This is a genomic window from Flavobacteriales bacterium (genome assembly GCA_020635795.1).
GTDB lineage: Bacteria > Bacteroidota > Bacteroidia > Flavobacteriales_E > Vicingaceae > Vicingus.
Map to the genome: position 1 here is coordinate 57,672 of JACJZD010000005.1, position 57,671 is coordinate 115,342.

A 57,671-nucleotide genomic window follows, 5' to 3' on the forward strand; every position below is an offset into this window, starting at 1 on the left:
CTTTAACTGGATTACAACGTAGGTATTCGCCAGTGTACAACATACTTAAAAACAAGGTTAAAGAAGCCAATTATTATACACTAAAATATAAAACTGGAGGTTACCCAGAAGGCGATGAACTGTTGGATTTATTTATTCACCCTTTAGATGCTCTATTTTATTTGTTTGGAGAAGGAAAAATCAACCATGTTAAAACAATAAAAGGTAAAGGAACAATTGTTTATTTAGCACAAGTTGAACATGCTAACGGAGTTATTGGAAGTATTGAATTCTCCACCGATTACTCATGGACAGAAGCTAAAGATGAGTTGACCATTAATACTCCAAAGGGAGAATACATAACGGATAATACCAGTAAATTGATTTTCTGCTCTAAGCCAAAAATGTTCTTGAATATTCCACTTGAAAAAGTGAAATCGTTTTTACCTCAAACCACTACACTTTACCAACAAAATAATTTTTTGCCTGTTAAAGAACATAATCAATTGTACTCAGCAGGATATTTCAACGAAATAGAGTGTTTTTTGATTGTTTGTGAGGGTGGAAGTTCTTCAAAAAATTCATCATCGTTAAATGAGCTTAAAAGTACGTTTGAAGCCATTGAGACATTGAGAAAGGCTAAATAATTTCATATTCCTGAAGTAGCGATAGCGAATATCAGGAATCTAATTTTTTAAACCACTAGTTTCCTACCTACGCAGGAATGATAAAAGGGAACTATTATTTCAAGGTTTTTAGTCTTTACAAGACTACTTTATATCTCATCCAAACAAATTATTCTATCTAATTGAATATCATGTGGTTCGGTAGGTACTTTGTCTACTTGTTGTACAGGGTAAAAAATTCCAACTTTAAAGGCTTTTGGATGGTTTACTAAAAAATTATCATAATACCCTCCTCCATAACCCAATCTATAATTATTGCTGTCAAAAGCTAAACCAGGAACTATAATAACATCAAAAATACCATTGTATTCAACTGAATTTGCGGGGTGGGTAGTGCCAAAAACACCTTGTTCAACTTCGGTTAATGATTTTAATACCAAATTTTGGAGTTTACGATTTTTCAATGTTTTTGGGGTAACAACCGTTATGTTTTGTTTCAACAGCGAGGCTATTAAAGGAGAAATATCTATTTCCCTCCCCATAGGCAAATAAGCATGAACCACTTTAGCATTTGATTCCAAAATAAGCTGTTCCAACTTTTTACAAATCTCAAGGTCGTATCGTAGCTTTTGAGCAGAATCAATATTTGCTCTTTTTTTGTGCATTTCTGTTCGGAGAGCTTTTTTTTCTTCCATCAGAAATTGCAAAAATTAATTGGCTACATTAGAAAGGAATTTGATACGAAGCAAGCGCATTTCTTCTTCCGAAAAAGCATCTTCAAATTCGTCCATTGCCTCATCTAAGCTGTCTGATGCTGCTTCCATAAAGTAATCGAATACTTCTTCTTGATCCGCTTCATCAATCATCTCGTTAATGTAATAATCCAAGTTTAATTTAGTTCCAGATTGAACAATCATTTCTAACTCATTCAGCAAATCTTCCATTTCAAGGCCTTTTGAAGAAGCTATGTCTTCTAACGACATTTTTCTATCAATACTTTGCACCACATATACTTTTAAACCCGATTTATTGACAACCGATTTAACCACCATATCCATTGGTCGCTCAATCTCATTTTCTTCAACATATCTGGCAATAACCTCAATAAACTCTTCGCCAAATTTTTCGGCTTTTCCTTGTCCAACACCAGTTATAGCAGTCATTTCTTCCATTGTAATGGGATAACGAGTTGCCATATCTTCTAATGAAGGGTCTTGGAAAATAACAAATGGAGGAAATCCTTTTTGTTTTGCAATTGATTTACGCAAGTCTTTTAATATCAAAAACAGTTGTTCATCAGCCGCTCCTGCGCTTTTATTTGGCACAATAATATCGCCATCATCTGTATCTTCATATGCGTGAGGTTTAACCAATTCAAAAGATTGAGGTTTAGCAATAAATTCCTTTCCTTTAAGGCTAACTTTTAATACACCGTAATTTTCTATTTCTTTGATAATTAATCCTTCAATAATACATTGACGAACAACAGCTTCCCAATATTTATCATCTTTTTCTTCTCCAGCGCCTTTACCAAACAATTTGTGTTTATCGTGTCCAAACGACCTTATTTCTGAAGTGCCATTTCCAGCAATAAAATTTGAAATGTATTTCGCTTTAAACACTTCGTTAAGCCCTAAAATAGCATTCAGCAACAACAAAACATCTTCTTTACCTTCAAATTTATCTTTCGGATTCGCACAGTTGTCGCACATTCCTTTGTCCGAACAATCCGAATCCATATATTTTTCGCCAAAATAATGTAGCAATTGTTTTCTTCTACAAACAGCTGTTTCGGCATAAGAAACCATTTCGAAAATTAATTGTAAGCCTATTTCTAACTCTGCAACTGGTTTTCCATGTAAGAATTTTTCTAATTTTTCGATATCCTTGTAACTATAAAAAGCTACACAAACACCTTCCCCGCCATCACGACCAGCTCTACCTGTTTCTTGATAATAACTTTCTAAACTTTTAGGAATATCGTGGTGTATTACATACCTAACATCTGGTTTATCGATACCCATACCAAAGGCAATGGTAGCAACAATTACATCGGCATCTTCCATCAAAAACATGTCTTGATGTTTGGCTCTAGAAGCTGAATCCAACCCTGCATGGTAAGGCAATGCCTTAATACCATTTACTTGAAGAAATTCTGCAATTTCTTCCACTTTTTTTCTACTCAAACAATATACTATACCACTCTTGCCTTCGTGTTGTTTTACAAATCGGATAATTTCTTTTTTTACATCTTTCTTGGGACGAACCTCATACTTTAAGTTGTGTCGGTTAAACGATGCTTTAAAAACTCTAGCATCCGACATGCCTAAATTCTTTTGAATATCTTCTTGTACCTTTGGTGTTGCGGTAGCTGTTAGTGCAATAATAGGCACTCGATCTATAGATTCAATAATGGTTCTTAATCTTCGATATTCAGGTCTAAAATCGTGCCCCCATTCCGAAATACAGTGAGCTTCGTCAATAGCAAAAAAAGAAATTTTAATGCTTTTTAAAAACTCTACATTTTCGTCTTTAGTTAACGATTCGGGAGCAACAAACAACAGCTTAGTAACTCCATTGGTTACATCTTGTTTAACTTGTCGGGCTTCTGTTTTAGTTAACGAAGAGTTGTAAAAATGAGCAACACCTTCTTGGTTAGAAAATCCACGAATGGCATCTACTTGGTTTTTCATTAAAGCAATAAGTGGAGAAACAATTATCGCTGTTCCTTCGCTCATTAATGCTGGTAATTGGTAACACAAGGATTTTCCCCCGCCAGTTGGCATAATTACAAAGGTGTCTTTTCCTTCTAGTAGGTGATTGATAACTTCTTCTTGTTCGCCTTTAAATTTATCAAATCCAAAATATTTTTTTAAATAGTCCGTTAGGGGAGCTGTTGTGGTTTGCATTATATTTAGTTGTTTAGGTATTTTATTACATTTGTACACTAAAGTTACGACAATAATCTTTTACAATTTTGTTAAAAAAAGATTTTTTTTAAATAGTTTTAGCCCAATTCGCTCTTAAATACTTTAAACACATGTCATCGGCTGACGAAATAAAAAAATATGCCATTGAGGCGCTAAAAATTGAATCTCAAGCAATTGAGCAACTTACTCAATACATTAACGATGATTTTGTGAGTGTAGTACAATTAATTTTAAATTCTACGGGCAGAGTGGTGATAACTGGTATTGGAAAAAGTGCAATTGTTGCTCAAAAAATTGTTGCAACGCTTAATTCTACTGGTACTCCTTCTATTTTTATGCATGCTGCCGATGCTATACATGGTGATTTAGGAAATATTCAAAAAGATGATGTGGTAATTTGTCTTTCGAAAAGCGGAAGTACACCAGAAATAAAAGTGTTGGCACCTTTGGTAAAAAGTTTCGACAACAAATTGATTGCAATAACTGGCGGTGTAGACTCCTTTTTAGCAAAACAAGCTGATTTTGTGTTGAACACTTACGTTGAAACAGAGGCTTGTCCTAATAATTTAGCACCAACCAGCAGCACTACTGCTCAAATGGCAATGGGCGATGCGTTGGCGGTATGTTTATTAAAACAACGCGGTTTTACCAGTAAAGATTTTGCAAAATACCACCCAGGAGGTGCTTTAGGTAAAAAATTGTATTTGCGTGTAGAAGATATTTCTTCGCAAAACGAAAAACCTGTGGTAAGTTCTAACCAAACCTTGAAAGAAGTAATTGTAGAAATTTCTTCAAAAAGACTTGGTGTAGCTGCTGTAGTTGATAATAATCCGCCAGTGGTCGGACAAGCTAAATTAATTGGAATTATTACCGATGGGGATTTACGAAGAATGTTAGAAAAAGACTTAGATATCAATACGATAACAGCAAAAGATATTATGAGCTCATCGCCAAAAACCATTAACCAACATAGCTTGGCTATTGAGGCTTTACATTTTATGGAAGACCATAGCATTTCTCAATTGTTGGTAGTTGACGATGATAATAATTTTGCTGGAGTTATTCATATTCATGATTTATTAAGGGAGGGAATTATATGAAAACAAAATTTACCATTTTACTTTTTTTACTGTTAAGTTTTCAAATTGGGAAAAGCCAGTTATATCTTAACTTCATAACAAATTTTACTACATGTTGTGAAGCCACGCCTCCATGTATTATAAATTTTACCCCTTTTAGTCCTGCCAACATAATAAGTTGGCATTGGGATTTTGGTGATGGAGACACTTCTATTTTGGAAATGCCTTCACATGCTTACAGTTCATCAGGTTTTTACACCATAATATTAATCGCAAGTGATGGAATAGTAACAGATACTCTTATTAGGGTTGATTACATTATGATCTTTCCTAAACCAATTGTTGATTTTATTTACAATACTAATGGAGATACTGTTCAATTCTTTGATCAATCTTCAAATGATGCTGCACTATGGGATTGGGACTTGGGTAATGGAACAACTACTAATGTAGTAAACCCAATTACAACCTATCCATTTCCTCCTGATTCCTGTTATGATGTTACTTTAAGTGTAATAAATAATTTTGGCTGTATGGCTTCTTTAACCAAAAACGATTATATCTGTATTAATTCAACTACAAGCATTAATGAACTAAAAAACAATTCTATTTCTATTTATCCTTCGCCGATTATTAATAATCAGAAATTAACTGTTAAAGGAATGGGGGTTGAAAAAATGGTAGTTTATGATGTTTTAGGAAGCTTAATACGGCTACCTATTATTTCTAAAAATGAAAATGAAATCATTTTCGAAACCAATCAACTGAACAAGGGGGTTTATTTTTTACAATTGCTTTTTAATGATGGCAGTAGTGCCACAAAAAAAATTATTGTGCAGTAATTTACCTCACATTATTTTCACCCAACAAACCCTTCATAATTATTAGAATTGAATATTTCAAAAACTCAACTTTTTTGGAATTGTATGTCAATTGAAAACTGGAAACTGCTAACTGAAGACTGAACAAACTACCTCAACACATTTATTCGTTCTGCATCTAGTTTTATAAAAATAAAAAGTAGAATAGTAAACGACCACAACGAAGAACCTCCGTAACTTATAAATGGTAAAGGAATACCAATTACAGGAGCCAAACCTATGGCCATACCAATGTTTACCAAAAAGTGGAAAAACAAAATGGAAGCAACAGCATAACCATAAATACGTGAGAAAATAGACCGTTGCCGTTCAGCTAAAAAGATAATACGGAGAAACAACCCAACATACAAACAAACCAATACAAACGAACCAAAAAACCCCCACTCTTCACCAATGGTGCAGAAAATAAAATCGGTGCTTTGTTCAGGTACAAAATCGTATTTGGTTTGCGTACCTTCTAAAAATCCTTTTCCTGTAAATCCCCCCGAACCAATGGCTATTAACGATTGTTTAATGTTCCACCCATTTCCTTGACGCAAGTCTTTTAAACTCGATTTTTTAACTTTTAAATCCTCTTTAATTGCTGATTTTTCTTCCTTACTTATTTTATCGTCTTCCAGCTCTAATTTTAGTTCTTCAATTTGCTCCATCAACTTATCTTCCTCTCCTAAAAGCACGGTAATTCGTGTTCGTTGATGTTCTTGTAAAACCTTGTTAAAGGTAAAGTCGATGCTAAAAATATACAAACAAGTAAATAGAAAAATTACAATAGCAAAAAAGTGAGTGCTTCTGTCTCTCATTTCTTTTTTTACCATCAAAACCAATAAGAAAAACAGCAATATAGACCCTATAACATAATAAATCAAAACCTCATCTAACCTAAAATAATAATAGGCAAACAACCCAGTTAAATAGAAAATTACCGATGTTAGTGTTGTTTTTATATCATATTTAAAAAGCGTGTAAAAAACAATAGCAAAAAACGTAACAGTTAATATGATATTAATTGGACCAAATACTAGTGTTAACACAAAAATGACAATGGCCAAAACTCCAAACAATAAGATGTTACCTGACAACCCTTCTCGATACAATACAAAAATAAACGCTGCATAAACCAATGTCGACCCTGTGTCGTTTTGTAAAAGAATCAATACAGCAGGGATTGCAATAATAGACATGGCTATCACCTTTGTTTTGATGTCTTTCATCTTAATGTTTAAAGTAGAAAGGTATTTAGACAACGCTAAAACCGTTGCAAACTTTGCAAACTCTGATGGTTGTAGTTGGAAACTCCCAATTTTAAACCACGATTTAGAACCATTTACTTCAGCTCCAAAAAGTAAAACAGCTACAAGCGTTAGCATCACAATAATAAAAATGGGATAAGCAAAAGTGGTAAAAAAAGTGCCTTCTAAAAGAAGTATAACTAATGCTATAAAAAAGGCGGCGCCAATCCAAATCAATTGCATACCATAACGTTGCGAAACATCAAAAATACTGTGGTGTTCTTCGTTATAAACCGCAGCATAAATACTAATCCAACCAATAAAAACCAACAACAAGTAAAACAAAACAGTTAATTTGTCAACGTTAGAAAATATGTTTTTTTCGTTTCTCATTGTTCTTGTTAATGGATGCTGAATTTATTCTTTTTTTGAACAACTTCCATCAAATTTGCATTAAGTATTCTATTTTCTTTTATGGTATCTTTAATGCTTCCTTTCAAATATTTTTCCATAATTAAACTAGCAATAGGTGCCGCCCAAGTCCCTCCAAAGCCTGCGTTTTCAACATATACAGCAATGGCAATTTTAGGATTATCTTTTGGTGCAAAAGCAATAAAAATGGAGTGGTCTTCACCGTGCGGATTCTGAGCAGTACCAGTTTTTCCACACACTTCAATACTGTCTATTCTTGCTTGTCGAGCAGTTCCTCCTGCTTCATAAACTACTTTTAACATTCCTTCAATTACAGGGTTAAAATAGGGTTTATCAATACCCACATCATGTTTAATTCTATATATTTTTGGGATGGTGTCTGTTTTTTCAATTCGTTTTAATAAATGAGGCGTATAATAATATCCTCTATTGGATAAAATAGCAGACAAATTTGCCATTTGTAAAGGCACAACACCTATTTCACCTTGTCCAATACTCAAAGAATAAATGGTGCTAAATGCCCAACGACCTTTTCCATACCATTTGTCGTAAAAAGCCACATCTGGAATAAAGCCTTTTTTTATTGATGGTAAATCCGTTTCTAAGCGTTCACCTAACCCAAATTTTTTAACTTGTTTGCTCCATTTTGCTAGTCCAATTTCACTATCTTTAAACAAGGAGGTTGATTTTCCTTGTAATAAAATTTTTCTGAAAACACTAAAATAATAAGGATTACACGACATTTTAATAGACTCCGTAACATTGCCTGCTGATGGATGAACGTGACATCCCACATTACTTTTTATACATGGAAACCCAGAATTTTCTGTAATTACCCCATCTTGCATTCCAATTAATGCTTGAACCGTTTTAAAAGTTGAGCCTGGAGGATATGATGCCATTAATGCCCTATTAAACAATGGCTTGACTTCATCACTACTCAATACTGGATAGTTCTTTTTAACATCTCTACCTACCAATAAATTGGGGTTATAAGCTGGGGCTGATACTAGTGCCAAAATTTCTCCAGTTGAAGGTTCAATAGCAACAATACTTCCTCGCTTGTTTTGCATTAATCTTTCGCCATACTCTTGTATAACAGCATCAATACTCAAATAAATGGTTGAGCCAGTAACAGCCATCGTGTCTAATTCGCCATCTAAGTAACTGCCTTTTTCACGATTATGAACATCAACCAATACTCGTTTAACTCCTCTTTTTCCTCTCAATAACGATTCGTAAGATAATTCTATCCCACTTTTACCAATGTAATCGCCCGATTTATAGTAAGAATCGTTATCAATAATTTGTTGATCTACCTCTCCAATATACCCTAAAACGTGGGCTGCACTTTCTCTTGGATATTTTCTTAATGTACGGGTTTGAGCATAAAACCCAGGATATTCAAACAATTTTTCTTGAATTTTTGCATACTCTTTTGAAGAAATTTCTTTCTCAAATACAGAGGATTTGTACCTCGAATAATCACGTGCTTTGTAAAATTTAGTTCTAAAATCTTCGATAGTAATACCCAACAAATCGCAAAAAGCAAGGGTGTCCATTTCTTTTACTTGTTTTGGAACTACCATTAAATCGTAAGCCGCTTCGTTGTAAACCAATAAAATTCCATTTCTATCATAAATTAACCCTCTAGCTGGATATTGAATTACTTCGCGTAATACATTTTGGTCGGAATCAATTTTATATTTGTCGTTTATGATTTGAACGTTGAATAATCTGATGAGAAAAATTAATCCAACGATGACGAAAATCAATCCTATTACTTCTTTTCTGTCGGAGAGATTATTCATTTGCGGGCATTCGGGTTATAGTTAAACAACTGAACTATAAAAATAAGTATTAACGTAAAAACAGTACTTAAAATTACTCGTGCAAATGTGGTAAAAAACGCCGAAAACTTAAACGACTCGATGTAAAACAGAAAAAAATGGTGGAGCAACACCAACGACACAGCATAAGTGGCATACCACGATATACCCATGTGTTGCAAACTTGGTGTAGTTCCAAATTCATACCCGCCTCGAGGCTGTATTAATTTTAAAATGTATTTTCTACCAAAAGCCATAAATACACTTGCTGAGGTATGAATTCCTAATGTACTCGTAAAAATATCAATAGTTAGTCCCAATAAAAAAGCTAAAACAATTACCAAATTTTCGTTAGTTTCGAATGGCAATACCAATATAAAAAATACATAAAGGTAAGGATTGATATACCCTCCAAGCTCAATATTGTTTAATATCAGCACTTGTGCAAGAACTAACGCCAAGTAAATAGCTAAATATTTTAAAATATCAGTTATCATTCTACAATTTCTTGTTGACTTTCAGTTTCTAACTTTTCTTTTTCTTCTTTTTGTAACGACCTTACCACATAAACATGCGACAAGTTTTTAAAATCTACAGCAAACCTTATGATAATGTTATAAAAGTTATTGCCTTCTGGTAAATCAAATTCTTGTACCGTTCCAATTAACACGTTTTCGGGAAAAATAGATGAATACCCTGTTGTTACAACGGTGTCTCCAACAGTTAATTTAACATGATTAGGAATATCTTTTAGTTGAGCTTCTCTGTAGTTGTTGCCTTCCCAAACTAACGACCCATAATACCCCGATTTTTTAATCTTAGCACTCAGCTTATTTTTATCGTGTAAAATAGACATTACAGATCCAAAATTGTTAGACACGTTTTTAACTATTCCCACAACCCCTTGAGCAGAAATAACACCCATTTCAGCACTTATTCCATTTAAACCTCCTTTGTCGATGGTGATATAATTTTGTCGTTTATTGGTAGAATTGTTTACCACTTTTGCAGCGCTATACATGTAAGTTTGGTGATAGGCAGTATCGTTTATCTCATAAATTCTACCGTACACTTTTACAAACGACGAAATGTTGTTTGCCTGAAGTTTTGCATTTTGCTCAGCCAACTCTTTGTTTACTTCTTTTAAATGGAAATAATCGTTGATATTATGAATGGTAGCATAAAAATTGCCAACCAAAAAATTAGATGAGTTGAAAAACTTGGAATTTTGATAATTGTTATTGGCAATTAGCATCCAAAATGCAAAAAACTCTAAAATCAGGAACAGGAAAATAAATGAATTTTTTGTTAAAAACCGAAATAAGTTCCTCATTCTATCAAATTAATGCTTGATTAACTATTTAATCAAAAATGGTAATTTGCTGATGTTTTTTAATGCAATACCTGTTCCTCTAGCTACAGCTCTCAATGGATCTTCAGCAATGTGTACAGGTAGTTTTGTTTTCATAGAAATACGTTTGTCCAAACCTCTTAACATAGAGCCACCACCTGCTAAATACAAGCCTGTTTTATAAATATCGGCTGACAACTCTGGAGGAGTCATTTCTAAGGCATTCAATACTGCTTCTTCAATTTTGGCAATAGATTTGTCTAAGGCATGAGCAATTTCGCTATACGAAACCGTAATTTCTTTTGGTGTACCCGTCATTAAATCTCTACCTTGAACCGGATAATCTTCTGGCGGGTTTTCAAGTTCAGTTAATGCTGAACCACACTCAATTTTAATTTGTTCTGCCGAACGCTCACCAATTAAAAGGTTGTGTTGACGACGCATATAATCCACAATATCGTTAGTAAAATCATCACCTGCCACTCGAATAGATTTGTCACAAACAATACCTCCTAAAGCAATTACGGCAATTTCTGATGTTCCACCACCGATATCAATAATCATATTTCCCATTGGCTCCAAAACATCAATTCCAATACCAATAGCAGCAGCCATTGGTTCGTGAATTAAATACACTTCTTTACCTCCAGCGTGCTCTGCCGAATCTTTTACCGCTCTTTTTTCTACTTCGGTAATACCCGATGGAATACAAATAACCATTTTTAACGATGGTGTAAACAATTGTTTGTTTGGATTAATCATTTTAATCATTCCTCTAATCATGTGTTCTGCTGCATCAAAATCAGCAATAACACCATCTTTTAGCGGACGAATGGTTTTAATATCTTCGTGTGTTTTACCGTGCATTTGCATTGCTTTTTTACCCACTGCAATAATTTTTCCAGTCAATCTGTCTTTAGCAACAATTGAAGGTTCGTCAACCACCACTTTATCGTTGTGGATAATCAGCGTGTTGGCTGTTCCAAGGTCAATGGCTATTTCTTGAGTTAAAAAGCTAAATAATCCCATTCGTTTTTATATTGTGTTTATTAGAAGTGAGGTAAATTTATGATTAAAATATTCAAATTATCATATTCAATTCATAAATGTTAAACACTTCGTTGTTAGTTTATTTTTAGTTGGAAGATTGAAGTCGGAAGACCAAAGTAACTTCTGTCTTCTAACTTCTGACTTCGTTCTTTTTCAATGTCTAAAATGTCTAATTCCTGTACAAACCATTGACATATTTACTGAATCGCAGTAGTCAATTGATTCTTGGTCTTTAATTGAGCCTCCTGGCTGAACCACTGCTGTTATTCCTTCGTTATTTGCCAATTCTACGCAATCAGGAAAAGGGAAAAATGCATCGGAAGCCATAACTGCTCCTTTTAAATCAAAGCCAAAAGCTTTGGCTTTAACTACAGCTTGTCGCAAAGCATCAACACGCGATGTTTGTCCAGTTCCGCTTGCCAAAAGTTGTTCGTTTTTTGCAAAAACAATGGTGTTTGATTTGGTGTGTTTAACCAATTTATTGGCAAACTCTAAATCTTTAATTTCTTGAGTTGTAGGAGCTTTTTTAGTTACTAATTTAAAGTCGTTTGCATTAGCTGTTTTTAAGTCTTTATCTTGTTCGAGTACACCGTTTAAAATGGTTCTAAATTGTTTTTTTGATAAAGCCACTTGTTTCTGTACCAAAATAACCCTGTTTTTTTTGCTTTTTAATAATTCTAAGGCTTCTGCTTGATAACCTGGAGCTATGATAACTTCACAAAACAATTTATTTACTTCTTCGGCAGTTGCTAAATCAATAGTTTGATTGGCAATTAAAACTCCACCAAAAGCAGAAACTGGGTCAGCTGCTAACGCATCGTTCCATGCTTGTAAAAGCGTATCGCGAGAAGCTAACCCACAAGCATTGTTGTGCTTTAATACTGCAAAAGTTGGTCGGTTTTGAGGAAATTCTGCAATTAAATTTACAGCAGCATCCACATCCAATAAATTGTTGTACGACAACTCTTTACCGTTTAGTTTTTCAAACATAGTATCTAAGTTGCCATAAAAAACACCTTCTTGGTGAGGATTTTCGCCATAACGCAACACTTGCGATTCTGCTATACTTTGTTTAAAATAATGCTCTTCGTTGTTGTTAAACCAATTAAAAATAGCGGTATCGTAGTGCGAAGAAACATTGAACGCTAATTTTGCCAAATGTTTTCTATCGGTTAAATCGGTTGCTCCATTTTTCTGTTGCAACACTTCTAACACATAATTGTATTGGTTTCTTGAAGAAACAATTACCACGTCTTTAAAATTTTTAGCAGCAGCACGAATCAACGAAATACCGCCTATGTCAATTTTCTCAATAATATCTTGTTCTCCTGCGCCTGATGCAACCGTATCTTCAAAGGGATACAAATCAACAATCACTAAGTCAATTTCTGGAATTTCGTATTCTGCCAACTGGGCGACATCACTGTCTAAAGCTCTTCTGCTCAAAATACCCCCAAATATTTTTGGATGTAAGGTTTTTACTCTCCCTCCTAAAATGGACGGATAAGAGGTTAATTCTTCAACAGGAGTAACAGGCACATTTAACTCTTCAATAAAACTTTGAGTACCTCCAGTAGAAAAAATAGTTACTCCAAGTTTGTTTAATTCGTGTATAATTGGTTCAAGATTATCTTTGTGATAAACAGAAATTAAGGCGTTTTTAATCTTTTTTTGACTCATTTTTTACGTTTTTGAGTGTTTTTAATCCATTAATAAAGCGAGTTGCGAAATTATGGATATTTGAAGCCTTAATCAACTTGATTTTGAGCATTTTTTACGTTTGTTAATAAATTTTTAAGTTAACTGTTTTTAGGGCTATCTTTGTGGATAAAATGTACCGAAAATCATGATAATTTACAACGTAACCGTAAACCTTGAAGACGACATCCATTTGGATTGGTTAAACTGGATGAAAACTGTTCATATACCTGACGTGATGAACACGGGTTATTTTATCGAAAATAAAATGTGTAAAGTGTTATCTACTCAAGAAGACGAAACTGGGCATACTTATGCCATACAATATACTTGTGCTAGTATGGATGATTTAGAAGAATATCAAGCCAAACACGCTCCAGCATTACAAAAAGACCACATGGATAGATATAGCGGAAAATTTGTTGCCTTTAGAACTTTGTTGGAAATTGTATAATCAACTGTCCGTTCGAGTATTCCGAACGCTTTCGGAATGTATCGAGAACAATTATTTTGAACGACGTTTTTCTGTTTTCGATATTTCCCGCAGAAATGCGGGACACTCAAACTGACAAAACGTTATTCAAAAGCCGAAAGTTTTTGATAAAGCTCTTTGTGAAATCCATCAATATTTAATGGTGGATTATAGTTATTTGCTCCCCAAACAATTTTGTTTAAGGTGGTTTCTCCTTCTCTAATTTCAAGGTATTTCGACATATTTCCAGGATAATTCATTTCGGTAGTTTGAATTGCCAAACTCGAAATTTTATCCAAAAAATATTTTAAATCAGCCTCATTTAATTGTTTGAAAAAAACATCGCGTTGGTTGTTAAAATCTCTCTTATACACTTTTCCATCTTCGCTAAACGAAAACTCGGTGTATTCTCCCGTAAAACCACCTCCTTGACCTACGGCATATTTTTTAATTATTCGAGGCGAATCTTGAGGTAATGATGCACAAGAAATGGTTATCAGACCCATACAACTTATTATAAGAAAAAAAAGTGTTTTTATTTTATGGAATTTAAATAAATGACTCATCAATATACTAAAACAGTACAAAAATAAGTTATTAAAGCACTAACTCCTAAACTTAAAAACGATGAACACAACTAAACAATCCCAAAAAAACTTGGAAAAATTTCGAGGAATTTTTTTCCAAATCGGCATTATTGTAGCCACATCATTAACCTTTTTAGCTTTTGAATGGACTACACCTGTTTACATTAGTGAATTACCAAAACCTATTATTGAAATTGAAGGTGACATTGACCTAGAATTGTACAATGATCGTGTAAAGCCAATTAAGCCTGAAATTAAACCTATAGCACCAAAAGTTGACCCCAGTAAAATAAACATTATTAAAACTAACCCAGTAAACCCAACCCCTGATCCAGACCCTATCGTTGACCCAGACCCAACTTTTGACCCAAACAAGTGGACAAAACCCGAGGTAACTGACCCAGAACCAGCTCCAATTGCTGTTGCCGAAGTTATGCCTGAATTTATTGGTGGTACTGCAAAATTGTTTGAGTATTTAGGAAAAAATTTGAAATACCCTGAATTAGCAAAAACTACAGGAATTCAAGGAAAAGTTTTTGTGCAGTTTGTTGTAGATAAAAACGGAAAAATTAAAGATGTTAAAGTGCTACAAGGAATAAATGCTTTGTTGGATAAAGAAGCGCTGAGAGTTGTTTCAGAAATGCCTGACTGGAAAGCTGGGAAACAACATGGTAAACCTGTAAGTGTTATTTACAATTTACCGATAAGTTTTAAGTTAAAATAAAAAAAGCCCGTTCAATTGAACGGGCTTTTTTTATTTAAAGACTCTTCGTTCTTCCACCATCAACAGGAACGTTTATACCACTTATATAGCTTGCTGAAGGAGAAACCAAAAATGCTACAGCATTAGCAATTTCTTCTGGCTGAGCAATCCGTTTTAAAGGCACTTCGTTTGCCATTTGTTGTTTTATTTCTTCAACCGTTTTACCTTTTTTACTGGCATTGGTTTCAATAATTGATTTTAAACGCACCGTATCGGTTGCACCTGGCAATACGTTGTTTACCGTTATACCAAATTCACCCAATTCGTTAGCCAAAGTTTTACTCCAGTTAGCTACAGCTCCCCTAACGGTATTTGAAACACCCAAGCCGTTTAAAGGTTGTTTTACCGATGTAGATATAATGTTAACAATTCTACCATAGCCCGATTTTTTCATTCCCTCTTTAACCGCTTGCACAAGTGTATGATTACACAATAAATGGTTGGTAAAGGCATGAATAAACTCCTCGGTTTTAGCATTTTCAATTGGTCCACCTGCTGGTCCACCAGTGTTATTTACCAATATGTTTATTTGCATTTCATTCAACTCAATAAAATCGTCTAAAACCATTTTTAACTGAGCTGGAATGGCAAAATCAACCGTTAAAAAATAATGCTTTTGTCCTTTTGTAACATCAAGCTCACTTTTTACAGCTTTAAGTTTTTCGTGATTTCGAGCAATTAAAATAATATTTGCTCCCATTTCGGCTAATTGCAACGCAATAGCCTTGCCAATACCTTGAGTACTACCACAAACTATGGCATTTTTTCCTGTTAAATCTAAATTCATCATAGTCAAATTTATAACAAAAATTAGTTTTTCACTTATCTAGGTCTATTTTATTTTCTAATTTTCGGAATAGTTAATCCATCTCAAGTTAAAAAAATGAAATTTAATCAAATTGAGTACAAAAAGCCCTTTTTTAAAATCAATAATGAGCTCAACGAGTATTTGATTAAATATTCAAGAAGTATTGAAATTCCTATTCAATACGAAGATTTATTGCGTTACAGTAGTTTGGTTCCTTTAGACGATAAAAATGGAAATCCAACTTTATGGAATGCGGTGGTTTACAGCCCTACTGAACTCGATTTTTTATCGGCTGGTTTGGTAGATATTTATCGTTTGTTAATCTCTGATGGAAGTAAATTAGCTTATCTAGCTGTTGATAGTATTGATTTTTGCTCTTACGGAAACTCTAAACCTTTTCGGATTAAAATAAAAAATCAAATCAACGACAATTACGATTATTATTACATCAAACGAGCAGATTCATCAAGGGTTTATGGATTGGAATTGGAACACTATTTTTCGCCCAATAAAATCAATTACATTTATTATAAAGATACCTTGGTAGAGGAACATATTATTGGTATTCCTGGCGACCAGTTTATACAAGAAGTTGAAGCAGATAAAAGAGATTTTAACAAGGTGCGTTTGGCAAAGGAATTTGTAAAATTTAACGAACGTTGTTTTGTCCGTTTGCTGGGCGATATGCGAGCTTATAATTTTGTAGTTGTGGTAACCCAAGATTTTGACCAAATTCAATACAGAATTCGTGCTATAGATTTCGACCAACAAAGCTTTGAAGGTAGAAGTAGAATTTACCTGCCACAATTTTACAAAGACAATATCTTTTTTGTAAATCTTACGCAAAGTACCATGTCGTTAGAAACCGCAGAACAATATTTAATTGAGGAACAAGCCTTATTGAAAAAAAGATATTTGAATGAAAAATACCAGATTGATTACTTGATTAGGGTGTTGAAAAACGACCAAATTTCTTTTCCAGAACACATTAATAATTTAAAAGCCGAATTGAACAAATTTCACCGTCAACCTAATTTTTTAGATTGTAAAAACATGGGTGAAATTTTAGAATTAAATATAAAAACCAGGCTTCAACTTTAAAAAGTTCAAATAAACAGTTACTTTAGTGTAAAATAAACAACCATGGAAACAAGAAGACCTTTTAATTTAAATAAGTGGATAGAAGACAATAAAGACAAGCTTAAACCACCTGTTGCAAACAAAAATTTATACGATGAATCAGGCGATTATATTGTGATGATTGTTGGTGGTCCAAATGCTAGAAAGGATTATCACTTTAATGAAACCGAAGAATTGTTTTATCAGCTAAAAGGAGATATTGAAGTTACCATACAAGAGAATGGAAAAGCAGTAAAAATTCCAATAAAAGAAGGAGACATGTTTTTGTTACCAGCAAATATTCCTCATTCACCAGTTCGTTCGGAAGGCTCTATTGGATTAGTGATTGAACGTAAACGAAAAGGCACCAACCTTAAAGATGGTTTAATGTGGTTTTGCGACAAATGCAATCATAAATTGTACGAAGAACGTTTTACGCTCGATGACATTGAAAGAGGGTTTTTACCAACATTTAAACGTTTTTATAACTCGCAAGATTTAAGAACTTGTGATAAGTGTGGACACGAAATGGAGTCTGACCCTAGGTTTACTGATATGTAATTGAGTGATGGGTTTTGGGTGATGAGTGGTGAGTGATGGGTGTGGGGTTAATTATTATAAAATGAGTGACGAGAAGAACTATAAAAATTTAGATGTTTGGAAAGAAGCTAGAAAGCTTGTTCCACTAATTTATACACTTACCAAAGAATTTCCTGAGGACGAAAAATTTGGACTAACAAGCCAAATTAAACGAGCAGCAATTTCTGTTCCTTCTAACATAGCTGAAGGATTGGGCAGAAATTCAAGCAAAGAAACTCGCCAGTTTTTTTTCATTGCAAAGGGCTCTTTGTACGAAATAGAAACACAACTTTATTTAGCCTTAGATTTGGGTTTTATAAAAGAAGATAAATCCGAACACATTTTTAATCAAATTACTAGCGTTCGAAAATTAATAATAGGTTTTATAAAATATTTGGATAAATGACAAAACCCACCACTCACCACTCACCACTCACTACCCATCACACACCACCCTCCACTCGCCGTATTAACGGTCACGGACACATCTTACCCGAACCCAACCAAATTCCTCAGTTTATGAAGGACAAGAAGTTGTTTTGGATTGATGACGACAAAAAATTTATGCGACAAGGCAATTGGAGCAGACCCATTACCGACCCCAGCTTTTTTTTAAGTGAAAAATTGGCTTGGATGGACAAAAACAAAATTGACCACGGTGTAATGTTAAACCTTTCGCAGGTGTATTGCAACGGTTGGGATAAACAAGATGCCATTGATGCCATTCGTTGGCAAAACGATTTTAATGCTTCTGTTCAGCACCAAAACCCTGATAAATTTACTTGTGGTTTTGTAGTACAACCTTTGTATTTAGATGAAGCCTTAAAAGAAATGGAGCGTTGTGTTACCAAACTAAACATGAAGTTGTTGTGTTTGCCAACCCATTTTTTAAATGCCAAAAACGAATGGGTTTCGGTGGCTGATGAAAGTTGTTTTCCTATTTACGAATTGGCAAATAAATACAACTTAGCTGTTGAAATTCACCCATACGATGGAGAAAAAATGGTAGCATTGAACGATGAATTTTGGCGTTTTCATTTGGTTTGGATGATGGCTCAAAGTGCAGACACTTTACATTTGTTTACATTGAAAAACATCCCAAACTTATACCCGAATATGCGTACTTGTTTTGCACACGGCTGTATGTTAGGGCAAGCCAATTACGGACGAAGAGTACAAGGTTTTGAGGGTAGACCCGATTTGTTTAAAGATACCGTTAGTCCAAAAACTACGTTGGGACACCTCAATTTATTTTTCGACACTTTGGTACACGACCCATATACTTTACAACTGCTAAAACACCGCGTTGGTGTACCACAAATTATTGCTGGTTTAGACGACCCTTACCCATTGGGAGAAATGGAATCGGTACCCGATTCTTACCCAGGAAAAGTAATTGACGATGCAGTAAAACTGAACATAATTACCAACCAAGATGCCAGCCAAATATGGAACCAAAATGTGTTAAAGTGGTTGGGGTAGTTTTTAATTATATTTGAATAAATATTAATACATGAAACTGATCATAAAAATTCTCTTGATAATATTTCTTTTTTCTCTCGGTATCTTTGGTTATTTTCAACTTCAGGACGCAATTTCAAAATCATCATATGAATTAACTCAAGCACAAGGTATGTTTCCAGACGAACCATTTCGCATGGACATCCACACTCATTACATAAGAAAGATTCTTTTATATTGGACCATCACTTTACTCGGTCCTCTTTTCGGGACAGTATTTCTCATTACACTGCGAAGACACCACAAAGCAGCTACCTAATAACCGCAACTAAGCTCCAAAACCGTTAATTCCTTAACAACAACCCTCAATTATTGCAAAATTTAGTATTTCCTTAGTAATAGTCTTACTTTTCTCTCCGTTATTAAAAACATACTATTTTGTTTGCTTTGTACGTGTATAATATTTATATTTGTACGTAAATAAATTATATTATGGATACAAAATTGACATTGAAGCTAGACAAGCATATTATTGAAAGTGCAAAGAAGTATGCGAGTGAGAAGAAGATTAGTCTTTCCAAAATGATTGAAACATATCTTAAATCAATTACTAAAGAAAGTACGGAAAAGATAGAGATTACTCCTCTTGTTGAAAGTTTATCGGGAGTAATAAAGCCTACTAACAATGAATACAAGAAAGATTATACCGACTATTTAAATGAAAAATATAAATGAAAAAATTACTAGTCGATACCAATATTATAATTGATTTATTAGCTAAAAGAGAAGAGTTTTACGAGCCATCTGCACAACTTTTTTCACTTGCTGACCAAAAAAAAGTAGAGTTATACGCTTGTGCGTTAACTTTTGCAAATGCTCATTATATTTTGAATAGACAGTTAGAAGAACGCAAAGTGCGAGAGGTTTTAAGAAAGCTAAAGGTTCTTGTAAACGTAATAAGCATGGATTCTAAAATCATTGATCTTGCGCTTAATTCTGACTTTAAAGATTTTGAAGACGCCATTCAATACTATGCCGCTATTGAATCTGAAGTTGATATAATCATTACAAGAAATTTGAAAGATTTTAAAAAATCAGAGTTACCTGTAATGACAGGACATCAATTTCTAAAAATGAATAAAGGCGAACAAAACACTAATACAGCTTCACAAAACCGTTAATTCCTTAACAACAACCCTCAATTATTGCAAAATTTTGTAAAAACACAACTTTATTAAAAAGTTTCTTACCTTAGTAGGTTATAAATCAAGTAATTGAGGTTTTTAATTTACATAATTGCGTTTTTACTGGTGCAAAATGCCTTTGCACAGCACTCCCATGTTGAGTTTAAAGAAAACAAGGGGCAGTGGGAAAGTAATATTTTGTACAAAGCAAAACTCCCTGCTGGTCAACTGTATTTAGAGCAAAACAAGCTTACTTACCAATTTTATAACGAGAAAGATATTATCCGAATTGGCGATTTACATCACGGTTGGATAAAAAATCCACAACCGTCTGATTCCATTATTAATTTACATGCCTTTGAGGTAGTGTTTGTCAATGCCTTAGCAGCTCAAACCATTGCTCAACACCCTTGCTCCGATTACGAAAATTATTTTATTGGAAACGACTCCTCAAAATGGGCGAGCAATGTAAAAAAATACCAAGATGTAACCTACCAAAAATTGTACAGCGGTATCGATTTAAAATTTTATAGCGCTGATGATAACAACTTGAAATACGACTTTATTGTTGCACCAAATACCGACCCCAATCAAATACAATTGCAATACAATGGAGTAAATTCAATTGCTCTAGATAAAGGCTCGTTGGTTATTGAAACATCCGTTAACAAACTAGTTGAACAAAAACCCTACGCCTACCAAATCATTAATGGTAAACAAAAAGAGGTAAAATGTAATTTTAAGTTAACCAACAATGTGCTGAGTTTTGATTTCCCGAGAGGCTACAACAAATCAATTCCGTTAATTATCGACCCAGCCTTAATTTTTGCCAGCTATTCGGGTGCAACTATCGATAATTGGGGTTATACTTCTACATTCGACGAAGATGGGAATTTGTTTGGAGGTGGCGTTGCCTTTGGGTTGGGCTATCCTACAACCGTTGGAGCATTTCAAATTATTTACAATGGGGGTTATTGCGATATAAGCATCTCTAAATTTAATCCTTACGGAACTAACCTTATCTACTCTACTTACATTGGAGGGGCAAGCAACGATTATCCTCACAGTTTAATTGTAAACCATAACAACGAATTATTGGTGTTTGGAACAACAAAATCCATCAATTTTCCGATGGCTGGAGGAGGGTATGATCCAACTCAAAATGGTGGTTACGATATTTTTGTAGCAAAATTTAACCCCTTAGGAACAACCTTGCTAGCATCAACTTATGTTGGTGGAGCTGCCGATGATGGTCAAAACCGAGGAAATCCATTAAAATACAATTACGCCGATGATTACCGAGGTGAAATTGTGGTGGATGAAAACGACAATGTTTTTGTGGCAAGCACAACGTATTCAGTAAATTTTCCTACAACAGCGGGCGTTTTTGGTCCAAGTTACATACCCGGAGATGGCGGTCAAAATGCTTGTGTTTTAAAGCTGTCGCCAAACCTAACCAATTTAATATGGAGTTCTTATTTTGGTGGAAACATGGGTGATGCTGCTTACTCATTACAATTTGATGAACTAGGAAATATTTTATTTACTGGAGGAACAAAAAGTCCAGATTTACCTATTTCTCCCACTGCCTTTAAACAAACTTTAGGAGGTGTTATGGATGGCTATATTACCAAAATAACCCCCGATGCAACAACTATTTTGGCCTGTACTTATATTGGAACGGACTCGCTAGACCAAAGTTTCTTTGTTCAACTGGATACAGCTAACAATGTTTATGTGTTAGGGCAAACCGAAGGCTTGTATCCAATATTTCCTTCAACGGTTTATAGTGATACCAATAGCGGTCAGTTTTTACACAAACTCACTCCTAACTTAGATGCTACCATTTTTTCTACAGTTTTTGGTTCTAGTTCGGGTCATATCGATATTTCTCCTTCTGCATTTTTAGTAAATGAGTGCAACTACATTTTGGTGTCAGGTTGGGGTGGAAATTTAAATGATTTTTATGGATTAAATCCATACAGTACAACCATTGGGTTGCCAGTTACTTCAAATGCAGAGCAATCTACCACCGATGGTCAAGATTATTATTTAGCCATGTTTGCAGAAAATGCCGATTCGTTAATTTATGCTACTTTTTTTGGCGGCAACAACAGTCGAGACCATGTTGATGGCGGCACAAGTCGTTTCGATAAAAAAGGAATGGTTTACCAAGCTGTATGTGCTTCTTGTGGTGTTGCAACCAACGATTTTCCTACAACGCCTGGAGTTTGGTCAAATACCGATAACAGTACCAACTGTAACATTGGTGTTTTCAAACTCGATTTAACCAAATTATCGGCAATAGCTGATGTTTATACTACCCCATACTATTGTGTGGGAGAAACGGTTCATTTCCAAAATTTAAGTGTGGGTGGTATAAGTTATTTTTGGGATTTTGCGGACGGCAATACTTCAACAGACTTTGAACCTTATCACGTTTTTGATACAGCAGGAACTTATCACGTAATGTTAGCTGTTCTCGATTCAGTATCGTGTATTGTAGTTGACACCGATTATGTATACGTATATATTGCTCCTTTACCACACTTTCAAATAGATACTGTTCCAGGTATTTGTCGTGGAGATAGTGTTCAACTACAAGTTATTGGTGGTGATACTATTAAATGGTTAACTACTACCAATATTTCTGATACCACCGTAGCAAATCCTTTTGTTTGGCCAACAGCATCAACGGTTTATTCTGTTTATGTTATTGGAGAATGTGGAACAGATACCTTAACGGCTTATGTCGAGGTTTTTCAACCCAATATTAATGTATTGCCCGATATTACAGTATGTAGGGGGCTATCTGCTGAACTTGCTGCTTACGGAGGCAAAGGTTATGTCTGGTCGCCCAATGCAACATTAGACATTGATACCATACCAAATCCTACCGCAACACCATATTACACCACTACATATGATGTAAAAATTACTGATATAAATGAATGTGTTTGGGATACTTTTATGACTGTAATTGTAGATACTGTTTTAGCCCAAGCCAATGTTTCTAACGATACTACTATCTGTTTTGGAGATAGTATTGCTATTAGTGTTTCCGGAGGCGAAACTTACGCATGGTCGCCAGGCAATTTAACAAATAACCCCACTTCTTCTACCCCAATTGTTTTTCCAACACAAACAACCAATTTTATTGTAACCTCATCTAATGCTTGTAGTAATGCAACAGATACCGTGTTAGTTACAGTTATAAACATGAATGCTCAAATTGTTGACGACACCTTGGTTTGTCCTGGAGATGAAGCCAATTTATGGGTAACAGGAGGAAATAGTTATTGGTGGGAGCCAAATGGTTTGGTTAGTAACCCAACAAACAATGTTATTTCTCCTACCGTTTACGTTCCAACATTATTTACAGTTTCTGTCTCTGATACATCCAACTGTAATTTACAGTTGAGTGTTTTTGTTGATACCTTACCTCTCCCTCAATTACTTTTAGAAGAATTGATTGAAGCTCCTTGGGGAAATAATGTACAACTAAACCCAATAACCAATGCTAATTCGTTTTTGTGGGCTCCTGCTGATGGCTTAAGTTGCACCACATGCTTAAACCCTTCAGCTACTTACAGTACATCATCCACATATTCACTAACTGTAACGTCGAATGATGGTTGTAAATTAACCAAATGGGTAGAAATTAAGTTTGATGGAATACTTCATGTTCCTAATTCGTTTACTCCAAATGGCGATGGAATTAATGACATTTTTTATGCTTATGGAGCTAATATTATAATGTTTGAAATGATGATTTTCGACCGTTGGGGAGAGAAACTTTTCTTTACCGACAACCTTGATGAGGGATGGGATGGCACTTATAAAGGTGATTTGGCCAAAACCGAAACGTACGTTTGGAAAATAAAATACAAAGATGTACTAGGAAACCCTGGCGATTTAATTGGAACAGTTACCCTACTCCGTTAATTTTTTTGTTTTTCCAAAAAGTTCTAATAAAAACAACACCAATAAAAGTGAGAATTCTACGGGCATAATCCAATAGTTATGCTCTAAACTTTGAGTAAATATTGGGTAGTTGATAAAGGCTATCAACGACCAAATTATAGCAAAATGATACTCTTGAATAATGGCGCTAAACAAAATTAACAGAACAAAATAATGGGGTTTAATATTAAAACTCAACAATACAACACTAGTAACACAAAACATCATTCCTTTAATTACCGAAATCCAATCGTTAGCTCGAGATATAGAAATACTAAACAATGCCACCAAAAACAAGGTTGGTATAATAATGTGAGATTTTCCTGTAAACCAATCAAAAACATTGGCTAAACCAAAATTAATTGGTGAACTGGATATGTTACTTTTTAAGTTTTCCAATAATAGTTCGAAAATTCCCTCTTGGTAAAATGGTAAAGAACATACAATTAACATGATTGAAATGAACACTACAAATACCATAGACCGTACTAATCCAATTTTTTTAAAAATAAGTGGCAACAACAATATGGTAAAAATGCTACTAACTGATGAAACAGCTATAAAAATTAACGAATGAATCCATTTGTTTTGAATTAAGTAATAAAGCCCTACAACAAACAAACACAGCATTACCCCAATAAAACTAATGTTTGCCATTAAGCCAATTATTACCAGAGGGTTTAATGCATACACTAACACCCCATTGTAAGATAAGTTTAATTTATCCAACAATTTGACTAAAAATTTAAACAAAACAAAATCGGCAATTAAAATTGGGATTCGAAGTATTATTAAACCGATAATTGGGTTTATTTCAATAAAGTAAGCTGGAATTACCTTTGCATATTGTACCAACGGAAATGCTAATGAATATTTGTGGTTAGTTATTAATTCGCTAAAAAAATCGCCAAATAATGAGCCATCTATTGGCGTTTGGTTCGACAAAATTTCGGCGGGCTGATATAAGTACGGGTTAATACCGTTTAACATTAATTTTCCATCAAACAAAAATCGAATGTAATCGCTTGAAAGTATGGGTATTGAAAATAAAAATACCACCCTAAAAATCATGGAGAACCACAACAATGCACTCACTTCGTTTTTATCTTGTGTAAACCCAATTAAATAAAAATAAATAGCAAACGCAACGCCAAGTACAATGGTGGTATTAAATACGTCTCTTGGTTTAATAATGTACCCAAAAACACCATAACTAATTAAAAGCAAAAAAACCAAGATGTATTTTACAGGTGAGAGCATTTACGATTTTAAATATTTTGTGAAATACCACATTATTAATTTTAGTTTCAATTGTTCATGAAAAACATTATCAACAGAACTGTTAACACAGGTAATACTTTGATAAGTGAAAATAAATTGCTTCGTCCAATTGAATTTTTTTACTTTTGGAACACTATTTGAAATGTTTGTTAAACATCAATAAATTTAAAATTATGAGAACATTACTTCTTTTTATTTTTGCCTCCACTCTTTTATTTGCTTGTAAATCATCATCTAAACAGCTAGAAAAAGGTGATTATGACGCCGCGATGGAAACCTCAGCTAAAAAAATTAAAAAAGACCCTAGTAAGTTTGAAGAAGTTGATGTGTTTAACGATGCGTACAGGATGGCGTATTTAAAAGACAACACCGAAGTACAGCGTTTAAAAAAAGCTGGCGACCCTGCCAATTGGTCGAAAATCTATACCATTTATGTTCGAATGAACAGAAGACAAGAGTTAGCTCAAACCTTACCTCCGGTAGGTATCAACTACGAGCAACAAGATTTTATCTCAGAAATAGATAACGCAAAAATAAAAGCTACCGAATATGCTTATGCCAAAGGAATAGAGTTGTTAGGAAAAAACGATAAATTAGCTGCTAGAGATGCTTATGCTCGATTTAACGAAGCAAAATCCTACACGCCAAACTTTAGAGATGTAGATGAAAAAATTGCTGAATCGCGTTTTAAAGGAACTACCAATGTGTTTTTTACTATTGAAGACAAATCGCAAACCGTTGTGCCTAAAACGCTAATGGATGATTTACAAGCTATTAATGTTGATGATTTAGATCAAGATTGGATTAATTACGACAACAGTATTGATAGCACCAGAATTTATCACTACTCCATTATTTTAAGCATGACTCAAATTGTTGTATCTCCAGAGGAAGTGAAAGAAAAAATAGACCAAGAAAGTAAACAAGTAGAAGATGGTTTTGATTATGTTTTAGATGCCAATGGAAATGTTAAAAAGGATAGTTTAGGTAATGACATTAAAATTCCTAAATACAAAACCATTTACTGTGCTATAAAACGTGTTCAACAACGTAAGTCGGCACGTATTTCGGGAAACATTAATTACTACGATAATATGGCTAACAAATTAATGAAGGCAGAACCAATAACTTCAGATGCTTTTTTTGAAAACTTTTATGCCAATGCCAATGGTGACATAAATGCACTAAGTCCTGCAAGTGTTAAAGATTTACAGAGTCAGCCTGTCCCATTCCCTCCTAGCCCAGATTTAATCATGCAGGCTGGAGATGTGCTCAAAGGAATGACCAAAGATATAATTGTAAAGAATAAAGGTTATTTGAAGTAGCTACTCGTTTAATTTAAGAACAGCTAAAAATGCTTTAGGCGGAACCTCAACACTTCCAATCTGCTTCATTTTCTTCTTTCCTTCTTTTTGCTTTTCCAATAATTTACGCTTACGTGAAATATCACCACCATAACACTTGGCTGTTACATCTTTACGCAAAGCTGAAAGCGATTCACGAGAAATAATTTTAGAACCAATTGCCGCTTGTATAGCAATATTAAACTGTTGACGAGGAATTAAATCTCTTAATTTTTTACAAATCTTTTTACCTAAATCGTATGCGTTGTCTTTATGAACTAAAGCCGACAAAGCATCAACTGGGTCACCATTTAACATGATGTCCATTTTAACCAATTTCGATTCTCTAAACCCTATTGGGTGATAATCGAATGAAGCATATCCTTTTGAAATGGATTTTAATCTGTCGTAAAAATCAAAAACAATCTCAGCTAACGGAACATTAAAGCTCAATTCTACTCTATCAGTAGTTAAATACACTTGATTAGAGAGTTCTCCTCTTTTTTCAATACAAAGCGACATGATTTGTCCGACATAATCAGATTTTGTAATAATTGTTGCCTTGATATATGGTTCTTCTATTCGGTCAATTCTACTTGGGTCAGGAAAATCGGTAGGATTATTCAAAACAATGTGTTTTTCTCTGTTGCTAGTTAAATAGCAATGGTAAGAAACGTTAGGTACAGTGGTAATAACAGTCATGTCGAACTCACGTTCTAAACGCTCTTGGATAATTTCCATGTGCAACATGCCCAAAAATCCGCAACGGAAACCAAAACCTAATGCAGCTGACGACTCTGGCTCAAAAGTTAACGAAGCATCGTTTAACTGAAGTTTTTCCATGGCATCTCTCAACTCTTCAAATTCATCCGTATCAACGGGGTAAATACCTGCAAAAACCATGGGTTTAACATCTTCAAAACCTTGAATTGCAGGAGCAGGACGTGCAACAGTTGTTATTGTATCTCCAACTTTTACCTCTTTAGCTACTTTTATTCCAGAAATAATGTACCCAACATCGCCTGTTTTAATAACAGGTTTTGGTACTTGCTTTAATTTTAAGGTACCTATTTCATCGGCATGATATTCCTTGCCTGTAGCAATAAATTTTACTTTTTCACCTTTTCTAATTTCTCCGTTAATTACCTTAAAATAAGCATTAATGCCTCGGTACGAATCAAAAACAGAATCGAAAATTAAAGCTTGAAACGGTGCGTCTGGATCGCCTTCAGGCTGAGGTATTCTTTCTACCACTGCTCTTAAAATTTCATCAACACCCAAACCTGTTTTACCACTTGCAGAAATAATTTCTTCTCGTTTACAACCTATTAAGTCAACAATTTGGTCTTTTACTTCCTCTGGCATTGCACTATCTAAATCCATTTTATTTAAAACAGGGATAATTTCCAAATCGTTCTCGATAGCCAAATATAAATTAGAAATGGTTTGTGCTTGAATTCCTTGTGTTGCATCAACAATTAACAACGCTCCTTCGCATGAAGCGATTGAACGAGAAACTTCGTATGAAAAATCAACATGACCAGGAGTGTCAATCAAATTCAACACATACTCCTGTCCTTCGTACATGTATTCCATTTGTATCGCATGGCTCTTAATGGTAATCCCTCTCTCCCGCTCCAAATCCATATCGTCAAGTGTCTGCTCTTGCATTTCTCTTTCTGTTATAGCGCCTGTTGCTTGTAATAATCTATCCGCCAAGGTGCTTTTACCGTGATCGATGTGTGCTATAATACAAAAGTTACGTAAGTGTTTCATGTTCTTTATTTTCGAACGACAAAATTACATTATTTACGCTATGTTCAGTTAAATTATTTTGATGAATAATTGCACTTATTTTTATTTTACAATAAAATTTTATTTTGTGTATTACATCTCATTCGTACATTTGCCGAATTAAATTTTTAAAATCGCTTTAATGAAAGTTACCGATCATCTAAAAAAGGCAAAAAAACCGTTGATTTCGTTCGAAATTTTACCTCCATTAAAAGGTAAAGGAATTCAATCTATATATGATGGTATTGACCCCTTGATGGAATTTAAACCTTCGTTTATTAATGTAACTTACCATAGAGAAGAATTTATTTACAAAAAAAGAGAGAAGGGTTATTTAGAAAAGTTCTCTATAAAAAAACGACCAGGAACAGTTGGTATTTGTGCTGCAATCATGAACAAATATCAAATTGATGCCATTCCACACATTATATGTGGTGGTTTTAGTAAAGAAGAAACCGAAAACGCTCTAATCGACTTAAATTTTTTAGGAATTGATAATGTGCTAGCTTTAAGAGGGGACCCTATTAAAACAGAATCGGCATTTGTTCCTGAACCTAATGGACATGCTTATGCGGTTGATTTGGTTAAACAAATTGATGGCTTAAACAAGGGTGTTTATTTTGATGAAGACTTACAAAATCCTACTCCAACTGATTTTTGTATTGGTGTAGCCGGTTATCCAGAAAAACATTTTGAATCGCCTAACTTAAAAAACGATTTAAAACATTTAAAAAGTAAAGTGGATGCTGGAGCATCGTATATCATAACTCAATTGTTTTACGACAACGAAAAGTTTAAAGCGTTTGTAAAAACTTGTCGTGACATGGGTATTGACGTGCCAATTATTCCAGGATTAAAACCAATAACCAATAAGAGTCAACTACAAATGTTGCCAAAGTTTTTTCATATCGATTTACCAACCGATTTGGTGGATGCTATTGAAAAATGTAAAAATGATGATGCTGTGAAACAAGTGGGTATTGAGTGGGCTATTCAACAATCAAAAGATTTACTCGATTTTGGTGTTCCTTGTATTCATTACTACACCATGGGAAAATCGGTTTCGACAAGAGAAATTATCAAAAATGTTTATTAGTAAAAAAGGGAAGGTAAAACCTTCCCTTTTTTACTGTTTTTAATATTCTTGGTAGGTAATATACGTTGTTCTATTTTCTGAAGAATCAAAAATAGTTGCTAACCTTCCATTTGAATAAGTAAAAGCTCTATTTACAAAAACAGTCGTTGGTGACGCTGTCAAATATGCACTCATTAAATTGTTTTGACAAAACATTAATGTGAAATCATCTGTTTCTACGTTGTGCCCATAATATGGGTTTGCATAAGTATCGTAGGTTGCAGTAGCATTTCCATAGCCTGTCAAATCTAAACTAGTAATATTGTTTCCAGTAAATACAATGTTTGACAAATCATCTGGTCCGCCATTTGAATTTGAACTTCCTGAAGAATAAACGAGTATTTGTGAATTTACTTTATTATTTAAATATGTAAATGTTCTCGTTCTAGTATATGGTCCATTATCATTTGTTCCAACCTCAACGACAGAAATAAGTTGATTACTGCCATTGTAAGTATAAGTTTTTGACTCTTGAACAGTTGGGTTTCCAATTATATATTGCTCTACTTTTGAGACTTTGTTATTAGTATTATAATATACCGTATCATAATGGGTATTGGTTGAAATTGTACCCCATCTGTAGTATATTTTTTCAACTTTTTTACTTGAATTATACTCAAAGGTTCTAACCCTAGTATCATTCGCATTTGAACTATTATAAACACTGTCTTTATATATTAAAAAAGTGCCAGAAGGTGTTCCTCCACCACCTCCACCACCAGATGTTGTTGGGGTTGGTGTAGAATTATCTTTTGAACACGAAGCGAAAATTAGCCCAATAATTAGGGCTGGAAACATTAATTTTTTCATAGTAGTAATTTTATACAGTTTAAGTTGACTAAAGCTAAACAATAATCTTTTATTACTACATGATTCTAATCATATTTGAATTACACCAGCACCTATATTAAAGACAGCCTATTAATTATTTTTTAATCGTTTAATATTGCGTTCAATATATTTTTGTGAAGTCAATAAAGCATCTTGTATTCTCTTTGAGTAGCGGATACTCGCTATTATTTCTTCGTTTTTTTCCTCGAGCAACAGATGCGCCTTTTCAACTGTTGTTTTTTGTTCCTCAATAATGGATTTTTGTTTTTTTGTTACTTGTAACCGATTAAAAACAAAAACCAAGAAAAGAATTACCAACATCAAACCTAAAGCAATTGAATAAATAATAACCTTTTGTTTGGATTTTGCTTCTTGTTCTACGGCTAATTGTTTTTCATGTTCGGCATCTTTTAATACTTGTCGTTTTTCATAATCATATTTGGCTTGTTGCTGTACAGAGGCTTTCATGTTATTTTCAGAAAGTATACTATCGCGCATTTGTATTTCTAAATTACGCATTTCAAGCGCCGATTTAAAATTGCCTTTTTTGGCGTAAACCTTGGATAAAAGCCCTGCGGTACGCTCAATTTGATCTGGATAACCCAATTCAAGAGATAGTTGGAGTCCTTTCTCTCCCATTTTTTTTGCATTAACAATATCTCCTACATCTAAATACAGCCCTCCAATGTTAGCAAATGAAGTAGTCAAACCAAGTTTATCGCTAATTTCTTTGCGTATTTTCAAACTATTATAATAACACTCCATAGCCAAGGAAATATCGCCCATATTATAATAAATTAATCCCATATTATTTAATGAAGTAGCCATGCCTTTTTTATCACCTATTTCTTCACGTATTTTCAAGCTTTTTTTATAATACTCTAATGCAAGAACACTATCATTTTTATTGCTATAAACACCAGCAATATTGTTCAAACAAGTAGCAACTCCTTTTTTATCACCAACTCCTTCACGTATTTTCAAACTTTTGTTATAATACTCCAAGGCAAGTTCGACATCGCCTTGGTTGTGATAAATATATCCTATATTGTTTAATGAAGAGGCAACTCCTTTTTTATCGTTAAGCTCATTTTCTAACTTCATACATTTGTGGTAGTATGCTAATGCAAGAGGGACATCACCTTGATTATCATAAATATTACCTAAATTATTATATGCTGCAGCAATCCCTTTCTTATCTTTCAGTTCTTCAACAATTTTCAGGCTCTTTAGATAATACTTCAATGCAAGATCTATGTCGCCCTGATACATATAGATATATCCAAAATTGTTCAACGCAGCAGCACGCGCTATTTTTAAACTGTTTAAAGTTGGAGTTGGTGGATTAAGAGAAATTGATTTTTCAATGAGTTTTAATTGAAAATTAAGGTATTTACTCCATGAATTATCAATCATGTTTTCGCATATTACGTCTAATGCATTAATTTTGATAGTATCAAGATTAGTTGAATGGTAAACTCGTAAACAACTATCCAATAGAATTTTATCTTCTTCAGTTAGTTTATTCAAATCTAAACTATCTACCAAATAGAATTTTTTGTCTGCAAAATTTTGTGCTATTCCATTAAAAAAGAGCCACAAACAAAATAATATGAAAACCCATTTTTTCAATTTTTACTAACCGATTTTAACCGTTTAATATTGCGTTCAATATATTTTTGAGGGGTTAATAAGGCATCTTGAATTCGTTTTGCATATCGAATACTAGCAATTATTTCTGCATTTTTGCTCTCTAATAATTGATGTGCTTTTTCTACCACTTCTTTTTGTTTTTCAACCTCAATTTTTTGTAATTCAATGATTTGTTTTTGTTTTTGTGTTATCTTAAATCGATTGTAAATGAACCCTGAAAAAATTAACACTAGAAACAACCCTCCGAATAATGCATATTGTTGATTTCTCTTTGCTTTTAATTGGGCTTTTTGTTTTTCAATTTCTGCTGTTTTTATTTGTTTCTCTTTTGCATATGAAACACTATCAGCCGCAGCCTTTTTATCATAACTATACTTATATTCTTGCCTAATCAGTTCTTTTTGATTTTCTTGTCTTTCAATACTGTCGTTCATCTCAACATATAATTCAAACATCTTTAATGCTTGACTTGTATTTCCTAATGATTTGTAACTTTCATAAAGAGCATTTGAAGCATCTCTAATTTCAACTATTCCTTCTATTTCTTTAGCTATTGTTAAAGCTTTGTTACCATACTCAATTGATTTGTTGAATTGACGAGTTAATTGGTAAACATCTCCAATGTTATTATAAGAAGATGCTAGCCCTTGCTTATCTCCAATTGCAATTTTTATTTCAACACTTTTAGAGTAGTACTCTAATGCATTTGTATAGTTTTTTAGATTTTTATACACTATTCCAATATTATTGTAAGAATTTGCTACACCATATTTGTCTCCTATTTTTTCTTTGATTTTCAAACTTTTGTGGTGATACTCTAAAGCTTTATCATATTCTTTTTTATCGTCATACAAATTGCCAATGTTTTGAAAAACTCCTGCTACACCATATTGTTCGTTAACTTCTTCATAAATGATAATACTTTTTGTATAATATTCTAAAGCTCTGTCTAAATCTTGCTGAAAATAATATAATGAACCAATGTTGTTTAACGTTTTAGCCATTCCAGGCTTATCTTTTAATTCTTCTTTTATTTGTAAACTATGTGTGTAGTTTTTAATAGCTAAAGCTACATCGCCTTTATCCTGATAGATTTGACCGATATTATTAAAAGAACTAGCCTCGCCTTTTAAATCGCCTATTTCTCTCTTTATTGCAAGGCTTTGAAGATTGTACTTTATTGCAAGAGCAAAGTCTCCTTTTTCCTTATAAACTAAAGCAATATTGTTCAAATTATTTGCAGCACCTTGCTTATTATTTATTTTTTGATCTATAACTAAACTTTGGTTGTAGTAAAATAATGCCGAATCAAATTCTGAAACAAAATATTTCGATACACCAATAGTATAAAATGCTGCAGAAACATGTTTTTTTAATCCTTTTGGTTTAGCAAAATTTAATTGTAATTGAGCATAATAGTAGCAGCTATCAGGGTCAGTAAACATAAATATATCACGAGATACTTTTTCTAAAGCAATTAATCTAGAGGTATCTTGTACGCTCTTGTTGTTCCAAATCGCCATCAAACTATCTTGGTTAATTTGGGCGTTTAACGTAGCTGTGCTTAATAAAATAAATGTATAAATTATTCTTTTCATGTTCTTACCCCAATTACACATACATCATCAATTTGTTCTAAATTCCCTTTCCAATCTTCAAATTGCATATCAATGAGTTGTTTTTGCTTAGATAATGGATTTTCTTGAACGGATAATAACAACTGTTTAAACGATTTTAGTTTAAACTTTTTTCCTTTTTCACCACCAAATTGATCAGCATAGCCATCAGAAAAGGTATATACCGTGTCTCCTTTTTGCAGTTTTACCTGTTGAGATGAAAACGGTCTCATTTCTCCTTGAAACAACCCTACTGGTTGCTTGTCAGGCTTGTATTCAATTAAACAATGTTTGTATTCGGGTAAACTAAAGATGTTAACATTTTCAGACTCTTGTTCTAAGTTATTATCTATTAATCTAACAATCCATAAAGGATTGTTTGCTCCTGAAAAAGTTAATACATTGCTATTTTTGTCCCAAGCACAAAGAGCTAAATCCATCCCGTCTTTTTGCTGTGCATCAACTCCTTTCTGCTCTAATGCTTTAATTATTTTACTTCTTAATTTATCAAGAATTTCTGATGGGTTGGTTATTCCATTCTCCACCACTATTTCGTTAAAAAAACTAATTCCTAACATACTCATAAATGCCCCAGGAACACCATGTCCTGTACAATCTGCTGCTACCCAAATAGCTAAATTATTATCGGTTTGAAAAGCCCAGAAAAAATCTCCACTAACCACGTCTTTAGGCTTCAATAACACAAAATGTTCTTTAGAAATTTGTTCCCAATAGTTATCACTCGTTAAAAGAGCTGTTTGAATTCGTTTGGCATAACTTATACTATCGGTTATTTCTTGGTGTTGTTCTTCAACAATCTCTTTCTGCTTGGTTATCTCTTCATTTTTTTGAGTAAGCAATTGGTTTGTTTTTTTTCGTTGTTGATTGTTTCTAAATATTACTATAGCAAAAACCAATAATATCAACCCAACTATTAACGAGCCATAAAGCTGAATTGATTTACGTTTACTTTCTTCGCTAGCTTTTTCTAGTTTTACATCTTTTAAGGCGTTAGTTTTATTCAACAGTGCTATTTCTTGCTCTTTCCGTTCGCTTTGGAATTTCTTTTCCAACTCATTTATCATTTCAGTGTTTTCTTTATTGGTAACACTGTCGTTTAATGCCATAAAACGCGATTGATGAAAATAAGCTTTTTCAAAATTTTTAACACTTCCAAAAGCAATAGACAAGCCTTCGTGAGCTTTTATAATATAATCCATATAACCTGTGTTTTCAGCATTTTGCAATGCTTCATTAAACAGGTTTATTGCTTTTTGATGTTGACCTTTTTTATTATAGATTTTGGCTGCAGCAATTTGAGACACTGCTATTTTACCTAAGCTGCCAATTTCCTTTTTAATAGCAATGGATTTTAGTGCATACTCCAATGCTTTGTCATCTTCATTTGTTAACTCATGATTGACACTTAAATTGTTATAACATTGTGCAATCAAAGGTTTATCATTTATTTCTTCAAAAATTTTCAAGGCTTCAAAAAAACTTTTACGAGCTTCAATGAATCTCTCCATATAATCGTAAGCTGTTCCTTCACTTGTTAACGCCACACCATAAAGAGTTTTATTGTTTACAGCTTTAGCTAATTTTTTTTGACGTTGATAAACCTTAAGTGCTTCATTGTAATTTTTCTGCCCTATATAAATTAACCCAATGTTTGAAATGGTTCCAATAATCATGTTGGTATCTCTAGCATTTTCATAAATGGTTAACGCCTTAATATACAATTTGGTAGCCTCAATTGGCTTCCCTAAAATATCATACATAATTCCTGTATTGTTAAACGATTGCCCAGCTCCTATACTATCTCCAATCTCTATCTTAATTTCTCCTGCTTTCTCAAAATTTTCACGAGCAACATCATAATCTCCAGCATAATAATAAGCTACACCTATGTCGTTGTAAGCTTCACTCATTCCTTTTTTATCCTTATGTATTTTATGTATTTCAAAGGCTTTTTTATAATAATCGGCAGCTAAAGCATAATCATCATTAGCTTGTGCGGTAAGTGCATATTCTCTGTGTGTTTCAGCTATAAATTGATAATTATCTGATTGCTTAGCAGCATCAATAGCTTTTTGGTTATAGTATAAGGCTGAGTCTTTATTTGTTTTTCGATAACATAGTGCCAATTGCTCATAAGCAACAATTTTTACTGTATCTACTTTTGTTGTTTTAACTAGATGTAGTAGGCTATCAACAGAATTACTACCATAAAAGCAGTTGTTCACCACAATAATCAATACAACGAACGAGATAATTTTCTTCATGATAACTTATATTCTACCCAATTTTACTGAAAATTATAGCATAAATTAACTTTTGTCCTTATTTCCCTACAAATTCAATCTGTTTTTCTATCATATTACCTTCATCATCGGTCAAGGTAATTTTATGAAATCCAGCGGTGGTTAAAATCTCTTTTTGATGCATTCGTTGTGTCATACCCAAATATTCTTGGTCTAAATACCAATGAATTTCTGCCGATGCTCTGCTGTGAGCCACTTCAAAAATTGTTTTACTTAATGTGCCGTCAAGGTTTTTTGGGACAAATATTTTCAAGCCTTCTTTTGGATAAATTATAGCCATAACCTTCTCGGCAGCACCCAAACAATTGGGATGGATTGAAGGCAAGCTTTTGTATGTTGGGTTTTTAGTTTTGTAATACCATTCCTGCACCGTTGGTAAAACAAACCAATTAACCTCTTTCATTTCTGCAACATTATAGCAGCTACTGTTTACCCTAAATTGTTCGGTTTTGTCTAAATGTATTTTTCTATGAAACGGGCAATTTGGAAAATCTAATCCTCGAGGTGCAACTTTAATAAGACTAGTTTTAGTACAATTTAATGATGCTCTATAACCACTTATTAAACAAGTGTTCGCCGTAACCATTTCGTCTATTGGCTCATCAAACCAAGAAGTTTCTGGTAAATAATTAAACGTATTAAACATCATTGGAGCTGCCACTTGAATTCCTGTTAAGCCGGGACGACCTTCACCATCGGCATTTCCAGCCCAAACACCAACAATGTATTCGGGTGTTACCCCAACCGCCAAAGCATCTCGCTGACCAAAACTGGTTCCAGTTTTCCATGCTATTTTTCGTGCCGATTCAAAAACTTTCCAAGCACCTTCTTCGTTTGGTCGATTCACTTCTGTTAAAATTTCAAAGGTTTGGTATATCGATGCTCTAGAAAAGTGTTGGATTTGTTTTTCATCAACAACCTGCTTTTTAGCATATTGAAGCGATTGTAATTGTTGTCCATTTAACTTTTGAGCTAAAAAATAATATCCTCGGCACAACTCCCACAGCGATGTTTCAGCTCCTCCTAAAATTAACGACAAGCCATAATGATTAGCGCCTTTATTAATCGAGTTCAATTCTAGTTCTTGAAGGTTTTTGTAAAATTGTGCCAAGCCAAAATCTTGAAGCATTTTTACCGCCGGGATGTTCAACGATCGTGTTAATGCATTACTCGCTGGAACTGCTCCATCAAAACTTTTATCAAAATTTTGAGGTGCGTACCCCGAAATTCTTGTTGGAATATCTTCTACCAAAGCATGAGGTAAAATCATTCCTTCTTCTAACATAGATGCAAATAAAAAAGGTTTTAAGGTGCTACCTGTGCTTCTTTTCGAGGTAATAATATCCACCTTGCTTCCGCTTTCTTCTTCTGGGCAATTGGTGTTTCCAACATAAGCCAACACTTTTCCAGTTTTAACATCTAAAACCAAAATTGCTGCATTATGTACTTCATTTTGAGCCAAACTGTTGTGGTATCTATCGATTAACGCATTTAATTTGGTTTGTAAAGATTTGTTTATGGTCGATGTTACACGTTGTCCATCAAAATCTTCATTGACCATTCTATCCAGTAAATGAGGGGTAATTTGAGGTAAAGGGAAGGGTTTGTTTGGAAGAGGCTCTACTTTTGCAAGCATAGCATCTTCTAGGGTCAACACTCCTTTTACTTGAAGTTTGTCTAACAACTTGTTTCTTTTTACAAGCAGTTTTTCTTGATTTTTTCCTGGATAAATTAACGATGGTGCATTGGGCAAAACCGCTAAAGTAGCCACTTCTCCCCATGAAAGTAAATGTGCCGAGCGACCATAATACCGCCATGAAGCTGCTTCCAATCCTACTACATTTCCGCCAAAAGGAGCATGTGAAGCATACAAATTTAAAATCTCTTGTTTGCTATAACTCAATTCAAGTCGCGTGGCTAAAATAACTTCAATCAGTTTTTCGAAGTAGCTTCTTTTTTTTCCTTTTCGTGAAAGTCTTATTAATTGCATTGTAATAGTGCTACCACCACTTATTACTTTGCTAGATGAAAAATTTTGTTTGAATGCTCTAAACAGTGAAACAGGGTTTACGCCTAAATGGTAATCAAAATATTCATCTTCAAAATATTTAACTGCAACTGCATATTTTTGAGGAATGGAATCTGATTCTGGAAAGCGCCATTGCCCATCTTTTGAAATTTTAGCTGCTAATAAAACACCATTTTCATCTTCTAAAATGGTAGAATTGGGGTCATTAAATAATTTAGATGGCAGTGATAACCAAAACCAAAAAAACAGCAATAAAAAAAGGAGAAGATAGTATTTTCTTCTCCCTTTAATGAATGATTTGAGTTTTGATTTCAGCATATTATTACAACCCGCTTAAGCCTCCTCCAACTTGAACAACTTTAACCCATTTACCTGCTTTTTTAGCATTTATCTCATGGTCGTACATGGCCTCGCAATAAACAGTTGGTAAATAAAACTCTCCTAAATAACTTGCATTTAACACTACTCTAAATGTTTTCGATTTATTCTTGTCGATATTAAAATAGGAATAAACTCTATCGTCTCTGAAATCCTCGTAATCAGGTTTGTCTTTTAGTGCAGTTGATTCGTTTACATCCATTCTGGTGTTACGAATTTCCCATCCCGAAGGGAAAATTTGAGTCAACGCCATTTCTTTGTAATGACCTCTTAATCCCGGATTAGAAACCGTTACTTCAGCAATAAAATCGGTGCCTTGTTCAATAACCGATGGGTCTATTTGAGCACCGTTCATGCTTAAATATTTTACTGACATTTTCAGGTCGTTCTCCCCATTGGTTTGATCTCCAGTTAATGGAATTCCATCCAATTGTATTTGAACAAAAAGCTTTTTACTGCTCGTGTTTTTTATACTTACACTTCCATCAGCGTTCAATGAAAAATTTAGCTTGGTTTGTTTAATTGGTGTGGTAGAACTTACACTTTCTGGTTTACCATTAATGGTGATGTTGTATTTTAAATCAGATTTTCCTGCCCCACCAATAAACTTTGTTATAGACAACAGTGCATAAGCTGTTGTTTGTGTACTATACCAATTTCTTGAAGACATACTTTTTGCTATATTATCAAATACCTTTTTGCCTCTTACATTGTCTTTCATTAAAGCTAAAACTTCCAATATCATTGCCTCATCTCTATCAGAACTTCCATACGTGTACGACAATTCTTTGTAGTTCTCAACGGTAGTTTCTATGTTTTTTACCATTGTTTTAGCCACCTCTGTTTTACCAGCTAGTAAATAAGCTCCCGCCAATCTCCATTTTGCAGCAACCGATAAATTTGGTGTTTCTTTCATTCTGTTCATTGCTCCCATAGCAGGATGTTTAGCTAATGCTAAAGTGTATAAACGATAGGCTTGAACCAACTCTCCATTGTAATAATTATCTCTACCAACAGCACTTGGCGACCAAGAATTAGCCTGTTGTTTCTGGAATTTTATCCAATTATCTAAAAATCCTGCTGGTAAAGCATAACCTTTTTCCTTGGCTTCGAGCATAAAATGACCTGCATAATTGGTCCCCCACTCCGAAGCCTCGCTATATGCTCCAGGCCAATAAGTCATTCCTCCACTACTCAACTGAAACGATTTTAATCGGTTAATCCCATCCGTAATGTTCGACTGAATTTTTGCCTTTTGTTCAGCAGATAAATCCAATACATCGGTTAAAAATAATTGAGGAAAAACGGATGATGTAGTTTGCTCAACACAACCGTGTGGATATTGTATTAAATATTTTAATCTACTCTCTAAATTTAGCGGCGGAATCATCGACACCTCAACAACCCCATTATTTGTTCCAGCCATACCAACAGCTTTATAAGCCGAACTCCATGTTTCTCCAGGTTCAACTACTGCTTCAATGTATTCGTTTACTCTTGGGTTAGGCACTCTAACAGCTAGCTCAATTTCGTGAGAAGCACTTTTGTTGCCACTTTTTACTACAACTTTAACTTTTCCTGTTCCAATTTTGTCGGCAACTTTCAAATCAAAATTAATCACTTTGTCCCCTTCTTCATCAAAGCTTATGGTTTGTGTATTTCCATTTTCAATTTTAAATAAACTGTTGGTTTGCACCTGAACGGTAACTTCTTTTACAGATTTATCCATTGCAAAAACATTTACTGGAAGTTTAACCAGTTCGCCAGGACCAACTACTCGTGGAAGCGTAGCAAGTACCATTAATGGTTTTTTAACGGGCGTGGTTTTTTCGGCAGAGCCATAAGCTCCTGCATTTCCTGCCACTACCATTGTTCTAACCGATCCCACATAATTTGGCATCATAAATTTATGGGTGTTGGTCCCGCCTTTTTCAACTGTAAAAGGTCCTAAAAAGGTTACCACAGGTTTAAATCTGTTTACTTTATTTGCATCGTTTGGATTAACAGATTCATCACCTCCCAACGCTAACAATCCAGCCATTTCTCCCGAATATGCTCCAAGCACATATTTGTACATGTCCCATGTTTTTACTCCCAGTGCTTCTTTTGCATAAAAATGATTCCATGGGTCGGGGGTTTTAAACCGTGTTAAATCCAACAAGCCTTCATCAACAACAGCAACGGTATAAGTCATTTTTTTACCTTGAGCTTCTTTTATTTTAATAACTACCTCTTTTTCAGGAGCCAACTCATCGGGCATTGTTATAATTGGTTTTAGATGTGTATTAGGGTCTTCCACACCAATACCTTGAACGCCATACATTCTAATTGGTAAATCGTTTTGAACGCGAACATGTGGTTGTATTAAAGATACGTGTACAAACACATTTGGAGCCATTTCGGGTGTAGTTTTAAACGTAAACGAGCTGCTTAATTCGTTTGGTTTTACCCAAAATGTTTGCACCACTTTCGAGCCAGACTCTATACTTACCAAGGCTCTACCTTCTTTAAATTTAGGTAGTTCAACTTTTACCTCTTCGCCAACATTGTAGTTTTTCTTATCGGTAGAAAAGGTTAGCATTTCTGCTCCTTCAGGATTATCTTGTCCGCTATTGTTCCACCAACCTTTGTACGTTACATAAAACAACTGCCCTGTACTATGACCTGATTCAGGGTCAATAACACGAATCAATTTTCTGCCGTACATTTCTTTATCAAACTTCAAGGCATAAATGGCTTTTCCATTTACCGTATTTACATAATCTGTTTTTATTAAATTGGCTGATTTATTAGAAACATATCTTGCCAAATCATCTTCATCACTTCTTTCCCACCACCATCTCCAACGTACATCGTAAATCTCAATTTTTACTCTTGTTCTATTTACACTCTTTCCATTCTCATCAACAGTTACAATTGGAATTAAATTGGTTTCGTTCGAATACAAAGCATCATTCCAGCCTTTTCCTTTAGGAATTTTTACCCCAGCATAACTTGTAAAAGGCGAATAATAGGTGGTGAAATTATCTATACTAAAATCTCCACCTGTTTCAAAAACACGTGTTTTAAAATTCGCTTTCAACATTCCCGGCGCATCATCACCTACCTTTATCGACGGAGAAAATGATGCTAACCCTTGCCCATCGGTACTTCCTTTAAAAATGATTTTATCCTCTGCCTCGAATGATTTTGAAGGGTCGTCGAACGAATAATCTTTGTAATTTTTAAATTCGGTAACGCCTCCTTTTAAACTTAATTCAACATCGGTTTTTAAATTTTTAGCAATAGCACCATGCAGCCACCTAGCCTCTATTTGTCCTTTTTTTCCTGAATTTGCCTTAATAATTTCTTCGCCAAAATCCATGTTTATTTTTAAACGATTGGGTTTAACTGTTTCTATTTTAATGGTTTTGGTAAACGAAGAGCCTCCAACTTTTATTTTTGCTAACCAATTCCCTGTTTGGTCGGTTATTTCGGTAGCCGTTCTAAAATCGTAAAACCCGTTTACCGAGGTAGTTTTTACCTTACGTTGATAAAGCTGACTTTCGGGGGTATATAATTCAAATACCACTGGGTGATTTTTTGGAAGGCTGTTGTTTTTGTCTTCCAAGATAAACGTAACATACAAAGAATCTCCAGGCCGCCAAACGCCTCTTTCGCCATAAATAAACCCTTTAACTCCTTTTTTAAGTTCTTGTCCGCCAATATCGAACATACTCATGGATAACGACGAACCATCGTCCAACCTTAAATAGCCGCGTTGTTTATCTTTTTTGGCAACCAATAAAAAGGGTTTGTTTTTTATTTCAATATCTACCATTCCATCGCCATCAGTAGTTTGTGTGGCAATTAATTGGTTTTGATAATTGTATATTTCTACAGCAACTCCAGAAAGTGGCTCGGCTGTTTTAATATCAGTAATGGTAGCTTTAACAAATCGCCCATCGGCACCTTTGGCAATTATCCCTAAATCGGAAGCAAAAACGTTTTTGCTAACCGTTCTTCCACTCGATAAATAATAAGAGTTTGAGCAAGGGTCTTCGCGTTCTTCCCAATTATAGTCTTCATCATAGTAATAGTCTTCGTCATCATAATAATCCCAATAATAATCGTTTGGACCATCGTATTTTGCAAGTTCCTTATCTTCGGTTTCGTACTCATCATCCACTTTTTGTTTCGAATCACATGGGTAAAGCGAATGTGCTCTTTTAAACCCAATTTGAATTCTATAAATTGCTCCAGGTTCTACTTCAATTAATTTTGAAAGATCTAATGAAAAGGTATTCCAAGTGCCATAATCAATGGGTTTGTTGCTCACCAATTGAACTTCGTTTTTATACACTATTCTACCTACTCTCGTCATTTCTCGGTTTCCATCAAACTGATTGACTTGGAAAAATTGAGCAATGTTGTCTTCAAAAACTTTAATTATTTTAACATCAACAGCTTTTAGGTTTACCGCTTTAAACGGATAAATTAATCCGTTGGTGCTTGGTAGTATTACTCCATCACCAATTGCTTCAACAGCTGGTTTGATGTTGGTAAATGTGATGGTTTTTTGAAATTTTTCCATCAAATTATAGTTCAACGTATTTTTTACCCCTTTTTCCACCACAATTTCATGGTCGCCAGTTAATCGAGACGAAGGATAAACATGAACATCGTTTCTATCGATAGCGATTCTAACAGTACTGTTTGGTTTGAAATAAATCAAACCTTCTAAATTTTGGTCGCGTTTTAATGGGTCGGAAAAATGAAGGGTAAGGTATTGTTCTGGTTGTTGATTAATGGTGGTGTTCATCACCATAAATTCGTCTAAAGCAGGAATAACAATAACTTCTTGACCATCTTTTTCAGCATCAATTTCTTTACCAGTCCACGAAATAACGATTTCGCTTCTTTTTTCACCTCTTCTAATACTATCAACCGCAAATTCGTGCGATTTTCCATCCTGAAAATGATCCCATGTTATTGATAATTTTTTACCATTTTGAGTTGCTACTACTGATTTTTCGATGTTTTCAGCATTTGCATTATCGGCGGTTTGCAGCTTACCCATAACCATTTGCCACTTTAAATCGTCATCGTCATAAGCTCTCATCCCATTAAATTGAACAAAAATGGCTTGTTTTATGGTTTGAAACTGAAAACGAAATTCTTCCAAATCATCTTCAACTTTAACTATTTTTCCTAGTTCAAATGTTGCTGTATAGAGTTGTCCCGATGGGAGTTTTTCACTCGGGCGAAACTCAATTGTTCTGCTATCTATCCAACGAGTTGTTCCTTTAATATCAGGGCTAAAATCAAAAAGGTCGTCTTCTATCAATTCCTTTTGCTGCTCTTCAGCAACCTCATCCATCAAACGAATTTGTATGGTTGAACTATTTGAAATAATTCCAGATGTATAGCCAGAAATATAGCCAGTAAAAGCGGGGTTAATTTCCAAGATTTTATCGTCAGAACATTTAACAAAAATCAGGATTAAACCAAGGCTTACAAACAGAGTAGTAACTCCATTTTTAATTGAATTGAATGAGAACAAATTTTTTGTATTAATGTGGTTAGTATATATTCAAAGATATAAAAAATATGCCCTCATCATTCTAAAAAAATCGTGGTCGTCCTTTTTAGAAAAACTATTCCTCCTTAAAAACAACCCTTTATCATAGATTTATTGAATTACATTATTTTTTTAATCATCTTTGTTCCCACAACTAAAACTACCATCTAATGATTAAAAATTTAGTATTAATTTCTACTTCGGCATTATTAATTTATAGCTGTAAACCCACTCAAACCATAAACTTACCCGAGCAAGTTGTTGAAATAAACAACCCAAATGCTTTACCAACGCAACCCATTTACAATGCATCAAATACTAGAGATTTTGATTTATTACACACCAAGTTAGATGTAAAATTTAATTGGGATAAGACCTATTTATACGGAAAAGCAGAATTAACGCTAAAACCCTATTTTTTCGAAACCAACAAATTAGCTTTAAATGCCAGAGGTTTTGATGTAAACAAAGTTCAATTGGTTGCTAACGGAACTTTTTCCGATTTAAAATACGCTTATGATGGCTTATTCATTAACATTGATTTAGATAAAACCTATAAAAGAACTGACACCTTAAAAATATTTATTGATTATACTGCTAAACCTAACGAATTAGAGGCTGGTGGTAGCAATGCCATTACTTCCGATAAAGGTTTGTATTTCATAAATCCTGATGGAAGCGAAAAAGACAAGCCTCAACAAATTTGGACACAAGGCGAAACTCAATCAAGTTCTGCATGGTTTCCAACCATAGATTCTCCTAACGAACGTTGTACAGGCGAAATTGCCATTACCATAGAGGAAAAATACAAAACGCTTTCTAACGGTATTTTAACACACCAAGAAATTAATGGAAACGGCACAAGAACCGATTTTTGGGAAATGAACCAGCCTCATGCTCCATACTTGTTTATGATGGCTATTGGCGAGTTTGCTGTGGTAAAAGACAAATGGAGAAACATTGATGTAGACTATTTTGTTGAAAAAGAATACGAAGACGATGCTATGGCTATTTTTGGTTTAACTCCAGAAATGTTAGAGTTTTACTCGAAAAGATTAGGTGTTGATTACCCTTGGAAAAAATACAGCCAAGTAGTTGTGCGTGATTACGTTTCTGGGGCAATGGAAAACACCACAGCGGTTATTCATGGTGATTTTGTTCAACAAACTAAACGAGAGTTGATTGATGGAAGTGCTGGAGAAGATGTAATTGCTCACGAATTGTTTCACCACTGGTTTGGCGATTTGGTTACTTGCGAATCGTGGGCGAATTTGCCATTAAACGAATCGTTTGCAACCTATGGTGAGTATTTATGGAACGAGTACAAGTATGGTTTAGACCACGCTGATTACGGTTTACAAAACGATTTAAATGTTTATTTACAAGATGCTCAAGACGGACAAAAAGACATGATTCGTTTTGATTATGAAGCAAGAGAAGATATGTTTGATGGACACACCTACCAAAAAGGTGGTCGAATTTTACACATGTTGCGTAATTATTTAGGCGACGATGCTTTTTTTGAATCGTTAAAATATTACCTCAACAAACACCAATTTACCGATGTGGAAATGCACGAATTTAGAATGGCTTGTGAAGATGTTACCGGTAAAGATTTAAACTGGTTTTTTAACCAATGGTTTTATGCAAGTGGGCATCCTATTTTAAATATTAATTACGACTACGATGATGCTTCTAAAACGCAAATTGTAACCATTGAGCAACAACAAGATTTTAGAAAAACGCCTCTGTATAAATTGCCCATTAAAATTGACATTTATGTGGATGGAAAAGTTGAATCGCATGCTGTAAATGCTGATGAAGCTCGTAATACTTTCACCTTTCAGGTAAGTGCTAAACCTAGTTTAGTAAATGTTGAGGCAGACAAAATATTGTTGTGTGAAAAAGTAGACAACAAGAAAGATATGCAGGAATGGGTGTTTATGTACAATAATTCTCCAAAATATTTAGACCGTTACGAAGCACTTTCTGCTTTAGCTAATTTGACTGATAATTTTGTCACAAAGACAATAGTAAAAGCATTAGACGATAAGTATGAAAATATTAGAAAATTGGCTATTCGCTCATTAAAAAATGCTGTGGACAGTCACAATTTGGAGGTAAAAGATAAATTATTGGGCATTGCTAAAAACGACCCAAAAACACGAGTAAGAGGCGATGCTATTTATGCCTTAGCTAAGTATTATAAAGGTGATGATAATTTAAACGAATTGTTTGTTGATGGTTTAAAAAACGACTCATACACCATTATTTCAAGGTCGTTGGCTGCTTTAGCTGGAACAGACAAAGAAGCTGCCATGAAAAATGCCAAAGCTTTAGAAAAAGAAACCAACTCTTCTATTTCTGGTGCTGTTGCTTCGGTTTACGAAATACACGGTGGAGCAGAACAACATGCTTTTTTCAAAGAAAAATATGCAACATTAGAGGGTTATGGAAAATACAGCTTTGTTAGTTCGTATGGTAATTATTTAAAAAACCAAAACGACGAAACCTTAAACGATGCCATGCCTATTTTAGAAGAAATTACCTTGAACGAAAAAGCTTGGTGGGTGCGTATGGCAGGTATAAATGTGGTGGCTGAATTAGAAAACAACTATGCCATGAGGAGTGAAGTGTTAACCAAAGAATTAAAAAAAGCGAAAGGAACCGATAAAGAAGCAGATTTAACGGCTGCCATTAAACGTATTGGCGAACAACAAGATAAACTAATGGCAATTATTGATAAAGTTAAAGCCACAGAACAAAATCCTTACCTGAAAAAAATGTTGGGAATAGCTGAGTAAAAATATATAGTGCGAATAAAGTGCATATGCACTTTATTCGGATGTTGCCACTAATGCTGAAGAAACGTTAGCAAAAAACAATTAGACCCAGATGAAAAAAATTGCAAACTAATAAAAATTAGTAGATAAAACTTTTTGTATCTTTGACAAAATCGTCAAGGCGTAATTTTCAAGAACATGAAAGAAACTTTTGGAGAATATATCCACAAACTTAGGACTGGGGGCAGCATGACTTTGACAAAGTTGGCTGCTGCTTTAGACCTTGACCAATCGACACTCTCGAAGATTGAGAATGGAAAGAGAAATGTACCAGCAGAAATACTTCCTAAACTTGCTTCAACTTTTTCTTTAGACATTAAAGAACTCGAAAAAGAATATTACAGCGAAAAAATTGCGGAATTAATTTATTCGTATGACGAACCTAAAAATGTCTTAAAACTTGCGGAGGAAAAAGCCAAGTATTTTAAATTAAAAAACATCCAACAAGGAGAAATAAAATTCTAATATGAAAATTGAAAACATAGTCGAAGAACCTCAATTGCGATTTGAGACTCCTTTACCAAAAATAAAAAAAGGAAAATCCCCTAATAAAATTGAAATGATTTCTCTTTTTTCAGGATGTGGCGGGATGGATTTGGGCTTTCATTTATCAAACTTTGATATAAAGTGGGCTAATGATTTGGATAAAATGGCTTGCGAAACGTACGCTAGAAATATTGGAAATCACATCGTTCACGGTGACATTACTCAATTAAATTACAAACAAATTCCAGATGCTGATTTAGTTATAGGTGGTTTTCCTTGTCAAGACTTTTCGATGATTTGGAAACGTGGAGGAATTAACACCGATAGGGGTAATCTTTATAGAAACTTTGTAGAAATTGTTTCTTTAAAAAACCCTTTAATGTTTGTAGCAGAAAATGTAAAAGGCATATTGACAGCCAACAAAAAACAGGCTATAAAACAAATAATTGATGACTTCTCTAAAACAGGGAAATATGGATATACCACTACTCCCTACTTGATAAATTTCGCAGACTATGGAGCACCACAACTGCGAGAAAGAGTTCTGATAATTGGTGTTAGAAAAGACATAGATGCATTTTTTGACATTCCATCCCCTACACATTCACCAACTAATTATGTTTCAGCAAAAGAAGCATTAAAACAAGCTCATAAAGTTAAGTACAACAACGAACACCAAAATATTCAGGAAAGTACAATTGAAAAATTAAAATTAATTCCGCCAGGTGGCAATTTCACAGACATTCCTAAAAGTTCCCCTCACTATGTTAAAGGCATGATTTCCCACGTATATAGACGACTACACCCTGACAAACCTTCTACAACAATAATTGCTGCGGGTGGTGGTGGAACATGGGGTTATCATTTTGACGACCCAAGACCATTAACAAACAGAGAAAGAGCAAGACTATTTGGTTATCCAGACGATTTTGTTTTTGAAGGAAGTATAACAGAAGTAAGAAAACAAATAGGCAACTCAGTTCCACCAGCAGGAATATTGCCAATTGCAAAACACATTAAATTATTTTTAGAAGCAGTTAAAGCCAATGTATACTAATTTATCACATCACGGAGGAGATTTTAGAGATATTCTTGATATTGAATTTCCAAAAGCAAAAAATGTTTGTATTGCTTCGGGTTATGCTTCTTTGGACATATTACATGCATATGAAACTGAGTTTATAAAAATCGCAAATAATGGTGGAGTGTCTAAACTCCTTTTAGGAATGGCATTTTATGAAGGATTGAGTTCTAAAAAACTTGATACAGCAAATGCCTTGAATGAAAAATTGAAGAAATTTAAAAATGGCTCAGGAGTTTATGTAACTAATGGGAGACGTTATCATGGAAAGGTATATTGGTTCGACCAAGAATCTGATACTAATATTTATGTTGGTTCTTCCAATTTTTCATCAAGCGGAACAAGGGGTAATATCGAATGTACAGTTCCTGTTTCAGACAAGAAACAAAAGCAATCTGTAATTAAATTTTTGAATGACCTCTATTCGCCATCTCATGCCATAACAATTGACAGAGCAGAAATAACCGTTCCGGGCAAGAAAAAAGTAGTATTAAAAACCGTTGAGAATTTTTGGGATGCTTTAAAAAGGTATGACCCGACAACAATAAATATTGCAACACTGCCAAAATTCGAATTCCCATTAGAACGAGTTGCAGAAATGGAAAAATCAAATCTTAATGTTTATTTTGGAAAGGGTAGACTTAACACGAAGAACGGTAAAATTATTCCGAGACCTTGGTATGAAATCGAATTGATAGCAAGTAACGACCTGAATTCTCAAGTTTATTACCCTAAAGGTGATTTTTTAGCCTATACAGATGACGGATATATTATTCCAATGCGTACTCAAGGAGATTATTACAAAAACATTAGGTCAAAACAAAGTTTACAGATTTTTGGAATATGGCTTAAAGGAAAACTTGAAAGAAGTGGAGCATTAGCAAAATATGAACCTGTAACTCTTGACACATTAGAAGAGTATGGCAACAATAAATTAGGTTTTTACAAAATTGAAGAAGGTAAATACTACATGACATTTTAAACAATGGTTACCAAGAATTTAGAACAAAAAAGACACACTAAGCGGCAACACTCGCTAAAAAAGAAAAAAGCCCCGCGGAATTGCGGGGCTTTTCATTTGCACTAACTAAACGGTGGGTAATATAAGGAGGTAAACAACTAACTCTTTTTAATTCCCTCCCTTCGGGAGGGTTAGGGTGGGCTTAAAACCCTAATAATGTCATTCCTACGCTCACAGGGTACAATTCTGGTCCTCTTCCACTTTCAAACAACGGTGTTAAACTATACGTAGCAAAGAAATTTAACCAACCATAACCTACTCTTGCTGTTAAAGCAACTTTAAATGGGTTGGTATTAAAGTCTTTATCATCTTTTACTTTTTGCTGATTTCCATTGTCTTTATACAAGTATTTCATTCTAGTAGTAAACTTATACCCTACAATAGCTCCTGCCGATAAGTGAAACGACTTATTTTTATGGTCGCCAGTATTTATTTCAAACAGAAATGGCGCATCAATGTAAAATGTTTTAAACCTGTTTTTCGAAAAGTTTACGGTACTATCTACAACTCCCCACGTGTAGTTTTGGTTGTAAGCATTAACATTGTTGCTTACAAAATTTCCTCCGTTTTCAATCAACCTTACATTGTGTTTTAACTCGTAGTTGTTGTATTCTAACCCTAAACCTGTTACAAACCCAAAGTGATGTTGGTAAATTTTAAAGAAATGCTCGTAAAAGTTTAAACTAAACACCCACGATTTTGCATAATCCAACTCCATAAATTGGGTTACTTTTTTTGGGTCGGTTAATTCTAACGATGGGTCGTGATTTAAATTAAAATTACCACTACTGTTTACAAAACCATTGATACCTAAGTCAATTCCAGCCCAATGGTTTCTTCTCTTTTTTGGCGTACGATTAATTGAAATAGAATCGTTTATTACCAATAAGTGTGTTCTACCTAGTTTAATTCTTGTTGTATCATTTACTACTTGCACATCGTTTTCTCCAATTCCTGTAATTACAACATCTTCTCCTTCTATTAATACTTTTCCAGTACCAACATTTATTTTTAGATTATCATTACCCATGCGAATATCAGACCCCCCAGATTTTCTGAGATTGTTTACAGTAGGGTTGCCATAAACTTTAACATCGCTAGCACCCGAAACAACACCCGAAAGCTCTTGTTTGGCATTTACGTGTACATCACTAGCACCCGAAACTGTTACTCGAGCAAACTCAGCTTCAAAATCTTTGGCTTTAACATTACTTGCCCCTGACGATTCTATTATAAACTCTTGTGCTGTACCATTCAATTTTACATCGCTTGCACCCGATGTTTTTAATGTAAAGGTGTTGGCTTTTAAGCCTAAGAAAATATTCGATGCTCCACTCGTTTTTAATTCAAAATCACCTAAAGAAAGAAGTCCTTCATTTTTTAAGGTAGAAGCTCCACTTATGTCAACTCGCTCTAAGTTCGAAAATGTAACACGAATCTTCATGTCCGATTCAGCTTTAATTTTGTCTTTTGCATAAATGGTTAATGTTCCACTTTTTACTTCTGTAGCAACACCACCTAAATATTCGTCTGGTACACCAATAATTTCTGCTTGATTGGTACTACCTTGAACAAGTTCGATGTTAAATGCCGATGAAACTTTCATGCCACTAAAATCTTCTAAAGTTCTAACATTGTTTTGAGCCATGGCTAAAACCGAACTTGTTAAAATTGATATGAATAATGTAATTTTTTTCATTTGTATGTTTTTTAAATCAATGTTTGTTTTTGAATTATTGAAATAAACTATAGTTTGTTTTTGAATGTGACGCTTAACTCATTTTAAAAGTTACAGCTCAATAAAAATTATTTTCTGATTTTTCTTGAAATGGAGAATCCACCGATGTTTAAAGCATATTCTTTTACCTCTCCACCTTCGTTTTCGGCAGTTTCTACTTCGGCATTTTTACCCAAAACTTTAGCTACAACATTTGCTGCCACCAATTCGGTTGAGTTGTTTTTTACCTCATTTTCAAGTAATCGTTTTTGAGCCTCTTTTTTAAGTAATTCCGATACCGATAAATATTCTTCTTGTTCTTTTGGTGTTTTTACCTCAGCAACAAAAGGCTCTATTTCGATGTATTCCTTTTTAGGAGGATTGATGGTGATATATTCCTTTTTTGTTGGTTCACTACTTTTTACCTCAATAACTTGAGGTGTTGATTTAACAGCTTGTTTTTGCTGTTTCGTTTTTACGCTATTATTAGCCAATACATTGTTTGAATTCGTTTTATTGTTAAATGATATCGAGTTATTAAGCTCTTCATTAACATCAGTATTATTTGGCGTTATTTGTTTTGGTGTTGATTCTTCAATCGTTTTTATATTATTTACTGGAAACATTCTGGTATCTACTGCAAATTGGTTTTCATCTCCAGTAATAAAAGGGCTTAAGGTAAACGCAACAACAAGCACAGCAGCCACACTCGAATACCAATAGTATAAAGGAATAACTTTTGTTTCTTTTTGTTTTAATACTGCTTTATCAGCAAAAATAATTGTTGCTGGTTTTAAAATCGTTTTTTGGTAATTCGCAAAAAGTGTTGCATATGCTGGTTTTTCATCAATAACATCAAAAAGTTCTTGTGTCTCTTGAGAAGAATTTAATCCTTCTATTTCAGCAATCATTAAATCTTCAATTGCAATTTTTTTAAGATTTTGTTTATCGTTAAACGTATTATTTTCAACATTTAACGAAACATTTTCAAACACTTCCAATTCCGCTTTTACTGCAGGATTTTGCTCCAAAAACAACATCAGCTCCGCTACCATATCGGGCGATAAGTTTTGCTCGACATAGTCGAGCAAATAAGCTTCGTAGTTATTTAAATTGATGTTACTCATAATACTTGTTCAACACTTCCTAAATATTGTTGTAAAAATTTTCGTCCTCTAAAAATGTACACTTTAACTTGTGACTCCGTTAATCCTGTTATTTCAGCTATTTCATCGTATGCATAACCTTCATAATCTCTTAATAATATCACCGATTTTTGGTCGGCAGGCAATTGGTTCAACGCTTGTTCTAAAACCTCTTGTAATCCTGTATATTGATTTGTTGTGGTTAAATTATTCTCCACAACTTCATTAAAATTTCCTTGTTTTTTTTCTCTTCTGGTTAAATCAATAAAGGTGTGATAGGCTGTGGTAAACAAGTATGATTTTTCTTTTCCAGGCTGCACCTCATCTTTTTTTAACCAAAATTTTTCGAAAGTATCTTGCACCACATCTTTGGCCCTCTCCTCGTCTCTAGCGTTTTTGAGAATAAAGCGATACAGATTATCGGAATAATCGTCTACACATTTATTAAATTCCTTAACCGTCAATGTTTTGTTAGTGTTTTGGGTACGACGAACTAATAGTTACAAAAGTTACACCTAAGTTAAAATTTTTTATTTTACTCAACAAAAAAGGCGGTTTATTGTAAACCGCCTTTTCAATTAAATGTGTGGATGAATTAATACCCAAAAATCTCTTCAAGCGTTAATTCTTTGTATTCTCCTAACGATTGTAAAACCTCTTTGTTTACCAATTTTTTGTTTCCAATAACCAAGTAATTGTAGTTTCTGTTTTTTACGTTTTGATCAAAGAAAGCCTTTAAATCTTTGATTTCCATTTTCTGAACTTTTTCATAAATGTCTTTATTGATGTCGTAATCTCTACCCAAATCTTTCGCACTTAAATATCTCCAGAAAATACTCGCTTGTTTAGTTCTACTGGTTTCAATTTTTTTAAGTGCTGCCAATTTCGAACCATTAAACTGATCAGTAACCTCAGGCATGTTGTTCATTAATTCTAACATTGCTTTAGCTGCATCGTTTAATTTATCTACTTGAGTTCCCACGTAAGCTTGAACGTAATGTGAACGATTTGCTTTTCTCGGGCTTGTATAAGCAGCATAAGCTGAGTATGCTAATGCTTTCGATTCACGTATCTCTTGAAATACGATTGACGATAAACCAGAACCAAAATATTCGTTAAACAAACTGATAACTGGAACATCGGCATTGTTGAATGGTTTTACTTTCGATAACATCAACATTTCAGTTTGAACCATATCGTAATCAACAAAATAGACCTTATTTTGAGTTGTTTCTAATTCTGTAAACTCATTCGCTGCAATTAATGGTTTTAAGGTTGCTGGCGTTTTATGGTTTTTCTCAATAATTGATTTTGCTTCGTTTTGCTCTTTAGTACCAAAATAGTACACATAATGTTCAAAACTGGTCAGTTCTTTAATTTTGGTAACTAACTTATTTATATCAATGGTTTTAAGGTCGTTTGCGCTAATAATATGTTTTACTGGAGAGTTTTCACCGTGCTTACCATAATTAGCTAACCCTTCGTACATAATTGCCCACTTACTTAACTTGTTATCTCCACGTTCTTTTAAAATTCCTTCTACTAAATTATCAAATGCTTCTTGGTCGGGTTTAACGTTTGCCAAAATGTGTTCAAACAATTTAATACCATCTTCAAACGATTCATCTAAACCAGAAAGAGATACATAAACACGTTCTTCAGCCGCATAAACACTATAGTTCAACCCTTTCTTAAACAATTCTACTTGCAATTCATTTGCACTGTATTTATCTGTTCCTAAAAATTCTAAATACTCAACCGCCAAAGCCATTTCTCTATCACTAAACGAACCCATGTCTAACATGTATTGTAAACTAAAAGTTTGGTTAGAAGTATTTTTTACATAGTAAAACGGAATGCCCGAAGCCAATTTTTCTTGTTTAACGGTTGCAGCATAATCATCAAAAATTGGCGTTAAACGTGTTGCTTCCATTTTTTCAAATTGTTGAGCAAAAACAGAAGCAGTATCTCTGTTTAATTGAACTTGAGTAATAGCTGGTTTCTCCACCTTCGGATTGTTGGTTTTACCGTGTCGTTTGTAAACTACTACATAGTTGTTTTTTAAGTATTTGTTAGCAAAATCCACCAATTGTTGTTTATTTACTTTTTCTAGTTTTGCATTGGCGTTTACTACGTCGCTCCATTGTTGACCCAAAATAAACGCGTTGGTCATTTTGTAAGCTCTTGATGAATTGTATAAATTGTTTTGTTGGTCTTCTAATTTGAAGTTTTTAATCGCTGCAGGCAACATCCATTCTTCAAAATCACCTTTTTTCAATTTTTCAATTTCTGCAATTAACAAGTCTTTTACTTCTTCTAGTTTTTGACCTTCACGAGGATTTCCACTCAACTGAAAAGTAGCATAATCTCTATTTACATCGCCATAAGCATAAGCCGATAATATTTTTTGAGATTTAATAAGGTCTAAATCCATCAAGCCTGCTTGACCATTAAACAACAATGAATTTAACAAAGGCAACATGAACATATCATCTGCAGCAACACCTGGTAAACGATACCCAATATTTACCCATTCAGCATCACTACCAACAACCGAAACTTCCTCAGGAGCAGTCATTTCTTCTTCAGGCTCAAAGGTAAAAGCAGGCACTTCTTTTTTCTTGTAATCACCAAAATACTTGGTAATCAAATCAATGGTTTGGTCAGGGTCAATATCTCCAGCCAAAATAATCGCCATGTTGTTTGGTACGTATCTTTCGCTAAAATATTGGTGAATTTTTTCCATCGAAGGATTTTTTAAATGTTCGCTTGTACCAATGGTAGTTTGTGTTCCGTAAGGGTGTTTTTTAAACAAATGTTTAGCCATTGTTTCATACGACAACCAATAATCGTTATCAACACCTCGGTTGTACTCTTCATAAACAGCTTCTAATTCGGTGTGGAATAAACGCAACACCAATTCACTAAATCTTTCCGATTCAATCGACAACCATTTTTCAAATTCGTTGGAAGGAATGTCATTAATGTAAACCGTTTGCTCAACCGAAGTATAAGCATTGGTTCCTTTTGCTCCAATTGAGCTTATCATTTTATCGTATTCGTTTGGCACCGCATATTGAGCTGCAATACCCGATAAACTATCAATTTGATGATAAATGGCTTTACGTTCAGCTTCATCAGTAACACTTCTTCTTTTTTCGTACAAATCAGAAATTTGTTGAAGCACCACTTTTTCTTTTTCCCAATTAATGGTTGCAATTTTTGATGTGCCTTTAAACACCATGTGTTCTAAATAATGAGCCAATCCTGTTGCATCTGCGGGGTCTTGTTTACTACCCGTGTTTACTGCAATATTAGTTTGAATACGTGGCTCGTCTTTGTTAATCGACATGTACACTTTTAAACCATTGTCTAAAGTATAAATCAAGGTATTTAAATCATCTCCTTCTACTTGTTCGTATTGGTATTTGTAGCTTGTTTCGGCTGCTTTTTCTTTACAAGAAAATTGAAACAATACAATTGTTGTAATAACTAATAAGCTTATTTTTTTCATAGGTTATATTTTTAAAAGAGTAAAATAACGCTAATTTTTCCAATCAAGTGTGTTTCAGCAGAAAACTAATTTTATTTAGCAAACACATAATTTAACATTAAATTAATATTGGATGTCTAAAAGCTATTTAGCTTTGCTCAATAATTCTTTGCTATGCATTTATTGTTAGTTGTTTTATTCAAACTGATTTTTTGTCAATCTTTTGACGATAATTCTAACATAAAAGCGAATAATTTTTCTGTTAATATTTTTAAAAGTGGACAAATAGAACAGTCTAGTGCTATTCCCGTTAACAATGAACAAAGACAAGAAAATTTTACAAAAATTATTAAGGTATTATACCATAAACCTAATTACAAATTTTCAGTATTTAAGTTTGATTGCTCAATTGTTCCCCAACAAAACAATCATCTTCATTTAACTTCTTATATTTTCCAACAATTAAGATTGTAGCCACTTGAGTTTGCTTCTTTCTCTTACCTAAAGAAAGACGAATAAAATTCAAGTACAAACTCAATCTTTTTTAAAATGGAACAAATTATTTTACTTATCGGTTTTTGTTTAGCGTCATATTCTGTAATCGCAAACGATGCCATACAAACTTTAGGAACTTTTATTAGCTCAAACATTAAACGACCATGGTGGGTGTTGTGGTTATTTGCAGGTTCAATATTAACTGCTACCTTACTGTTGGGGTGGTATATAAATAATGGCGATGTCGCTTATGGCCGTTTAGATGAAATTCCTTATCCTGAAAACATTAATTGGTGGTATGTTTTACCTCCCCTAATTTTATTGGTGGTTACTCAATTTGGTTTGCCCGTAAGCACCACTTTTTTGGTTTTGAGTGTGTTTTCTTCAACACAGGTAATTGAAAAAATGTTGTTGAAATCAGTAATTGGTTATTCGGTTGCTTTTGCTTTTGCTATTGGGGTTTACTTTATTATTGCAAAATATACTGAAATTGAAAAAGTTGATAACAAAGACAAAAAACTACATTGGAGATGGGAAGCTTTACAGTGGATTTCAACGAGTTGGTTGTGGATACAATGGTTGGTTCAAGATTTTGCAAATATTTATGTTTTCTTGCCACGAGAGCTCTCTTTAAATTATTTGTTACTATCGCTAGGTTTTATGCTGTTAGTTGTTGGTTTAGTTTTTAAAATGGGAGGTGGAAAAATCCAAAAAGTAGTTACACAAAAAACCAACACAGAAAATATCCGCTCTGCAACAATTATCGACTTGGTATATGCTGTAGTATTATTTGTATTTACTGTTGTTAATCCAATACCAATGAGTACTACATGGGTTTTTATAGGGATTTTGGCTGGTAGAGAATTTGCTATTATGCTTCGACACGATAAAAAGGCGGTTAAAATTGCAAGAAAAAAAGTGATGTTCGACTTGTACAAAGTAAATGCAGGTTTAATCATTAGTATTTTAGTAGCCTTTGTAATTCGATATTTTAACTAAAAGATTAAGGTGTTTTCCATTAACTTTACTGCAATGGAAAACGCCGATTTTTTTCAACTGGTATATCAAGTTGCTCGTGAAATTCCTCAAGGAAGAGCAACCAGTTATGGTGCTATTGCAGCATATTTAGGCGCGAAAAGAGGTGCTCGAATGGTGGGTTGGGCAATGAATAATGCTCACAATCAAACTCCGCCAGTTCCAGCTCATCGTGTAGTAAATCGTAATGGTATGCTTTCTGGAAAAAACCATTTCGAAAACCCTTTTCATATGCAAGCATTGTTAGAGCAAGAAGGTTTAACGGTAATCAACGAACAAATACAAGATTTTGAAACCATTTTTTGGGATCCGATGAAAGAATTGGAGTTGTAATAATATCTATTTTATTACATTTACTGAGTAAAATATGAAAAATCAACTCATTACAATT

Annotated in this window: 43 protein-coding genes (2 of these 43 cut by a window edge); 21 read left to right on the forward strand and 22 right to left on the reverse strand. The window is 34.0% G+C overall.

The window, feature by feature from the left end; genetic code table 11:
• Positions 1 to 626: the 3' portion of a Gfo/Idh/MocA family oxidoreductase gene (locus H6589_11385; protein ID MCB9175200.1), read on the forward strand. 412 nt of this gene lie to the left of the window's left edge; only the last 626 of its 1,038 coding nucleotides appear in the window; its start codon lies beyond the left edge, outside the window; it ends in the stop codon at positions 624 to 626.
• Between the two features lie 128 nt (positions 627 to 754).
• On the opposite strand, the gene H6589_11390 is transcribed toward H6589_11385, so the two are convergent.
• A complete protein-coding gene (locus tag H6589_11390; GenBank protein ID MCB9175201.1) occupies positions 755 to 1,300 on the reverse strand; it encodes a 5-formyltetrahydrofolate cyclo-ligase in 546 nt (181 codons plus the stop codon).
• Between the two features lie 15 nt (positions 1,301 to 1,315).
• On the reverse strand, positions 1,316 to 3,514 hold the full coding sequence (recQ, locus tag H6589_11395) for a DNA helicase RecQ (GenBank protein ID MCB9175202.1): 2,199 nt from the start codon (positions 3,512 to 3,514) through the stop codon (positions 1,316 to 1,318).
• Positions 3,515 to 3,645: 131 nt separating this feature from the next.
• On the opposite strand from recQ, the gene H6589_11400 reads away from it, so the two are divergent.
• Together H6589_11400 and H6589_11405 are read left to right on the forward strand one after the other, a co-directional pair.
• Positions 3,646 to 4,635, forward strand: a complete 990-nt coding sequence (locus H6589_11400; GenBank protein MCB9175203.1) for a KpsF/GutQ family sugar-phosphate isomerase — start codon at positions 3,646 to 3,648, stop codon at positions 4,633 to 4,635.
• Complete coding sequence (locus H6589_11405) at positions 4,632 to 5,456, forward strand: PKD domain-containing protein (GenBank protein ID MCB9175204.1); 825 nt, start codon at positions 4,632 to 4,634, stop codon at positions 5,454 to 5,456. The genes H6589_11400 and H6589_11405 overlap by 4 nt, the downstream gene beginning before the upstream one ends.
• A gap of 128 nt (positions 5,457 to 5,584) precedes the next feature.
• On the opposite strand, the gene rodA is transcribed toward H6589_11405, so the two are convergent.
• From rodA to purH, 6 genes are all read right to left on the reverse strand, one after another.
• Entirely contained in the window at positions 5,585 to 7,117 is a 1,533-nt protein-coding gene (gene rodA / locus H6589_11410) for a rod shape-determining protein RodA (GenBank protein ID MCB9175205.1), read from the reverse strand.
• A gap of 8 nt (positions 7,118 to 7,125) precedes the next feature.
• Positions 7,126 to 8,967, reverse strand: coding sequence for a penicillin-binding protein 2 (gene mrdA / locus H6589_11415; protein ID MCB9175206.1), 1,842 nt, complete (start codon positions 8,965 to 8,967; stop codon positions 7,126 to 7,128).
• Complete coding sequence (locus H6589_11420; GenBank protein MCB9175207.1) at positions 8,964 to 9,482, reverse strand: rod shape-determining protein MreD; 519 nt, start codon at positions 9,480 to 9,482, stop codon at positions 8,964 to 8,966. The genes mrdA and H6589_11420 overlap by 4 nt, the downstream gene beginning before the upstream one ends.
• The gene (gene mreC / locus H6589_11425; protein MCB9175208.1) at positions 9,479 to 10,318 is read right to left on the reverse strand and encodes a rod shape-determining protein MreC; all 840 of its coding nucleotides are present in this window, start codon (positions 10,316 to 10,318) and stop codon (positions 9,479 to 9,481) included. The genes H6589_11420 and mreC overlap by 4 nt, the downstream gene beginning before the upstream one ends.
• 24 nt (positions 10,319 to 10,342) lie before the next feature.
• On the reverse strand, positions 10,343 to 11,365 hold the full coding sequence (locus H6589_11430) for a rod shape-determining protein (GenBank protein ID MCB9175209.1): 1,023 nt from the start codon (positions 11,363 to 11,365) through the stop codon (positions 10,343 to 10,345).
• Between the two features lie 174 nt (positions 11,366 to 11,539).
• On the reverse strand, positions 11,540 to 13,066 hold the full coding sequence (gene purH / locus H6589_11435) for a bifunctional phosphoribosylaminoimidazolecarboxamide formyltransferase/IMP cyclohydrolase (GenBank protein MCB9175210.1): 1,527 nt from the start codon (positions 13,064 to 13,066) through the stop codon (positions 11,540 to 11,542).
• 166 nt (positions 13,067 to 13,232) lie between these two features.
• Between purH and H6589_11440 the strand changes: the two genes are divergently transcribed.
• Positions 13,233 to 13,538: a DUF4286 family protein gene (locus H6589_11440; GenBank protein ID MCB9175211.1), complete on the forward strand. Its 306-nt coding sequence runs from the start codon at positions 13,233 to 13,235 to the stop codon at positions 13,536 to 13,538.
• Positions 13,539 to 13,660: 122 nt separating this feature from the next.
• Here H6589_11440 and H6589_11445 read toward each other — a convergent pair whose 3' ends face one another.
• Entirely contained in the window at positions 13,661 to 14,062 is a 402-nt protein-coding gene (locus tag H6589_11445; GenBank protein ID MCB9175212.1) for a hypothetical protein, read from the reverse strand.
• Positions 14,063 to 14,183: 121 nt separating this feature from the next.
• Here H6589_11445 and H6589_11450 point away from each other — a divergent pair, with 121 nt between their 5' ends.
• Positions 14,184 to 14,867 carry a TonB family protein gene (locus H6589_11450; protein MCB9175213.1) on the forward strand — a complete coding sequence of 228 codons (684 nt, stop codon included), beginning with the start codon at positions 14,184 to 14,186 and terminating at the stop codon, positions 14,865 to 14,867.
• Positions 14,868 to 14,901: 34 nt separating this feature from the next.
• Here H6589_11450 and H6589_11455 read toward each other — a convergent pair whose 3' ends face one another.
• Positions 14,902 to 15,693 (reverse strand): SDR family oxidoreductase, encoded by a 792-nt coding sequence (locus H6589_11455; GenBank protein ID MCB9175214.1) that lies wholly within the window; start codon positions 15,691 to 15,693, stop codon positions 14,902 to 14,904.
• Positions 15,694 to 15,789: 96 nt separating this feature from the next.
• Between H6589_11455 and H6589_11460 the strand changes: the two genes are divergently transcribed.
• The 7 genes from H6589_11460 (at position 15,790) to H6589_11490 (ending at position 24,002) form a co-directional block, all read left to right on the forward strand.
• On the forward strand, positions 15,790 to 16,815 hold the full coding sequence (locus H6589_11460; GenBank protein MCB9175215.1) for a hypothetical protein: 1,026 nt from the start codon (positions 15,790 to 15,792) through the stop codon (positions 16,813 to 16,815).
• 42 nt (positions 16,816 to 16,857) lie between these two features.
• On the forward strand, positions 16,858 to 17,394 hold the full coding sequence (locus H6589_11465) for a 3-hydroxyanthranilate 3,4-dioxygenase (GenBank protein MCB9175216.1): 537 nt from the start codon (positions 16,858 to 16,860) through the stop codon (positions 17,392 to 17,394).
• Positions 17,395 to 17,455: 61 nt separating this feature from the next.
• Positions 17,456 to 17,818 carry a four helix bundle protein gene (locus H6589_11470; protein ID MCB9175217.1) on the forward strand — a complete coding sequence of 121 codons (363 nt, stop codon included), beginning with the start codon at positions 17,456 to 17,458 and terminating at the stop codon, positions 17,816 to 17,818.
• Entirely contained in the window at positions 17,815 to 18,894 is a 1,080-nt protein-coding gene (locus tag H6589_11475) for an amidohydrolase family protein (GenBank protein MCB9175218.1), read from the forward strand. Before H6589_11470 ends, H6589_11475 begins: the two co-directional genes overlap by 4 nt.
• Positions 18,895 to 19,365: 471 nt before the next feature.
• Positions 19,366 to 19,608 carry a hypothetical protein gene (locus tag H6589_11480; GenBank protein MCB9175219.1) on the forward strand — a complete coding sequence of 81 codons (243 nt, stop codon included), beginning with the start codon at positions 19,366 to 19,368 and terminating at the stop codon, positions 19,606 to 19,608.
• Positions 19,605 to 20,054, forward strand: a complete 450-nt coding sequence (locus tag H6589_11485; GenBank protein ID MCB9175220.1) for a PIN domain-containing protein — start codon at positions 19,605 to 19,607, stop codon at positions 20,052 to 20,054. Before H6589_11480 ends, H6589_11485 begins: the two co-directional genes overlap by 4 nt.
• Before the next feature lie 93 nt (positions 20,055 to 20,147).
• Positions 20,148 to 24,002, forward strand: a complete 3,855-nt coding sequence (locus H6589_11490; GenBank protein ID MCB9175221.1) for a gliding motility-associated C-terminal domain-containing protein — start codon at positions 20,148 to 20,150, stop codon at positions 24,000 to 24,002.
• Here the strand turns inward: H6589_11490 and H6589_11495 are convergent.
• Entirely contained in the window at positions 23,991 to 25,280 is a 1,290-nt protein-coding gene (locus H6589_11495) for a hypothetical protein (GenBank protein ID MCB9175222.1), read from the reverse strand. The two genes, H6589_11490 and H6589_11495, sit on opposite strands and share 12 nt — an antisense overlap.
• Positions 25,281 to 25,474: 194 nt before the next feature.
• Between H6589_11495 and H6589_11500 the strand changes: the two genes are divergently transcribed.
• Entirely contained in the window at positions 25,475 to 26,626 is a 1,152-nt protein-coding gene (locus H6589_11500) for a hypothetical protein (protein ID MCB9175223.1), read from the forward strand.
• On the opposite strand, the gene lepA is transcribed toward H6589_11500, so the two are convergent.
• Entirely contained in the window at positions 26,627 to 28,420 is a 1,794-nt protein-coding gene (gene lepA / locus H6589_11505) for an elongation factor 4 (GenBank protein MCB9175224.1), read from the reverse strand.
• Between the two features lie 160 nt (positions 28,421 to 28,580).
• On the opposite strand from lepA, the gene metF reads away from it, so the two are divergent.
• Complete coding sequence (gene metF / locus H6589_11510) at positions 28,581 to 29,534, forward strand: methylenetetrahydrofolate reductase [NAD(P)H] (GenBank protein ID MCB9175225.1); 954 nt, start codon at positions 28,581 to 28,583, stop codon at positions 29,532 to 29,534.
• A 39-nt stretch (positions 29,535 to 29,573) separates the two neighbouring features.
• Here the strand turns inward: metF and H6589_11515 are convergent, their stop codons facing one another.
• From H6589_11515 to H6589_11540, 6 genes are all read right to left on the reverse strand, one after another.
• Complete coding sequence (locus H6589_11515; GenBank protein ID MCB9175226.1) at positions 29,574 to 30,383, reverse strand: hypothetical protein; 810 nt, start codon at positions 30,381 to 30,383, stop codon at positions 29,574 to 29,576.
• 111 nt (positions 30,384 to 30,494) lie between these two features.
• Complete coding sequence (locus tag H6589_11520; protein ID MCB9175227.1) at positions 30,495 to 31,820, reverse strand: tetratricopeptide repeat protein; 1,326 nt, start codon at positions 31,818 to 31,820, stop codon at positions 30,495 to 30,497.
• Positions 31,821 to 32,032: 212 nt separating this feature from the next.
• The gene (locus H6589_11525) at positions 32,033 to 33,655 is read right to left on the reverse strand and encodes a tetratricopeptide repeat protein (protein MCB9175228.1); all 1,623 of its coding nucleotides are present in this window, start codon (positions 33,653 to 33,655) and stop codon (positions 32,033 to 32,035) included.
• Entirely contained in the window at positions 33,652 to 35,958 is a 2,307-nt protein-coding gene (locus tag H6589_11530) for a tetratricopeptide repeat protein (GenBank protein ID MCB9175229.1), read from the reverse strand. Before H6589_11530 ends, H6589_11525 begins: the two co-directional genes overlap by 4 nt.
• 58 nt (positions 35,959 to 36,016) lie before the next feature.
• The gene (gene pbpC / locus H6589_11535) at positions 36,017 to 38,344 is read right to left on the reverse strand and encodes a penicillin-binding protein 1C (protein MCB9175230.1); all 2,328 of its coding nucleotides are present in this window, start codon (positions 38,342 to 38,344) and stop codon (positions 36,017 to 36,019) included.
• Between the two features lie 4 nt (positions 38,345 to 38,348).
• Positions 38,349 to 43,850 carry a hypothetical protein gene (locus H6589_11540; GenBank protein ID MCB9175231.1) on the reverse strand — a complete coding sequence of 1,834 codons (5,502 nt, stop codon included), beginning with the start codon at positions 43,848 to 43,850 and terminating at the stop codon, positions 38,349 to 38,351.
• Positions 43,851 to 44,134: 284 nt separating this feature from the next.
• Between H6589_11540 and H6589_11545 the strand changes: the two genes are divergently transcribed.
• The 4 genes from H6589_11545 to H6589_11560 all read left to right on the forward strand — a co-directional run bounded on the left by H6589_11545 (position 44,135) and on the right by H6589_11560 (position 49,356).
• Positions 44,135 to 46,768, forward strand: coding sequence for a M1 family peptidase (locus H6589_11545; GenBank protein MCB9175232.1), 2,634 nt, complete (start codon positions 44,135 to 44,137; stop codon positions 46,766 to 46,768).
• Positions 46,769 to 46,945: 177 nt separating this feature from the next.
• Entirely contained in the window at positions 46,946 to 47,272 is a 327-nt protein-coding gene (locus H6589_11550; protein ID MCB9175233.1) for a helix-turn-helix transcriptional regulator, read from the forward strand.
• A gap of 94 nt (positions 47,273 to 47,366) precedes the next feature.
• Positions 47,367 to 48,350, forward strand: coding sequence for a DNA cytosine methyltransferase (locus H6589_11555; protein ID MCB9175234.1), 984 nt, complete (start codon positions 47,367 to 47,369; stop codon positions 48,348 to 48,350).
• The gene (locus tag H6589_11560) at positions 48,340 to 49,356 is read left to right on the forward strand and encodes an NgoFVII family restriction endonuclease (protein ID MCB9175235.1); all 1,017 of its coding nucleotides are present in this window, start codon (positions 48,340 to 48,342) and stop codon (positions 49,354 to 49,356) included. Before H6589_11555 ends, H6589_11560 begins: the two co-directional genes overlap by 11 nt.
• Positions 49,357 to 49,537: 181 nt before the next feature.
• On the opposite strand, the gene H6589_11565 is transcribed toward H6589_11560, so the two are convergent.
• The 4 genes from H6589_11565 to H6589_11580 form a co-directional block, all read right to left on the reverse strand.
• Positions 49,538 to 51,094 carry a DUF2807 domain-containing protein gene (locus H6589_11565; GenBank protein MCB9175236.1) on the reverse strand — a complete coding sequence of 519 codons (1,557 nt, stop codon included), beginning with the start codon at positions 51,092 to 51,094 and terminating at the stop codon, positions 49,538 to 49,540.
• 107 nt (positions 51,095 to 51,201) lie between these two features.
• On the reverse strand, positions 51,202 to 52,239 hold the full coding sequence (locus H6589_11570) for a hypothetical protein (GenBank protein ID MCB9175237.1): 1,038 nt from the start codon (positions 52,237 to 52,239) through the stop codon (positions 51,202 to 51,204).
• Positions 52,236 to 52,721, reverse strand: a complete 486-nt coding sequence (locus H6589_11575) for an RNA polymerase sigma factor (GenBank protein ID MCB9175238.1) — start codon at positions 52,719 to 52,721, stop codon at positions 52,236 to 52,238. Before H6589_11575 ends, H6589_11570 begins: the two co-directional genes overlap by 4 nt.
• Before the next feature lie 131 nt (positions 52,722 to 52,852).
• Positions 52,853 to 55,771: an insulinase family protein gene (locus tag H6589_11580; protein MCB9175239.1), complete on the reverse strand. Its 2,919-nt coding sequence runs from the start codon at positions 55,769 to 55,771 to the stop codon at positions 52,853 to 52,855.
• 528 nt (positions 55,772 to 56,299) lie between these two features.
• On the opposite strand from H6589_11580, the gene H6589_11585 reads away from it, so the two are divergent.
• The 3 genes in view from H6589_11585 to H6589_11595 are tightly spaced (at most 34 nt apart) and all read left to right on the forward strand, a layout consistent with a single transcriptional unit that may run on beyond the window.
• Positions 56,300 to 57,244 (forward strand): hypothetical protein, encoded by a 945-nt coding sequence (locus H6589_11585; protein MCB9175240.1) that lies wholly within the window; start codon positions 56,300 to 56,302, stop codon positions 57,242 to 57,244.
• 33 nt (positions 57,245 to 57,277) lie between these two features.
• A complete protein-coding gene (locus H6589_11590; GenBank protein MCB9175241.1) occupies positions 57,278 to 57,613 on the forward strand; it encodes an MGMT family protein in 336 nt (111 codons plus the stop codon).
• A gap of 34 nt (positions 57,614 to 57,647) precedes the next feature.
• Positions 57,648 to 57,671 carry the beginning of a tetratricopeptide repeat protein gene (locus H6589_11595; GenBank protein MCB9175242.1) on the forward strand. Its footprint extends 1,593 nt past the window's final position, so the window shows 24 of its 1,617 coding nt (coding positions 1–24); the start codon lies at positions 57,648 to 57,650; its stop codon lies off the right edge, out of view.

What these genes read in the sequence shown, in the direction of transcription:
- H6589_11390 (MCB9175201.1), bottom strand. Translation starts at nt 1,300, where the DNA reads ATGGAAGAAAAAAAAGCTCTCCGAACAGAAATGCACAAAAAAAGAGCA.
- recQ (MCB9175202.1), bottom strand. Translation starts at nt 3,514, where the DNA reads ATGCAAACCACAACAGCTCCCCTAACGGACTATTTAAAAAAATATTTT.
- H6589_11400 (MCB9175203.1), top strand. Translation starts at nt 3,646, where the DNA reads ATGTCATCGGCTGACGAAATAAAAAAATATGCCATTGAGGCGCTAAAA.
- H6589_11405 (MCB9175204.1), top strand. Translation starts at nt 4,632, where the DNA reads ATGAAAACAAAATTTACCATTTTACTTTTTTTACTGTTAAGTTTTCAA.
- rodA (MCB9175205.1), bottom strand. Translation starts at nt 7,117, where the DNA reads ATGAGAAACGAAAAAAACATATTTTCTAACGTTGACAAATTAACTGTT.
- mrdA (MCB9175206.1), bottom strand. Translation starts at nt 8,967, where the DNA reads ATGAATAATCTCTCCGACAGAAAAGAAGTAATAGGATTGATTTTCGTC.
- H6589_11420 (MCB9175207.1), bottom strand. Translation starts at nt 9,482, where the DNA reads ATGATAACTGATATTTTAAAATATTTAGCTATTTACTTGGCGTTAGTT.
- mreC (MCB9175208.1), bottom strand. Translation starts at nt 10,318, where the DNA reads ATGAGGAACTTATTTCGGTTTTTAACAAAAAATTCATTTATTTTCCTG.
- H6589_11430 (MCB9175209.1), bottom strand. Translation starts at nt 11,365, where the DNA reads ATGGGATTATTTAGCTTTTTAACTCAAGAAATAGCCATTGACCTTGGA.
- purH (MCB9175210.1), bottom strand. Translation starts at nt 13,066, where the DNA reads ATGAGTCAAAAAAAGATTAAAAACGCCTTAATTTCTGTTTATCACAAA.
- H6589_11440 (MCB9175211.1), top strand. Translation starts at nt 13,233, where the DNA reads ATGATAATTTACAACGTAACCGTAAACCTTGAAGACGACATCCATTTG.
- H6589_11445 (MCB9175212.1), bottom strand. Translation starts at nt 14,062, where the DNA reads ATGGGTCTGATAACCATTTCTTGTGCATCATTACCTCAAGATTCGCCT.
- H6589_11450 (MCB9175213.1), top strand. Translation starts at nt 14,184, where the DNA reads ATGAACACAACTAAACAATCCCAAAAAAACTTGGAAAAATTTCGAGGA.
- H6589_11455 (MCB9175214.1), bottom strand. Translation starts at nt 15,693, where the DNA reads ATGAATTTAGATTTAACAGGAAAAAATGCCATAGTTTGTGGTAGTACT.
- H6589_11460 (MCB9175215.1), top strand. Translation starts at nt 15,790, where the DNA reads ATGAAATTTAATCAAATTGAGTACAAAAAGCCCTTTTTTAAAATCAAT.
- H6589_11465 (MCB9175216.1), top strand. Translation starts at nt 16,858, where the DNA reads ATGGAAACAAGAAGACCTTTTAATTTAAATAAGTGGATAGAAGACAAT.
- H6589_11470 (MCB9175217.1), top strand. Translation starts at nt 17,456, where the DNA reads ATGAGTGACGAGAAGAACTATAAAAATTTAGATGTTTGGAAAGAAGCT.
- H6589_11475 (MCB9175218.1), top strand. Translation starts at nt 17,815, where the DNA reads ATGACAAAACCCACCACTCACCACTCACCACTCACTACCCATCACACA.
- H6589_11480 (MCB9175219.1), top strand. Translation starts at nt 19,366, where the DNA reads ATGGATACAAAATTGACATTGAAGCTAGACAAGCATATTATTGAAAGT.
- H6589_11485 (MCB9175220.1), top strand. Translation starts at nt 19,605, where the DNA reads ATGAAAAAATTACTAGTCGATACCAATATTATAATTGATTTATTAGCT.
- H6589_11495 (MCB9175222.1), bottom strand. Translation starts at nt 25,280, where the DNA reads ATGCTCTCACCTGTAAAATACATCTTGGTTTTTTTGCTTTTAATTAGT.
- H6589_11500 (MCB9175223.1), top strand. Translation starts at nt 25,475, where the DNA reads ATGAGAACATTACTTCTTTTTATTTTTGCCTCCACTCTTTTATTTGCT.
- lepA (MCB9175224.1), bottom strand. Translation starts at nt 28,420, where the DNA reads ATGAAACACTTACGTAACTTTTGTATTATAGCACACATCGATCACGGT.
- metF (MCB9175225.1), top strand. Translation starts at nt 28,581, where the DNA reads ATGAAAGTTACCGATCATCTAAAAAAGGCAAAAAAACCGTTGATTTCG.
- H6589_11515 (MCB9175226.1), bottom strand. Translation starts at nt 30,383, where the DNA reads ATGAAAAAATTAATGTTTCCAGCCCTAATTATTGGGCTAATTTTCGCT.
- H6589_11520 (MCB9175227.1), bottom strand. Translation starts at nt 31,820, where the DNA reads ATGATTGATAATTCATGGAGTAAATACCTTAATTTTCAATTAAAACTC.
- H6589_11525 (MCB9175228.1), bottom strand. Translation starts at nt 33,655, where the DNA reads ATGAAAAGAATAATTTATACATTTATTTTATTAAGCACAGCTACGTTA.
- H6589_11530 (MCB9175229.1), bottom strand. Translation starts at nt 35,958, where the DNA reads ATGAAGAAAATTATCTCGTTCGTTGTATTGATTATTGTGGTGAACAAC.
- pbpC (MCB9175230.1), bottom strand. Translation starts at nt 38,344, where the DNA reads ATGCTGAAATCAAAACTCAAATCATTCATTAAAGGGAGAAGAAAATAC.
- H6589_11545 (MCB9175232.1), top strand. Translation starts at nt 44,135, where the DNA reads ATGATTAAAAATTTAGTATTAATTTCTACTTCGGCATTATTAATTTAT.
- H6589_11550 (MCB9175233.1), top strand. Translation starts at nt 46,946, where the DNA reads ATGAAAGAAACTTTTGGAGAATATATCCACAAACTTAGGACTGGGGGC.
- H6589_11555 (MCB9175234.1), top strand. Translation starts at nt 47,367, where the DNA reads ATGATTTCTCTTTTTTCAGGATGTGGCGGGATGGATTTGGGCTTTCAT.
- H6589_11560 (MCB9175235.1), top strand. Translation starts at nt 48,340, where the DNA reads ATGTATACTAATTTATCACATCACGGAGGAGATTTTAGAGATATTCTT.
- H6589_11565 (MCB9175236.1), bottom strand. Translation starts at nt 51,094, where the DNA reads ATGAAAAAAATTACATTATTCATATCAATTTTAACAAGTTCGGTTTTA.
- H6589_11570 (MCB9175237.1), bottom strand. Translation starts at nt 52,239, where the DNA reads ATGAGTAACATCAATTTAAATAACTACGAAGCTTATTTGCTCGACTAT.
- H6589_11580 (MCB9175239.1), bottom strand. Translation starts at nt 55,771, where the DNA reads ATGAAAAAAATAAGCTTATTAGTTATTACAACAATTGTATTGTTTCAA.
- H6589_11585 (MCB9175240.1), top strand. Translation starts at nt 56,300, where the DNA reads ATGGAACAAATTATTTTACTTATCGGTTTTTGTTTAGCGTCATATTCT.
- H6589_11590 (MCB9175241.1), top strand. Translation starts at nt 57,278, where the DNA reads ATGGAAAACGCCGATTTTTTTCAACTGGTATATCAAGTTGCTCGTGAA.